Raw genomic sequence first — 50909 nt, 5'->3', positions numbered from 1 at the left:
CGAATGGACGCTCATTCGGGATTGCTGTTCAGTCGCGCTCTCCATACCCTGCCATCTTGGCGCATAACGCGCGAAGCGGGGATGAACATGGAAGTCCAGAGCGAGGTTCTGATCGAAGCGGGCCCGGATAACAATCCGGTCCCTAGTTCCGAGGCGAAGCGTTTTGTCGAGGACATCCGCAAGGCAATCGAAGCCAGCTTGCCTTCCGGGCCACGGAAAGTCTCGATGATGCCGTATCGGTACGGCAGTTGCGAACTGCTCGGATTCGACTGGTCGGACGGCGAGAACAACGTTTTCGCCGTGACGTTCCATATCGCGGAAGCACCGTCGCTCCCGAGTGCCGAGCTCGGCACGGTCAGCATGGACGTGGGCGTCACCGACGTAACGGATGCGCTGCTTCTCGCTCGGCTGATTGTCCAGGCGGTCAACGGAAACACTGGCGTCGATCTGTAAGCGCGGCCTGCCGCGCGCTCCGGAGAGGACATGCCCCGGCCACTGGAAAATCCCGAGCGGAAAGGGGACGAGAGCTTGTTCTCGCTGGCGCTGAACGCGCGGTGCGAGTACGCGCTGATGCGACTGCGCGTAGTCGCGGGCGAGATCGGCTCGCCGGCGTTCAAGCACCACCTGGCCGAAGCAAACCGGCTCGCCGCACGCGCAGGCTACCTGTACGCTCGAGAGCCCATCCCGACCCTGCTGCGCGATGCCGAAGAGCTTGAGGACGCATGGAATGATGGCGTCAAGAAGTGTGAAGAGGAGCGCCGCGCGGCCGGCGAACAGATCCGCCGCCCCGATATCGAGAAGCTGATCGACGAGAAGGACTGGTATGCCCTTGGTCTGCCGTTTCCGGAACAGATTCTCTGGAGCCTGAAACGCGGAGATCGAGTTCTTATCCGGTGGCATTTCCTGACTCCGAACGTGAACAGCGTGACCTACGGCAACCCGTACAGGGACGCCGCGCTTTTCGGGACGCTCGACGACCTGTCGGTAGAGGATCTCGACGTACTCCTGTCCGATATCGCACGCGGCCGGCCGTGGCGGCGCGTTCGGTACCGGAGCAGGGAGTGAGGGCCGCCGGAGCCTTGAAACGCAGCGACGTTCCGGTACGGTGAAGCTTTGCCGGGCCTGACCGATGGACAGAGGACAGCAGGGGTGCCGAGATGAGCGATGAATTCAGGATGCAGTTGGGCGGGATCGATGGGGTCGGCGATGAAGGATTCACGATCAAGACGATCTGCGGGTGCCGGATCGTCTATGGGTCCGTGCCGCTGTCCTCATTCGCGATGCTGACCCACGGTTTCAGCAAGAAGGCGCTGATGGCGACGGATATTGCAGACCTCATCGGCGCGACGTTCGTCATCGGCGAGCCGACCGCGCTCGACGAGCTGCGTCAGGTCGATCTCCCGGTTTCGGCGAAGCGCCACGCTGACTACCTCGCCGCGACGAACCTCGGTCTGATTGCTGTCGCCATGTGGCTGCGCAAGGGCGAGCGCGGCAAGTCGTCGAACGCGATGTGCAAGGCCATCTACGGCGTGCCGGTGGACGCCGGAACTGAGTACCCCCACGATCCGGACGATCTGCGGCGCTGCCTGTTGTTCCTCGAGGCGACCGGCGCGCAGGACCAGTTGCAGAAGATGGCCGAGGTTTCCCCCGAATGGTCGCGACTCGTTTCCAGATGGGACGAGCTGGCGGCGCGCTTTGCCGAGGAGACGGCAGCGGGCAAGCAGGCGCCGAAGACCTATGCGCTGATGCAGGAGCTGGTTGGGCAGACACGATCGGCCCGATGGGAGAGAGCAGGATGTTGACGCGAGACCAGGACACGTGCCCGCACACCGAGCAGCGGCCCGTCGAGAACCGGTCGATCGAACCGGACGGTAACGAGGTCGTCGACGTCGAACACGTTGAGCTCTCAACCATGGACGATATCGACCTGCACCGCGTGAAATGCAGGCTGTGCGGCAAGATCGACTACTACTCGGGAGCCGCGCGGGCGTTCTACGAGGACGGCATCAAATCGCCCGGGATTTCCGGGCTGGAATAGGAGAAGGATGATGTTGGAGAGGGCTTTCGATGCACCCGCGCAGATCGACGGGGCGGTCGTAGCTGAGGGCGTTGCTCCGGACAAGTCCGCGATGCCGGATCACAGCGAGCTGACGCTGGGCCTGGCGGAAAAGGCCTTCGCCATCATCGGTGCGGACACATTCACCGTGAGCGCCCGGTTGTCGGTGGACGATCCCAGGACTCTTCGCAATTTCGGGTTACTGGAGAGCATGCTGCTGATGGCCTACAACGACGGGAAGGCGGACGCACTGCACGATCGCGGCGGCGCGGTCGGCGATGCGATGTCGAGCGAGGAGCACGAGCATTTCGACGCGATGGCCGCGGAGGTCGAGGGCGATCTGAAGGCCGAAGGTGCCAAGATCTACCGGATCACCCATCACTACGACATCGGCAATCAGGATGTCTATGTCGAGCATCCGACTGGCGACGTCGATGGCAAGCAAGTTGCGCTGTACCTCTGGTTCAAGGCCTGGGACTGGTTCGGCAGCTCGGTCCTGATCTCGAACCTCGGCATCGCGTCGGTCATGGTGGCCTTCTACGGCTTCCGGCACTGCGCAGCCCATCCCTTCAGTACCACGGTCGATCTGTATTCCGATGCGGAAGGGCTTCCGGGCTACGACGCGCTGATGAGCGACGCATCGCTGCATCGCGAAGGGCTGCGAGATGCGATGGCGCCGCACGTCGTGGGTTCTGCAGGCTGACACAGGGGTCAATGAAAATGACGTACTGCCTTTGGATTTCGATCGCCGCCACTGCACTGCTATGCCTTGCATTGGTGGCTACGGTTCGAATGTACCGGTCGGACAAGCGGTCTATGGCCAACTGCCTGCTTAGAGAACGCGAGGCGGCGGAACGCGTTGTCGGGGAGTTGAAGCAGTTGATGTCCGACTACTGCACGCTCGCCGGGGCAGTTTCAACGAGCCTTGAGGCCATCCGCGCTGACATCGACCGGAACTATCACCACACCCACGATGGTCACGTGCTGGACACGATTGCCTCCAGACTTCGAAGGCAGGTGGCCGACCGGGCCGGCGCCTACGAGGTTCCGCTGTATGACTACGAAATCCGTCAAGTCAAAGCTCTGGGCGGCGAAATTTCCAACCGCGACACGATGTCCTTGGGGCAGATGCTCGAGTTTGCATGGAGCCTGCACACGTTGTCTCGTGAGCGGGCTGACCAACTGACAAGGGTTGTCCCGCAACCGTGTGGCAATCATGGACACGCCAATTGGTTGGGGAAGATGCTCGCGATCTACGAACTCATGTGCGATCGGAATAAGGATCTGGCGATAGAGCGATTGTCTGCGGTTGTCGAGGCATGGAGGTACCAGCCAGCGGAGTCTGCGCCGAGATACGTCGAAGACGTGCGCTGACAAGGACACAGGTGAAGAGACGATGACTTCATTTTCGGCCGCGCTGGTCGCAGCCATTCTCTGCGTTATCGCTGGGTGCGTTATCTGGAAAAGACGAAAGGCGCGTGCGCGTGCCGAGCAGGACTGGAAGCGTGCTGTCTACAATCCGCGCGAATTCAGACGGGATCGCAGCCGCGGCTGACCAAGGAAACCTTCGATGCTCACTGAACAACAGCCGCCAGAATTTGTGCTTGCCGGGTATGCCGGCTCGAGAGATTACGAGCGACTCGCCGGGGTAGCCAGCAAGGCCAGCATCATCTGTATCGTCGATTACGACATGCCTGGTGTCGGGACCGTTCGGGACATCGCGCGCACGCAATACACCCTGCATCGGGGAGAGGAAGTGTTCATGGTGTGCGCCCGAGGGATCTCGTACATCCACGCGTTCGGCAAGGCCGATTTTATTGGCCTCTGCGAGCTTCGGCATGTCGAATTTATCGAGCCTCCGCACTTCGTGGCGACCTAACGAGGAACGATCGGGTGCGATTCGTGAGAGACATCATCAGCACTTTTGGTGACGCCCTGATTGACTGGCCGGTCGGCACTATCATCGGCAGCATCCTTTTTCTCTTGATGCTGGCGCTTGTCGTGATCCTGGTCTGCCTCGGCGCGGCTGGCATCTACCATCTGCTCGATTTCTTTGGCATGCCAGTGGCCAGCAGGGAAGGGACCGTCAGGGATAAAGCCTTCCGGCCGGCCTACACCGAGTACATCTACGTCTACAACGCGGCGACCAAGACCTCAATGCCGACGCCGATTTTCCATCCGGACAGATGGACGCTCGACGTCGATATCGGAATCGGCAGCGATTCGGTCGACGTGACTGGATCGTTTTATGAAAAGGTAGTGTGCGGCTCGTCGATAGTCGCGCAGTACAAGGTCGGGCGGATCTCCGGCCGGATCAACGTTACGGGCGTGCGCGCCTGAACCGGGTAGCCAACTGTATTTTCATCAAAGCGGAGTCACCATGCCCATCATCAAGAATTTTTTCTACACCGTCGGGATTGCGTTCCTGCTCGGGTTGCAATCCGTTAATCCGGACAAGGACCTGCTGCGCCAGTTCGTGCTCATCCTCCAGTCCGATAACTTCTGGACGATCGTGAAACTGGGCACGCTGATTCTGACCGCTTTGGAATGGGCTTTTTGCGGGCCGGTCTCATCATCTTCCGCGACCGACGATCTCAAGGGCTTCTGGGGGGTACTTAAGAAGCTCGCTGCGAAATTCGTGCCGGCGCGGGGAACCCGATGAACGAGACGCTGAAGGCGCTGTTCCGCTACATCAAGCGCGAGAACTGCGACCCGACGTGGCAGGGGATTCGCGACAACGTGCTCGGTGCGGTCTATCACCCCGAGATGCGCTACGTCGACGTGCTGAAGGTCCTTCTGACCGCGTACACGCAAGCGCTGATGGAACCGCGCTTCGAGTTGCCCGGCAGGCACAACGCGGCCGAAGATTTGCTCCTCGCGCCGATCACGGGTCACCACGCCATCGACTTCATGGGTCCGTCCTCTCTCGAGTCGCGCTATTCGGTCGAGCAGTTCTACGGCGCGATGATCGAGAAAATGATGGGTGATCTTCGGTGCTGCAGGATCGACTGGTGCCGCGGTGAAATCTGGCCCGAAGAGAACGCGTCGGCTCCGGCTGCGCCGGCGCCGGCGCCGGCGCTGGAGAGCAGGTAGCCGGGGAAATTCGATGTGTGGGTGCCGAACTTAGTGCGGCGTCCGAAGGATTGACATGATTTCAGACGACCGAATCTTCTGGCTTGACGACATGCCAGAACCGGAAGCCCGCGAGAAGCTGGGCGGAGACTTTGCCTATGCGATCTCGCTGGGGCGAGCCTACTGCGTACGCTGTGTGCAGGAAGCCCGGCTCGCGGACGACATTGAGCGGTACGCCGCCTACCAGACAGCCGTCCGCGTCGCCCGCCTGATCGAATGGATCAACGAGCATGATCGACCTGAACCGACGCTTTTCAATGGCGACGGCACGCTGACCGTGGCGACCACTACGGTAGACGCCAGCGGCAGGACCTTCATCGAGCATGACGTGATTCCGGCGACGATGCGCGCGGCTCGCGATCTGCTCGGCTACTGACGGCCAGGGGAATCGTATGCCTGAGCGCGTGCAACTGAAGCGGACGAAGGGCTGGCGCATGCCACCGGATACGGTCAAGGTGGACCGCACGACGAAGTGGGGTAATCCGTTCGTCGTCGGCAAAGAGTCTCCGTTTCTGCCGGGTTGCATCGTTCGGGATCGTCGGCACGCCTGGAGCCTGTACCTTGGCTTCGCGCCTCTGAATGAGCGGCTCGTCGCGGCCGCACGTGCTGAACTCCGCGGGAAGAATCTCGGGTGCTGGTGCCCGAAGCCCACGCAGCCATACGAGGACGATTGCTGCCACGCGAGCGTCCTGTTGAAGCTGGCGAACGAATAGCTAGAAAGAAGCGTGATGAGGGGAAGAGAAAATATGAACGTGCGCGCAATGACAATCGCGGTAGGTGATGCCTCTCCGCTCGAATCGCCCGGCCCGGGTGAAATGGCTCTGGCCGCGACGATCGTCAGTGGTGTGCTGACGATGGTGCTCCAGTTGCCGGATGTCTCGGACGAGGATATAGCCGGCGTGCAGGGCATTCCTCATGGCCTCGCGCTGATGCAGACGCCCGATCTGCCGGTCGGCATGCTGATGCTCGTGCTGCTTACGGGCGACGACAGGGTCTGGCCGCTGGCAGCGCCGATAGCGGCTCACGTCGACGTGATGCGGGCGTGGGCAGAAGAAAGGCCGGACAGCAATGTCGTGCTCGTCATGCTGGTTGACTCGAACACGAACAAGGTCCGTGCGTTACGCACAATCGGTGCGCCGATGGATCTGTTCGATCTGATCCAGACGGGTATACGGTCGTGTCGGCGCTTCGATCCTGCGGAATTCGTTTTGCGAGCGGGTGAGATCCCGCCCGAGGACGTCTGGGGTAAAGGTCGGCGCTGGCTGCGAGACGACGAATCCGACGAGTTTCGAGGAACGGGGACCTGACCGCTACCGAAGCTATGCAACCCCAAAACCCGCATACGGGCTAACCCCTCGGCGACCAGAAACGCGTAATTTCGGTAACCAGTCGTCGCTTTGTAGTCCCCAAACCACCAGGAGAACCTATGCCTCAAGCCGCCGCTCTCGCTAATCTCGTCAATCAGACGCCAATCGATCAGTTGATCTTTGGTATGTACTCGTCCATCTGGATCCAGGTGAAGGCAGGCAGTTATACCGTCTCCGGTCGGAGCAAGGGCGATGACGCTGTCGGATCGCTGCCGGATGCTGGCGCACCGACCCTCGTGAACGATCTCGACGGAGTGCTGGGCGGTGCGGAAACCGTCGATGTGCAAGTCGGCGGCGCGGCCTACGGCATCACGAAGATGACGATTGTCGGGGGGACCGAATACACCATGACGGAACATGCCCGGATCCCGCCGGCGGCCCGTGGCGTGCCGACCGTCGTCATCTGATCGGGAAACCGCGTCACGCGGAAGTGTCCAGCTACCGGCCGGTCGCCGTCTTGCGTCGTAGCGGGCGCGGCGCCGGCGGCCGGCGAGCGCCAATTGATGCGAGGAGGGCAGAAAACATGGGCATTCTCGAAAGGGCAGCGCTCGTACCGCTGACGGCGAACGAGATATCACAGGCAAGACAGATCATCGCATTCGATGGGGTGTGCGTGGCGCATATCCAGCGGCAGCTGGGGATTGGCTGGAACAGGGCTGCTGACCTCGCTGAAGCGATCGTTGGAAGGGACGCCCTGCCGGACGTCGCGAAGAACCGCTACGCGCGGTGCTCGTGAATCGTTGAAGGTGCTGGACGGGTCCTGCAGGGAAGGGAACTCGCCGGTCGTGTCGTGCTACGCTCTGCGCCTGCAGGGATATGCGTGAACCCGCCTGGGCAGTCTGTCTGGGCGTCGACCGCGGTCCCCGTCGCTTCCAACGTGCGAGCAAGACAATGTCCAAATACGCCCCCCTCGCAGACTACCTCCGCAATCTGGACGGGAACGAGGTCACGCTCTCCTTCGAGGAGATCGAACGGATCCTCGGCTTCTCCCTTCCTGAGACCGCCAGCCGGTTCAGACCATACTGGTCAAATTCCGGAGTGAAAGACGGTCATCCGGGCCGGCTGTGGCGCGGCGCCGGTTGGCGCCAGGTCCGTCTCGACCTCACTGGCCGGCATGTCTCCTTCCGCCGCGCCGATGCGATGACATCCGACCTGGAAGGCCTGAAGCCGCAAACCAAGGGGCTGCTCTACGACCTGTTGCAGGATGCGGGTTTTTCGGTGGAGGAGTGGCATCGCACCTCGCATGGCGACCCTGTCGAAAATTACAGGTCCAACCCGCGGTTCTGCTACGAATGGTGCTTCGGCTCGGTGAGCGAGGGGTTTGCCATGTGCTTCTGGTACGAGAACCTGACAACCGATCCACTCGGCCGGATCGTCTTCGACGGCAATGTGCGGGAAACGCTCGATGCCCTGTTGGTGATCGCGAGAGACGATGCGTCCGACGCTTCAATGCGCCTGCGCGCGCACGATCAGGCGGCGCGGGCCAAAGCCCTCGATGATGCAATTCACGAGTCGTTCCGGAGGGGGCTGGCGGCGCGTGTCATCCTCTGCGAAGGCAATCGCCGCCGGGTTGACGAGCTGGGAAAGAGTGCCTCGTCGGTCGCACGACGGCATCTCGACGTCGCGGAGTGGTACGTCCACGCTTACGATAGCCGTACGGGTGACTGCCTTGTCGTGAGAGAGGTGGAACCGGAGGATTCGGGCGGCGCCGCTGACGGCGACGTCGAGTACGACGAGGACGCAACTTACGACGAGGTCCAGAATCGCGCGATCAAGACGCGGCGCGGGCAGCAGCGGTTCCGCAGGCAATTGCTCGACGCGTACCGGAAGAGCTGCGCGGTCACCGGCGCCCGCGTGGTGGAACTGCTCGAGGCCGCGCACATCGTGTCGCACTCGCTCATGACGGACTACTCGACCCGAAACGGCCTGCTGTTGCGCACCGACATCCACACCCTTTTCGATCTCAACCTCATGTCGGTCGACGAGCGGTGCGTCGTCCATGTCTCCAGGACGTTGTCCAACACGGACTACTGGCAGTATCACGGAAAGCGCCTGAAGACCATTCCGGATCGGTCCGAGGACCAGCCCTCGGCAATGGGCCTGGCGCGTCGCCACGAAAGCTTCCGCGAAGCTGAAAGCGACCGATAGTCGCACCGCCTCGCGGCGAGCCCGCCGTCAATCGCGGATAGATTCCTGGTAGGAACTTGGGGTATATTGGAGTCTCACTTCGACGGTAGCTGGGCCGACAGCCAGCCAGCGGGATATCCCGCGATTCAATCGCACGTCAATGCACATCCAACCCAGCGGGGCAGATTCCCGTTGGGAGCCTGCTTCGCAATTTTTCAGGAGCAGGTCTATGAACAATTACGTCGGATCGGTCCAGAAGCTTTCTGGGCGAGCCATTAAGCGGATCGAACGGGTAGCAGAGACACCCAGCACGATCCTGCGAGACGCCTTGCTTGCGTCGACCCGGAAAGTGAATTTTGGGGCATATGTAGATGAGTGGCCCGATCCCATCGCTCAGGATATTCTTCACTCGCGAGATTTTTCTGCGCTTGTGAACCGCATCCACGAGATCGGAGTCGTGACGTTGGAACCTCTGGGCGGCGGCGCGTCGTCGGTCGCGTTGAAGGCTGGCGAAGACAAGGTGCTGCGATTGGGCATGGGCGATCTTGCGATTCGTCCGGACATTCCGGAAGTGTTGCAGACGCTGGCAAGCGGCACCGTTGGATACCTCCGGTATGAGCTCACGGAACGCGCGGATACCGAATCCGTTTCCGATGCGGATGCATTGCGGATGCGTGAGGTACTACGCACGAAAGGCTTTGATTGGGGCGAGATGGGTGTGGACAACATCGGCCGTATCCATGGCCGTGTCGTTGTGTTCGATCCAGGTGGAATCACTCCGATCGCAAGCCGTTCGAGCGATGTCAAGCCGAGCGTGAGTCGGGAGTCGAATGCGGAAATTCTCACCCGACTTCGCTGGGATGCGTTCCAGATTGGGGAATCACTTGCGTACACTGGAGAAGCAAAATGCAAAACCCAATGACGCTTGACGATCTGGATCTTCCGGCGGCCAGTATTCCGGTTTCGCTACGCGGCCGGCTCGAAGTCGAAATGACGGACAACAGCTATCCCCAGGTCGGCATCACGCACGACGGCGTCTTCATTACCGAGCCGTACTTCGACGTTGGTATGGCTGATTCTGCCGTCCCGAGCGACTATGGACTGACCGCAGAGGAGGCGGACTTCATCGTCGAAACCAATCAACGACTGGCTTCTCGACCGCAAAGTTGACGATTCGGCCAACCGGTAGCATCTAACCTTAAACCATGCCCGCTGCGCCCCCTTGGGAGCAGCGGGCTTTTGTTTTTTCGACGCCCAGCGGCAGGTACACTTTGCACGTCATTTCCTGATAGGAAGTATATTGGATGCAGATTCGAACACGGTAAATCAGGCCACCTGTACGGCTCGCGCGGTCACCTTGATTTGCCTGGCACAACGGGTATCGTGGGCTTCCAACTCGGGGTGGCGGAATCGCCGCCACTTGCGGCAATGCTCACTGAGAAGAGGTCGATGGATACGAACATCAAGAATGCGCCGCAGCGCATATATCTGAACGTCGGCGATCTGCCGCCCGGTGAATTCGAATTCGCAGGCCTCCACGAAGTTTCGTGGTGCGCCGACAAGCAGGGTGACAGCGACATCGAATACGCGCTCGTTGCTCCCGCCCCTTCCGGCTCCCAACAGGAAGCGGGGAAGGCATTGTCGTCGGAGGGTCCGCTGGAGCGTCCGTTCAACGACGTCATGGCCGAGATATCGGCCGTGCGCCCGCTGGTGGACAAGTTCATCCAGGCTCGCGGTGGCGACATCAGCGGCATCAGCTATGCGGATTTGCTGGCGTTCGCCTCATCGGTCCGTCGCGAGACGCTGTCCGGCGATCGCGCGGCGGTGCACGCCGGCAGTCTGGATGATGCGTAGAGGATTGTATGGTGACCATCGTTTTCGATCAGCCGGGCGATTTCGAGGCGAGCAACGCCGCCGAGAAGTGGTGCCGCGAACGCGGGATCTCCGTTGGCGAGATGCAAGGCCCCGCGCCGCGCGGTCTGCTGGTGGGCGAGTTCTGGATTGCCAAGTGGCGCAACCTTACCGCTGCCGAGAAGCGCGCCCTCAACGGCCGGATGACGGGCGACATGCGTCACGGGCCGGTCACGATAAGGTTCGACGGCGATGAGCACGGAAATCCGGTCGGGAAGCAGCGTGAGCAAACGAACCGCACGAATGGTAGCCACTTCCCCATAAACGGGAACCAGTCTGACACTGCACCAGGCGCGACACTCGCCGCCAACGTGCATGCATCGGGAGACAAATCTTGAACCTGCGCATCCTGAAGAAGCTGTCGAAGCGCGCCGCGCCGTTGCTGCAGCTACTTGGCGATGAGCGCGAGCAGTTCCGGGCGGATGACTCGTGCAAGTCATTCACCAATGTCGGCGGACACGATTTCAAACATTGGGACCGGATGAGCGTCCCTCACGGCAGACGGGACCACGGCTCATTCAAGTACCAGCCCAAGCACGGGCGCAACTGGATCGTGATGAGCGAGCCCTGGCAGCCGTGGAAGGGGACGGTGATGGTCGGCGAGTCTGTCGGCTATTACGAGCCCGAGTGGGAAGAACACACGGCATGGGAGGCGCTTCAGCGGGCTGTGATCGAGCACTACACCGACTGGAACGAGGACGGGCCGATCGCGCTCCGCACGTTCGACACACCGAGCGACTACTTCCGCGCCGCGCACGAAATCATCGCTGCGGCCGCGCGGGCACAGCAACAGCAGGCCGCGGCCGATCGAGCGCGCGCGGTAGCTTCTCCGGTTGGCGCCGGCGCGTCCGTGGCGCGCGAGCAGGCCTTGATTTGAGGGGCTTCCCCGGTATCGTGGTCCATGAACCCCCGGATGGTCCGGGTCAACACCAATCGATGAAATGAACGCGACCGACATTGCGCAGGCATTGAAGCACCTCGACTGGACGGGTGTCCCGATCGGGAACAAGGCGGTTATCCAGCAGGCGATCACGGCACTGGAACAGGCGTCGTTGCAGTTCCCGGGCGAGGCGGTCGGCTACGTCACACCCGAGGTGGCAGGCGGCTCGAAAGACTGGGAGCAGGCGACGTTGCTGGATGCTCCGGAGGGCGTCAGCACCGAGCCCCTGTATGCTGGGCCGGTCACCGCCGCCGCGGCTGTCGCGATCGCACGAATCGACGCGCACGCGAAAGGCCTCGGGGAGGCGCTGCACGTCTGTCTCGACAGGGTCAACGAATACGAAGCGCGCGAGTGGGCGGGCGATGCGAGCGGCGCCCGTGCTTGTGTGCATGTCATCGAGAGGCTAATACGGGAGCTTCCGGACGAGCGCGACGAGGCCATCTCGCTGAGCGAGCTCGCTCAGCGCGTCATCGAATACGGCAATGCTCGTGAGGCGCGCGACGCGAACGCCATCCAGGCGACGTACCACGCGATTCTCGCCGCGCTCCCCTGCGCTGCGGCCATGCGCGACGCCGGCGGACAGACGGTGAGCGCCGACGGTCAGGCACTGCGCGAGCTGGTGGCTCGGATCCGGAACGCAACGTACAGCCACGAAGCGCTCACGCTTGGTGCGGAGGAGGTTGGCGTGCTCGAGCGATGCGCCGGCCTGCTCGTGGAACCGGTCACCGAACCGGAGTTCACCGATTGGGGCCGCGCCGCGCTGGTTTGGGTGCTTTACCACAACCTGGACCGCCGCAGCCCGATCGGCCGCGCCATCCGGTTCGCGCTCGGCATGGGCGAGTCGCAACCGCTCAACGCGGTTCAGGTCGGCGAGGCGCTGCGCTGGGCGCAGTCGACGAACACACCGGCGGCCCGCGGCGCGCAGGTTTTCGACACGAAGGGGTTCTATGTCGCGCTGAACGCCGTGCGTGAGCAACGAGACGTGCAGTGGAAGCAGGTCACCAACGAAAGCGGCGTCACCAGCACGCAGTTGACCCGGCTCGCCATGGGGCGACGTCTGGAAGACGAGCCCACGCGCAGGCTCGCCCATTGGGCGAATCTTCGCCTCGCCGACTTCGACGGCTCGGCGGCGATTCCCGACGAGATCCAACGTGACCTCGAGCGGAACGACTGGACGCCCGAGGCGGCGCTGCGCTGGTACGCCGCCGGCAAGCACTTCGATACGGTGGCCGGGCGCACGCGCATCATCGATACCGGCGCCGTGGCTTCGATCGCGCTAAAGCGCACGGACGCTGCCTATCACGCGTTGAAGGGCGCGGACGCGAGTTTCCCGGCTCCGGATCCGGCGCACGACGGTGAGCGCGTGGCCCTGACGTTCGCCGAGTGGCGCTGCACGCACGCGGACGAGATCAGCGACGAACAGGCGGCTCGAGACGCGTGGGATGCCGTGCAACGTGCGGCTGACGCACGTGGCGGCGTGCCGAGCCTGCAGCAGATCTGCGACTACTTGCATGGGCTCGATGCCGCGCGGCGCGAAATGGTCGAGCGAGAAGCTCGTGAGCTGGCCGCCGGTAGCGCGTCGGGAGCCCAGACGATGGCGGCGCGGGGTGAGGAGAATCGGGCGATCTACGTGAGCGCCGAGAATCTCCGACTCTTCGACGCGGGGCTGTACAGCATCTTCGACGTCGGTCTGGAGACGCCCAACCGAACGATCCGCCTGTATCGCGCGGCCGCGCTGCCGGTAGCCGCTGGTGCGGCGCGCAAGGTTACGCTCTGGGAAGCGTTCGAAATGGGCTTCTCGTTCCGCAGCGCACTGCTCGGACACGTCCTGGACGGACGGGACGTCGGCCGTTTGACGACGTGCGAGTTCTGGGCCGAGCCGATGCTTGGCATGCACGAAGGCACGGATCTTCACGTCGGGTTGAGCGTAGGGCAGGCCATCGTGAGGCTCAAAACCGAAGTGCGCCGCCGCCTGGATGCGCTTGACGCCGCTTCGAACGAAAGCGTCACGACGCCTTCCGCCAAGACAACCGCCGCAACTCAACTGGATTGACCCGCGATGAATACGACCCAACTGCCTGAATCGCGAATCGAAGCAATCATTTCGAAGGCCTGCGGCCAATATCGCACCGGCGACAGCTACACGTTCGAGGACGTCTGGAACTGCATCGAAGCGGCGCTTGCCTCTGCCAACGTGAAAGTGGGATCAGTGCCGGTCGGCTTTCGCACCCGCGTGCCCGGTTTTGACTGGACGCCGTGGATTACGGACGATCAAGCCACGATCGACAAAGCGATCAACGATGCGCACGATCACGGCTTCGAAGGCGAAGTGCTTTTCGTCGAATCAGCAGCCTCTGCCGAGGCGACGCTGAACGATGCGCGCGTGAATCTCGAACACACCATGTGGCGCATCGCGACGCATGGAGAGCCGCAGATTTCCGTAACGGATGACGCGGACGAAGCGCGTGCACCCATCGCCAGAGCAGAGCGCAAAGCCTTCGAATATGGACTGCAACGGGGATATGCGCTCGCCTCTGCCTCGACCGTGCCTACGGGAGCCGAGCCCGACGAGACGCTCTCGTCCAAGGCCAGGGCTTTTCTCTACCCCGATGTTTCCGATCTGGTGGCCGCGCAGCACGCCGGCCACGCGGCGCGATACCTCTGTACGCCCAACGCCGGCGGCGAGGGCGTCGTGATCGATCGGGCGCCCGATTCGTTCGAGCTCCGGGAATGCGCCATCGTCGAACTTCGGGCGGACGAGCCGTCCGTCCTAGCGCTGGTGCAGAACGCCATCCGAACTGCGAGCCGCGGCGGTGACATCCTCCGGTGCGCGCAGACGGCGGCGAGGGCCATCGTGCCGCTCTTTGCCGGTACCGCCGTAGCGGAACAGGCAGTGGTGACCGGCCGCGAAATGTTCGCCTGGCATGACGATCCTGCGAACACGGGCGTCGGCCCTTACTGCCAGCCCGGCGATCGGCGCGATCCGCGGTGGTTGCTCATGTTCGACGATGCGGATCGAGGTCTGGCCATCTACGAATCCGAAAAGGAAGGGCGTGAGGCGTTCGCACACTCGGAAGGCCGTGGCTGGAACTGCTGGCTGTTCTCGCCCACGCCCCGGGTGGCATCGCAAGCCGAGGTGACAAGCGAGGACACAGTGCGCAAGATCTTCGCTGCGGCAGGAAGCAACGCGTGGTTCGCGTCGGACCCACTGAGCGCTGCCGAAGTGGTTCGCGTGGCCCGTGCAACGATCACCGCCGGACCCGTGAAAGCCGAGTCGATGGACGAAGGTTGAACCACGAACCAGAAACGGTGCAGGGAGGATTGTTGGGTTGGCCTGCCGTCCAGAGGTCGGTGCTTCTCGACTGCAGCTCACCCAACCGGAGTAGGCACAATAACTTCAAATTCCCATCACGAAGTCAGGTGCTATATACTCGTCCCGCATAGGGAAGACCGGTCCCTACCTCCCACGTCATGGTGAAGCCTCAAGCAGGCCCGGTGCAGCAAAATTTCGCCGATTTCTCAGACCCCAGAGAATGCCCGGCCAAGTGGGAACGCAGGCGTTCAACCTACTGGAGTCCGTCCATGCGTACCTACTTTCGCAACACGAAGCGACCAAAGCTTGTCGCGGAAAGTCTCACCGCCGCTTTCCCCAATCTCCAATACGCTACTGCGCTTGAATGGGTAGCGGAGATCTTCGGGTATCGGAACTGGCATGAGTTGCAGAGCTCTGTCGACGAGTTTGCAACGCCTACGCCTCTTTTCAATCAACTCGATCCTGACGCAGAGGATTTTGAACGGTTGCATGAGCTCTACGAGCACCAAGTCGAAAAGCTGCAGGAGCTTCTTGGCGACGAAGCCCCCTTTGCCGAAGACGTGGCGGCCTGGACGCTTCGTGCGGACAATCATTCGATTCTGAGGCGTCCCAAGCGGCTGATTGACGTGCCGAATGGCACGCCACGGCTTCAGACTTTTGCCGCCGACGATCGCTTTTTCTCTCGCGAATCCCCAGGTGTCGACTACGGCTCGAATAATTACGGGAAGGGTGAATGCTTCGCCTGCTACGAGAGCCTGCCGCGGGACTTAGACGCGAACGCGTTGATCGCGAAATTCGTCGAGCGAACTCGGGCTGCGCGCGGCGCAAGCGTGGCCGCTATTGTGGAGAAGGTGTGTCGGGCGGAGGTGACGTCGCCAGTTGTCGAATGCGATGTGAGTCTGTCGTCCGTCATTCAATACAAGGATGTCCGCCTAATCTTGGTGGACAGGGAAACCAAGAATATTTGCGGATGTGGCGTGTTTCGGATTGGAATCTATGTTGGGTCGCCACGGAAGGGCTGTTTGCTCACGTGCGACGCCAAGGCTGTAGTGATCGAAGACGGATACGACTACCTGAGCCTTCAGCTTGGGACGGTCGTATCTATGTTCTTTCAGTACTCGTACGATGTCACGAGGTGGATGCAATACGGTGAAACCATCGAATCGATAGAGGTCGAAATTGATGAGGACGCCACCGATCAGCCGGAGGCGACTGAGGTATTGGACGCCGTGCACGAACTTTGGAAGGACGAAATCGACGAGCGCATACGCGAGAGAGCGGACCGCAGATCGCTTTCGCAGCGCAGAGCCCGGTGACGGTAGACACTCGACCGCCGGGCACGCCCTGATCGGGACGACCGCAGTTTATTCCCGATCCGGATAATTCCCATCAGGAAGTCGAGTGCTATACTCGGACCGCTTTCCATCGGTAGCTGGTCCGTTTTCCAGCCTGCTCGGTCGACTCCTCGTCCGTGCTTCGTGTTGCCGCCTGCCGGCATCTTGTCTTTCCCTCTGGGGCTCCGTTCCCCAAAGGGATCGGTTTGCCTCTATTTGTCATTCAGGAGCAAACCATGTTGAAATTCGCAATGCCCCCGATCGCCGCGAAGGCGCTGAATATCTCGGGAGAAGCTGGTCCCGAGATTGAAGCGCATGGGAAACTGCCGGAGGATGAGCCCGCGATCGAAAGCTACTGCCAGCAAGTTTGTGGTGGTGGTGAATGCGGGACGGGTACGGTTTGCCAACACGGGATCGACCCGACTACCGAATTGCCAGTAGTCTCATTTGACGGGAAACTACCGGAACGAAAGGTGTCGCTCGCCAGTATGTCGCTCAAGTTTCAATTGCCTGATGACTTTGGGGCAGGTTGGGACTACAGGCGGGTGATTTGCTATCCGCAAGGCCATGCCTATGCGGGAAGCTACGATCGTGACGAAATCGGCAACTTCGCCCACGACGCTCTTGGCCGTATCGAGGGCTTGTCGGAAAGCGCCTTGTACGTGGGAGCCAATTGCAACGCTACGTTCGAGGTCGACTCCCTGGCCGAGGCGAATGGCATCGAAACGGCTCTTCAGAGGATCGTCGACGCATTCCCGGTTCGCCCCGAGCGTCACATCGATATACGTGGCGCTAACCATTGGGATAGCCGCGTGAGCGAATACTTTGACGACCAAGAGAACTCCGTGGTCGAAGATGTGCCATTCCGGGCCTATCTGGTGCAGCATGTGCCGTTGTCCAGCGAACACGCCGCAATCGATGGCGCGTCCACCGATGACGTGCTCGCGGAGTACGGTATCTGTGCCAAAGCATCGGCATCGATCTCGCCGCGCCCGTAAGCGCTAACCAGCAACTCACGCCCGCCACGCCTCTCTTCGGAGAGCCTGGCGGGCGTTATTTTTTGTGGGTTCCGGTCACAACTCTGGCCGCGGAATTTTCCGGCATAGCGAGGCATAGGACACGGAAAACAGGGCGACGAAACTCTCGCTAGCGGCTATCGCGCTACTCGACCAGGCCGGATGCAACGAAGTTCTCGACGACTTTGTTGTCATCGGCACAACCGACGTGCGCGTGCTGCTATCGAGCCGCGCCGTCGTCGATCTGAATCAACAGGCTCGCGAGCGGGCCGATGACTGAACGGAAAATTGAACGTAGCGTCGTGCTATCCATATCCTACGTACAGGAAACCGAGCTAGATATGGACCAGATGCACTCTCTTCACTTTTGACGTCGGGATTCTTGACTATTGCAACAGATATTAAGCCATTGATTTATAAACAAAAATGTAAATTTTCAACGTGAGTTTCTTGCATCAGGTGCAGGAAACAGCCGTTTCCTGCACCTGATGTGGGTTCCGTCAAAAAAAGCTAAAATTCAAGTGGAATCAGTGACTTAGCGCGCAACGCCAATCCTGAACGGTCGATCTCGCTTTCCCGCATTGGATGTCGGATACTGACATTGAACGTTAGTTTCTAGCATTTCATGTCGCGTCAATAGTCAACAGTCACGTTCTCGTTCCCCCGAGGTGCGCAACCGTGAAGCTGGCCAAGCAGTCCGCTGCGACCGATCGCAAAACGGAGCGAGCCATTGCAGCGCGGCCGTCCGCGGAAGCCCTTCTGGTCCGTCAAATGCTCGACTGCGGAGCAAGTGCGGACACGTTCTGATAGGGACGTCCGCCGCAAGTTTTTCCAATCAGGATGATTCCCATCAGGAAGTCGAGTGCTATACTTGGAACCGCTTTCCATCGGTAGCTGGTCCGTTTTCCAGCCTGCTCGGTCGATTCCTCGTCCGTGCTTCGTGTTGCCGCCTGCCGGCATCTTGTCTTTCCCTCTGGGGCTCCGTTCCCCAAAGGGATCGGTTTGCCCCTATTTTTCATTCAGGAGCAAACCATGTCGAAATTCGCAATCTCCCCGATCGTCGCCATTTCGTTCGCCGTCGCAAGCATGCTCGCCGGCGGAAACGCCTTCGCGCAGCAGGCCGATCAGCAGGCGATGCTTGGCGGGACCGGCACTGTCGTGCGTGTCCGTCTCGTTCCGGCGCCGGTCCCGCAAGGGAACCATGCCGTTCAGGCTGTATCCGCGCAGGATCTCGTCGAAGTCAGCGTGCGCGCAAGCGACGGTGAGTTGTACAGCGCGACGGCGGATCGCGTGCATCAGCCGCGCCTCGGTGCGTCGGTCAGGCTGGTCAGCTTTGGTAACGGCCTCCGCGTAGCGGAGTGACGGCGCCTGGCTTCAGTCGCAGGATGGGGCCGCAAGGCCCTCTTCCTTTGTTGTGCGCCCTTGCTGGGCGTGCATGGAAAGGGGAGTCAGTGTCCTGAAAGTCCTCTTTCTATAACCCTTGCGGGGAAGCGCTCCCTGCCGGGGCGCTTCTCACACACACGGTGGAGAAGTAAATGGAACAACAGCAAATGCCGGAAGGAGCCACGGTTGCTCGGTATCGTGAAGAGCAAATTCGGGAGAATTTCGGTTCGCCATCTGAATTCCTGGAGACGATGGAACACGGCGATGCACGGAAATTGCCGGAAGTGGGCGATCCCGTTGAGGTCAACATTCACGGGGAACTCATCAAGGGTGTTGTGACAGGTCACAGCACCAAAGATGGGAAGCCGGTGATCGACTTCGAGTACAACCACGTCCCGAGCGAAAGGTCGAGAGTAGCGTTCAAGTGGGCATGGCTCGACCAAGTCGTCTCGTTCGGCGCAGCAGTCGACAGGAAACTGCTGCAAACGACCGATCGTGTACGCTTGGACTGGCATGAAGGTACATCTGCCGATAACACGCCGTTTGTCGGACTGCTTTTGACCACCAAAGCGGCCTACGATGAAGGCGATTCGGCGGATGCACCGGATCTGATTCAGTTCGAGATATCAGTCGGCGATAAAGCAGCGGCGGAAGCAGTCACGGAACTCTTCAGCCGGGTTTGCGAAGCAGCTAACGCCTCCGACCCGGCAACGAAGGACGATGCCATTCGTGCTGCTGTAGCGTTCGTAGACGGACTCAACGCAGACGCGTATTCCATTCGATTGCGTGGCCTGTTGGACATGCAATTGGACCGGAAACTGCATGAGCCTCGCAATTCGCTTGTGGAGTCCATCGGGATAACCGACCTGGAAGTCGTGGAAGGCGCCGAACGGATGGCGCGCGTCCTGCTGAAGGCCTGGGGTTTTGAATTCTCGGGCGAAGCAGTACGGAAGAGCGAAAACCCTCGCGCAATCTCGGCTTGGAACGTCGTTTCCGCGATGCTTGAGGAATACAACGGCACTGACCTGTCCAGTGCGGTCGACTCCGTCGATTGCGGTGTGCAGGAGGTTTCGCAACCGGATTCGGTGACGCAAGGTTCGACTCCGGATCCGTTGCAGATGCTGCGCAATGCCCTCCGCTTCAACGAGCTTGGCAAACGCCATGAATCGGCCGAGGCCATCTCCGCCGCGATTGGCGTGCTCGAGAGCAAGTAATCGACTCGCTATCCGTTGCCCCCTAGCGGGGCAACGGGTCTCGAGTGAATTTTCAAACCCTCGCGGGGACGCTCCCCGATCGTGGGGAGCGCTTCTTGCAATCAACTTTGGAGAAGCAGCATGAATCAAGTGAAATTGCCGGAAATCGTCTGGGTGTCCAACGGTTTCGCTACGGAAATCGCGAAGGTGGATGGAGTTGCGATCGGTCACGTAGCGCTCCGCGGCCGTCCGGATTACGACGACGCATACGAGGTGGTTCTTTACAACTCGGAAGGCGAAAAGAACTCGTGGTCCGGGAAGCCGGATCCGGCAGCAACTGCCCATGTGGGCCCCGAGCAGGACAAGGCGACATTCCTGAAGATGGTCGAAGAGGCGCTGGAACGCGGCACGCCCAGCGACGTTTTGACGATCATGAAAAGGAACGGGCAGCGCAATGGCTCCTTCCCGGAGCGCGTGCGATTCAACTGGGGCTTTCACGATGGCACGGCCGAAGCGGAACGTGCGGCGGTCAGGGACATGGAGGGTCATCAGGATCGCGCCTATGCGCACGGCTATGTCCGTGGCGTACTGGCGTGGAAGAACCTGGGATTCCGTCCCGAGACGAGCGATGAAGCATGGTCAGCCTACCAGAACCATCCCTTCGCAGGACAGGCAACGGGGAAACTGCCGGAAGTTACGGTGGCCACACCCGCGCATTTGCCGAAGACCTACCGCGTCGAAGTGACGGGCGGCGGCGATCTGGATAACCAGCCTCGGGTCGCAATCTTCGAGGTGAGTGAGGCGTCGGCCCGGGATATCGTCAAGCTGTCCTCGGTGGTCAGAGCCAACGATCTGTACACGGTCGAGAAGCACGACTGTCGTGCTCAGTATCTTCAGTACGATCCGGAGACTGATCCTGAAGACGCACTGGATGCGGGCGAAGAGAATTCCGTCCGTTCCGAGTGCGACATGCTGGTGGTTACCGATGACGAGTTTTTCTTTCGAGCCGAAGTGAAGCACACGGACGTTCCCGTGAAGTGCGCGTCACAATCGATCGCGGAACTGGCGGCGCACTTCGCCATTCCGTTCGAGAACCCGAGGCACATGCAGGGCAATTCGTCTTCGCCCACCATGTAATCCATCAACATGAAGTTAGCCCGCCGTCTGCTCCGAAAGGAGCACCGGCGGGTTTTTTATTGGTGCGTCCAGTTTGCGAAATTTCGAAATTTCGCAAGTTCGTGTCGGGGAACATTCGAGCTGCCCGCGCGTACGTCAGAAAGAGGCCCGAATAGACGCTCATTCCGGATTCCTGCGCGGAAGCGGCGTCAATAGAATTTTGGCCAAGGGTGCCTGTCGCTGCCGAGAACAGCGACACGCCCATATCGGATAACTGACAGGAGCGTGAATGCAACCGGAACACCTTTGGAACATGCTCGTGGGGACCACCATCACGGATTCCGTGATGTCGGGGTATGCGACTCGCGTCGGCCGGCGGCCCATGCCGCAAAGGCTGAAAGAATTCCTTGACCTCCGCAATCTCCCGCCTGACAGATGGACTGACAACGACCGCGCGCTCGTGGAAAGCGTGCGCGGTCTGGCGAAGGTACTGATGCACGGACCGCTCCTGCAGGAAGACGTGGCCTCGATGGGTATCGGCCTCGGCGTCTCGAAGGAACTGATGGTCTGTCTCGCCGCATTCGCCGAACCTGGGGAAGCCTCAGACGAAGACGGGGTCAGAACGGACCATCCGACACAGAACACGCGTGACGTCATGCTCTCGAATCTCCGAGTTCTCTGACGGAGCGAGACGATGAATTTCGATTCGATTCTCAGACGGTTAGGGCTGGTTCGGCACAAAGACCTGACTGCACAACTGAACTTTTCTCGCAGCGTCGGCAAGCGTTTGGATGAACATCGGGAAGTGGTCGAAACGCTTTCCCAATCGTCGTTTTTCGATGAGCATTGGTGGCACGCGGGTCATCTTGCGACTCAAGATGACTACCTCATGCGACTGTATTTCATGGTTCATGGTAAATGGCCGGTGGATGATCCGGCGAGCGGCCATCGTGGCTTTCAACGGAACGGCGAGTACGTTCGGCCACGCCCGCCCGTACTCGGCCAATGTCGCTTGCCTGAGTTTAAGGTCGCCAAGGCAGGGGAAAGTCGATGATTTCGTCGCCCCTGCTGTCGATCGAGGCAGAAAGCGAAAGGCGCCGATCCGCATGTATCTCTGCACGTTTGTCGTTGTAGCAGCAATCGTCCTGCTGAAAGTCATTGGCATTGATGAGTTGCGTAGCTTGGAAAAACAGCTTCCCAATGAGAAGCTGTTATGCCATACTGAAGTCCTCTCAGGTTCTAGCACGGCCCTCGGATTGGCTAGAACACTTTTGAAGCGTCGCGCTGGAAAGTGCGACGCTTTTTTTTTGATTCGTCGTACCGCCGGCGTCATCGCCTGTCCCGAGTCGTGCAGCCTAAGCACGTACGATTGGCAGTTGGTTCCAATCGGTCGTGTAGGCTGGTGTTAGCCGCTCAGGTCGGTGCCGCCACTCCTGCGCGAGTCCGGCGCCGGCTAACTTCACGGTGCCGCGACCAAAGCGCGCGTTCAATGCGTCGACAGTCTGCATCAGCGCTTGCGGATCTCGGCCATTGCCCGTCATTGTCGGCTCGTCGGCCCCGAACAGCTCCAGTTGCTCGACATCAACCGAACTGAGGTCGAACAGCATCACGCCCGCTTTCGCGTAACGCACCCCTTGCCTGAAAATCCCGCGTAGCGCGTATCGTGCGGCTTGGACGATCTGCCGGGTGTCTTGGGTTGCCGGTGTCAGCCGGATCGAGGTCGACGCGGAGAAAGGTGCTTCCCGCTCCCGAAACGGGCTGTTGCGAATGAAGACCTGCAGTGCGCCCGCCCGCGAGCGCTGCGCGCGCAGACGGTGCGCAGCGCGCTCAGCAAATTCCGCGATCGCCTCGGCGAGTTCGGCTTGCTCGAGCACGGCGCGGCCGAACGAGCGCGACGTCATGATCTGCTTGCGCGGCGCAGTGTCCGCGCCCAGGTCGATGCAGGGCGTGCCGCGCAGCTCGCGAACAGTCCGGGCAAGAACCACCGAAAACTCACCAGCGATCGCCTCGGGGTCGGCGCGTGCGAGGTCCAGTGCCGAAGCGATACCCAGTTCGCGCAGCCGCGGCGCTAAGCGCGGCCCCACACCCCATACGTCGCCGACGTCGACTTCCCTCATCAGGGTCGCCAGCGCACCGCGCGGCATCGCAGTGAGGTCGCACACGCCGTTCCAGTGCGGCCGCTTCTTGGCGACATGATTGGCGAGCTTAGCCTGGGTGTAGGTTGAACCGATGCCGACGCACGTTGGGATGCCGACCCATTGCAGCACGCGAGCGCGCATCTGTTGCGCGTAGTCGGTCAGGTTGTCACGTATGCCGTCGACGAACAGAAACGACTCGTCGATGCTGTAAATGTGCTGGTCGGGCCCGAATTGCCCGATGATAGCCATCATGCGATCGCTGATGTCCGCGTACAGTTCGAAATTCGCGGACAGTGCGACGAGGCCTGCGTCGTGCTCGAGGTGGCGAATCTCGAACCAAGGCTGGCCCATCTTGATCCCCAGCGCCTTGGCTTCTGCAGTGCGTGCGATCGCGCAGCCATCGTTGTTCGACAGAACGATCAGCGGCCTGCCGGCGAGCGCCGGGCGGAACACCCTTTCGCACGAACAATAAAAGGCGTTTCCGTCAATAAGCGCGACGGGGCGCGACGTTCTCATGGCAACGCCTTGATGCAATACGTCGCCACACCCCATATTTCGAGCACGTTACCGTCTCGTGGGCGGATGTCCGGGAACGTGGGGTTGGCAGCCTGCAGTTTGACGATGCCGCCGCGCTGATAGAGCCGCTTGACGGTCAGTTCTCCGTCGACCACCGCCACGACAACATCGCCGTGGCGCGGTCGCACCGCGCGATCGACAATCAGGCGGTCACCGTCGTCGATGCCGGCGTCGCGCATTGATGGGCCGCTGACGGTCAGGAAATAGGTCGCAAGCTGGTGGCGGATCAAGACCTGGTTCAGGTCGATGCGCGAGACGGCGTGGTCCTGCGCGGGTGACGGGAAGCCAGCCGGAACGCGCGCCAGGACTTCGGCCACGGGCACGGGCTTGCCACAGTCGATCTGCGGCACGGTGTTGGGATCCGGGGTGGCGGACATGGCGAATCCTTGGGGCACTGTACAAAAACACAGTATTCTGCACCAAGAGATGCCGGGCGAGAAATTTCGCATTGCAGACGCAGCATTTTTTGCCGATATGCCCTGAACGGTGATTTCGTCCTCGTACCCAAACTCTCTAATCTTGCGATTTTGACGACGACAACTATAATGTTGGCAGAGTCGCAAATTTTGGGAGGGAGTCATGATTCAAGTCCATGAAGACTCAAACACGAACGTAGTGTTGAGCCTGCCGCTCCCGAGCGGCACCGATCCGGTCGTTGCTTCCTCGCTGCAAAAGGGGATCGAAGAGTTGCTGGTTGTCCTTCTGGCCACGCCTCAATGGGAAACAGGGCTGTTCCAGCGCGCGGATGAAATCGCCCGGGTTTTTTCGGGCCTGTCGGCGCCGGCGGCACCGTTGATCGAGGAGCGTATCCGGCGCCAGAAGACCATGCGCGAGGTTTTCGCGCGGGGAGACTGGCTCACGGCAGAACAGATCAATGCGCTGCAGGCGACGCCCCCCACCAACAAGGCTCAACCCGCGAGTGACTGGAAGCGGCGAGGGCGGGTATTTGGCGTGACGTTCAATGGCAAGGAATACTTCGCGGGCTACCAGTTCGACGCGATGTGCCAGCCGCTGCCCGTGATCAAAGACATCCTCGAGGCGCTTGGGCCAGTGGAAGATGCGTGGAAGATCGCGGCGTGGTTCCATTTCCCGAATGGATGGATTGCCGGGCGAGGCGTACATGAGGCCGAACCGGTTGCACCGCGGGACGCACTCGACCGTCGAGATGACGTCGTTGAAGCCGCCCATCATCTGCACGGGGAGTATGTCGCCTGATGGCCGGCCTGCACGCACCCGGCGCTGCGGAGCCGTTCACCGTCCTGCCGATTTCCCGGGAGGATGTACCCGTTTGGTATCACGCGTATTGCACTCACCCTCACAGCACGTCGGCGACCACGTTCTCCGAAGGCTGGGGCAATACGCGGTTCGCACCGATCAATCTTCTGGACGGCTCGCCCGTCCACACGTGGTACGGGGCGAGCTCGTTCGAGTGCGCCATCATGGAGTCGCTTTTCCACGATGTGACGCTCAATCCGCCCGGGGTCTTCTATCTTGACCGCTTGACGCATTACCGGATCGCGAAGGTGCTTCTGCCTGATTCGATCCAGTGCGTTAGCTTCCATACGCCGTATCTGCCCGCCCTGGAGCTGACGCGGGCCGATTTGATCGACAGCATTCCGGCCAAGTATCCGCAGACCCGCCAGTGGTCGCAGGCTGCACACGATCAATGCCCGACGGCGCACGGGATTGCGTACGGATCCCGCAGGAATGACGCGGGCCGGTGCGTCATGCTTTTCGGGCAGAGGCTGTCATCACCCGGTCTCCACGTTCTCGGCGATGACTCACTGGCGGTCGATCCGCTCCGGAGCAAGGTATTGCAGCTGGCGGACAGCCTGAAGATCTCCGTCATCTGACCGACGGCCCTCGCATGGGCACTGTTTCGCAGTCCGGCAACAGCGAAGAGGCACGGCCCATGCGATTCGTTGCTCCCGTCGGAGGAGCTTGATCCAGGCGCGCTGTTCGGTACAGTGTCGATTCGAAACGCGCTTAGGCGACGAAGGAAAATGCGATGACGCTTCCGATCAGACCGCAGAAGAAGGTGAGGCGGATTCACCTGGCCAACGATACCGGAGGTCGATCGCGCTGCCGCTACACATCCAGGCCGAGCGTGCGCGCGAAGTTTGTTCCGCTGGCCGAATTCATGACGTTGCCGCAGGAGGTGCGGTGCGTCGAGTGCGAACGGAAGGCAAAGGACGCAGATGGCGGTGCCGCGCCGTCCGTATATCGAGGAAAATCGGAGCAGTAACGATGCGCGCGGGGATGTTCATTTTGTCATGCATGTGATCGTAGTCATTGGTCACGCCAAGCGGCGCGGGCTCTACGGGTGGGCCACAACATGGGCGATCGCGACCGGAGGTGTGGTCTGGTTTGGCATCGTGAAATTCTGAACCACCAGTTCGGGGATTGAAAGGAAACCGATGGAAGCAATCTCGCCCAAGCTGACGGACGCACAAGTCCGCGTCATGCGATGGCTGTCTCGTGGTTGGCCGGCCGAGCCGGGCGCCGGGTCAGCCGTGATGGTGAACGGCGTGCGTATCTGCAACGTGGATACGATGCAGGCGCTGTATCGAGCTGGTTTCGCAACCCGTGACAATCAGGGATGCTGGCGAGCGACGCCGTCAGGTTTGGCGCTGCGTGACCGGCTCCAACAGGAATAGGAACAATCAATGAATCTGTTTAAGACAGCAGCACCGGCGATCGGCGACTGCGAGCGCGAAGGTCGCGCCGCATTTCGCAAGCACGGGGTCACAGGGCAAACGAAGCACGACTACCCCGACGGTAGCGTGCAGAAAGTGGCATTTCTCGATGGCTTCTCGGAAGAGAGGTTCCGGGCAGGCGAGCGTGCCCTCGATGAGGCTCGCGCATATCGCGCCCTGACGGTACGTGATGCTACTAAGGATAGGGCGTGGGCTGAAAAACTCAGTTCGGGAATTTGCCATTGAAGGCTTATGTCGTAGAGGCCGGCAACGGCAGACGCTGATCGAGGAACAGTGATGGCGACGCCCGGGCAAATCTTTCCGGAATTTTGGCTTGGCTGCGGATGCGGTGAAGCGGTGTTCGGGGGCAGCACGAAGCGCGAAGCATCTACCTTTGGTAAAGCGCATGGTTGGACATGGACTCGCGCGACGGGCTGGCGCTGCCCTGGTTGCTCAGCGCCGCCCGCGACGGCCAAGGAATAGGAAAAAGCGTGACGAAACCTCACAGCATAGATGTGTCCTCGAGGGGAGATATCGTATGGGTGACAGCGCACGATGGCTCGTGCGTTGGACGCTTCAGCAAGCGCTTCGGGATCGATGTGCATCGAACCGTGACGGAGCAACTGGAGGGGGCCGATCAATGCCTGCATTGTACGCATGAGCCAGCCGGGGAAGCCGAGTGGAGAGCGTTTCGTGAGGCGGTTCTCCAACACCACGGGATTGATGTTCCAGTCGACGTGATCGATTTTTGAATCGGAAAGCATGAGCGACTTCTCAACTATCAAAATTTCGCGTGACTGCGAGCATTTTCCCGCGGCAGCTCGCGCGGGCGAGCAGTTTCAGTCGAAGGATATGCCGGACGACGATGAGCTCACCTGTTGCGTTGATGGAGATATCGACGAGACAGGGTTGTTCGTCCGTATCGACACGAGGGGGCGATTCTGGAACCCTCGCCTGAACGACTGGATTCATCTGCTCGGCGAGCGTAGCGGGCTTGAATTGGTATGCCGTTTCGTTGATGGCCGAGTCGTCGAAGTCCGCGACGGGTATGGCGTGATCATAGAAGATGGCTCGGAGTTGCCGGGTGCGTACTGGTCTCCGAGCGATTGGGTTCGGCTTTAACGGAACGAGTCATGCCGAGGATTTGCCACGAATGTGTCGGCGAAGCTTATCTTTCCGCCGAAATCGCGAAATCTGATGAAGTGGGCGCATGCGACTACTGCGGCCAGACGTCGCCATCCCTGTCTATCGACGATCTCGCGGAGCGTATCGAAACAGCATTCGAAGACCACTATATCCGCACGCCGGACCAACCAAACTCGTGGCAGGAGCGCCTGCTTGCAGACAAAGAGTCGGACTACGAATGGGACCGCGAAGGAATTCCGGTGCTTGACGCCATCGTCGAGGCCGCGCTGATTCCTCAGAGGGCTGCGGAGGACGTTCTCGCAATCCTTGAAGAACGCCACGGGGACTTTGACATGGACGCTATGGGTGAGGAATCCGAGTTCTCATCCGACTCCTATTACGAGGAACGAGGCCCCGATTATCGCGGGTGGCAAGACGAGTGGCTGGGCTTTGTGAATTCGTTAAAGACTCAAGCGCGGTTCTTCAGTCTCTCTGCCGCCACTCACCTCACAGAAGTCTTTGGCGATATCGACAAGCTCAAAACGCGAAATGCTCGCCCCGTGGTCGTCAACGCTGGGCCGAAGACCTCTCTCGATCACCTCTATCGCGCCCGGGTGTTTCAGACGGATGGATCCCTTGAAGAAGCCCTGCGCCTGCCTGACCGACAGCTCGGATCTCCGCCGCACAAAATGGCGCGAGCCGGGCGCATGAACGCTCAGGGGATCTCGGTCTTCTACGGCGCGACCAATGCGTCGGTGGCGCTCGCAGAAGTGCGTGCGCCGGTTGGAAGTAGAGTCGCCGTCGCGAAGTTTCGCATTACCCGGCGCTTACGTCTCCTCGACCTGACCGCGTTGAAAGGCGTACACGTCGTGGGCAGCATTTTCGACGCCTCGCTGAAACATCGCCTCGAGCGGGCCGCGTTCCTGCGGACCCTAGGAATGTGGATGGCACGGCCCGTCATGCCAGACGATGAAGCGATCGACTATTTGCCGACTCAGGCGGTTGCCGACTTCTTGGCAACGATGAACGAGCCGCGCCTAGACGGGATCGTCTTCCCTTCTGCTCAAACGAAGGCCGGGCGCAATGTCGTCCTATTCCATCACGCGGCCAAGGTGGCGGACTCAACACTTTCGAAAGATGCGGAGATCACGGTCAACTTGGGACAGTGGAGTGATGATGGCTGGGAAATCGATTATTCGGTCCTGGAAGAGATGCCACCACAGCCAGGAGCCAAACGATCAGATTCTGATGGAGGGATATTGGACACGCTGTCTGAATATCCCGCCGAGCCGGCGCGGTGGGACGACGATTTCCGCGAAGTGGCGCTCGAGCTCGAACGGGATTCGGTGAAGGTCCACCACGTGAACTCAGTCAAGGTTAGCACTACGTCCTACTCAGTTCGCCGTTCCCGCTTTGAGAAGCGAAGGCAAAAGTTCTAGCAACTCTCGCGGACGCCTTATTTATGCCCCATCCAAACGGAGGCACAATGCTTCGAAGACTGCTGAAGACCATCAAAACGGCAAGGGAACCGGAAGACGTAAAGCGGGCACGAAATGCGGCAGAAATAGTCGCGCGGGGCGCGGCGCTAACGCTCAACCATGTCGAACTGGACTATCGGAGGCTACCGGCATTCATTAGCACCAAGTTGGTAGGGTATCTCCATGGCTATTCTTCGGTCATCTGTACTTCGTGGGCCGTTCAAGATCCTGGTATAGCTATTGGTGCCACGATGTTTGCGATCGAGTCGATTTTTCCCGAAAGGCGTGAATTCTTCATCGAACTGTTGAGCGCCGAATCACTAAAGTCGGCGGCCTTCGTCGAAGGGGGGGAAGGCGGGTTGGTCGGACGCTGAGAGGATGATCGCTAGAAAGACTGGCTCGGTGGCATTGCTTGATCTGCTTGTCAAAGACTTCAAGGCGTTCTGCAACTATCGGGAAGCTGCTGACTTTGCCACCAAAATCCGCAAACTGGAGGAATTTAAACCGGAAAAGGAACAATGAATCGCTACATTCAGATCGCTCCCGGCGTCCTGTTCGCTGCCGAGGTGCTGAGCCCCGAATGGGGTCGCGAACATCGACAGTATCCACCCGCTGCGCAGCCTTCGTCTGTCACGCAATCCGCGCGGCGAGCGACAAGCGCAGTCGCCGAAGTCAAGTGCGACGCCCAAGAAGCCAACAGCGGTCAGATGGAACTGTTATGAAGGAAAAGCCACGATGCGTGAATTGACCATTGCCGACGCGATGTGCCTTGCCATCAATTTGCTTCGGGATTCTGCGGAATCCCGAAAGATGCCATCCGGAGAGCCGCTTGGCGACGATGCAGCTGCGGTTCACGCAGCTGCCGCGGACGAGTTGAGTGCGTTGTTGTCGCCTCGGACAGGGCAGCCCGACGCAGCTTTTCCGGTCGAGTTGGATCCATCGTTCATTCGAGTGAGCATGGACATGTGGCGCGACGCAACGGACATGAAGATCCCCCTGCACGATGCGTTCAAGATTCATTTCATGGAGCGGCGTAAATCGCTCCTCGAAGGTTTCGAGAAGACGGGAAAAGCATGGCTCGCGATGTTGAGAGCCATGAAACCCACATCAGACGCGAGTGAGCTCGTGGCTCTACGCGCCGACATCGAGGAGTTCGTGAGGTGGACTGAAAACGGCCTCGAAACGCTGGCGCGTCTCGGGAGCGGTCACGACGCCTGACGCCCCGTTCGGTTGGCTACGAGCAGGTCGGCCAGCTTGGAATCTGACCGGAAGGACGCCCGTATGGGCACGCTTTCGAGATTCCACACAGGAAGTGCTCTCCCTACAATTGCTTGCAACTGGCCGCAAGAGATTGATCTAGGCGTGGGGTTGCAGGCTGCAATCCGCGGCTTACACGCGGCCTTGGTACGTCGTGGCAATCTCCGGATCTTGTCGCAGTGCTGTCCGCCCGGTACGGATTGACCGCTTCCTAACCGAATATGTCGAACCCGCATTGCGGTCAAAACGCCGAGGAGCAAACATGATGGTAGCGAGCGGGATGGACACTCAGAGCTTCATCCCTGGTGACGGGGTCTTTTTGGTGATTGCCGAGCCAGCGACCGGCTGCGCGTCGGTCTCGGTCGGCGCGACCCACGAAGCGGTGATGAGCGCATTGAAGGCGGTTGGCAAATCGGCGTTGCGGATCATCAACCTGACGGAACTGGAACACTGGATGGAGAAGGCGGTCTCGACCATTCTCAATCATAAGGCTCAGGCACTACCGGCAGGCACCGCGAGAAGCATGAATGATCTCATTCGAGACGGCATGGATGGCTATTTTGTAGCTTTCGGCGATCACGTCAAGGGTGCTACCGATGCCACACTTGGCAAGGCCACCAGTGAAGCGGATCGTGGCCGAGTAGTGGGGAAGATGTTGGCTGCAGGGCGAACGGTAACGCTGGCCGTGCCGTTCGACCTATTGAACGTGACGATGCAAAGAATGTTGGCGGTGCAATCTGGTCAAGCAGACCCCGATCATGTTATTTGCGATTGAAGCATGTCGCGCCGTCCTTGCGATCAACGGCGAAGTCTATTGAGAGCCGATCCATTGGTTGCTTCCAGATAGGGTGAGCTGAACACGCCTGCAACGCGGGCGGAGCCACGGCGAGACATCTAGAAGTGGAAACGCAAGTCAATAGAATGAGAGCATCGAAATCGGAGGGAGAGTTTTGATGCAGAACACCACGGTACTGGCCACGAGGAAAGATTTCAATCCGTTCACGCTCGCGCTCAAGAAGCGTTGCGAGGCCGAAGGTGAAGTGCTCGTGCGCATGCGCAATAGCGACTACTGCAAGGTCGCTTACCGGCCGGCCAACGCCGAGGATTGCACGGGCGAGGCTTTCCACAAGACGGATCACTCGGCCTACTGGGATCCCAACGGTGAATCCTTCACCAGTTCCGATTTCGATATCGTCGAGCTCGTTGACGTGCCGGCTGCGACGCACACGAAGACGATCCCGATCGACGAATTCCGCGACGGTGCCCGCGATGCGGTTCTGAAGGCGCTCGACACGTACATGCGAGAGCAGACCGGCTGCGATAACGCCCGCGGCGCTCGCGATGCGGATCTGCCGCAGTTGTTCGCGGGCATCGACGCCCACATGGACCGTGTTGCGGCACGACTCAACCGCCCCGACAGCGACGAGGTCGGCTCAGCCCACCTCTCGATCTCCCCCTGAACAGGCACACCCGTCGCGGCGATCATCGCCGCTGGCGGGACTTCGCGACCGAATGATGTTGAGCACATATTCCATGACCCGCGCGGTTCGCTCCGCCGGCGAGCAGATCCGAGCACGAGCGTTACTGCTCGTCATGTTCGTCGGCTCGATGTGGCTGACGTTCTTCCTGTCCGTTGCCATACCGGGGCTGCATCTCGACCGGCATGGCGTCGTTCCGCGCACGCTGAGCGGTCTGCAGGGCATCCTATTTGCTCCCTGGCTGCACGCGAACATCGGGCACATCGCAGCGAACACGGGCGGCCTGCTGATCCTCGGATGGCTGGCCATGTGGCCGCGCATCTCGAACTTCTACAAAGCCCTGATCGGCTCGATGCTGGGCGCCGGGCTCTGCTCCTGGCTTTTCGGCGCGGCCTGGTCCGACCATATCGGTGCGAGTGGCGTCGTGTTCGGATTTGCCGGATACCTCGTAGGGCGAGGGATCTACACGCGCAACGTCCTTGCGATCGTGGTGGCGCTGTTCGTCGTCGGCACGTATGGCTTGAGCATGCTGCTCGGTGTGCTGCCGATCTATCCCGGAATCTCGTGGCAGAGCCATCTGGGCGGCGCGATCGGTGGAATTCTGGCAGCGCGTGGCTCCCATCCCGAGCGCTCGTAAACGAATCCGATCGGGAATCTCAAAGGAACCCCATGAACCTCGCTGTTGAGAACGAGAGGCAGGCAACCCCTAAGATCATTCATTGGATCACCGCGGCGATCGCAGTCATTTCCATGGCAACTGCGTATGCTGGCGCACCTTTCCAACCGGTCAGCATCCAGTCGGAGACCCCGATCAGCAAGGTCTTGATCGGAAACTCGATCGGATGGCTCGTCCGCGTCCGTGACGATCATCGAGCGGTCACGATCGAGCGAAATACGCAGTATGCGACTGCGACGGACATGATTTTCGTGACGCCGACCGGGCTCGTGACCTACGACATCGCAAAAGACGGCCGGGTGGATCTGAACACTGACCGACGGATCATGCGGAACGGTGGCGCGCTCGAGCTCGCGCCGGTGCGGGTATCGGTCCTCGAATTTCCGGACATGGTCAAGCAGGTCGAGTGGACGCGCCCGCTCGCTCTTCAGGTTCAGGCCGTGATCGATCATCACTACGTCGCCCTGAAGTACGCGCCGATGATCGGCGGTCCGAAGATAAGCGGGCCACGCCGCCTGACGATCACTACCGAATCCGGGAAGTATTCGTTCGACGTGGTTGCGGGAACCAGCGGGGCGCCGGTGTACAGGGTAGTCGACGGGAACTGAGACTCTGATAGTTTCAGTTTCTCGTCGAGTGAATCGCTCGAGGCGATCGCGGATAGACTGAGTCGATAAAAGCAAACGGCCCGCTGCGTGCTCCCCTGAGGAGTGCCAGCGGGCCGTGCGGCTTGATCAACGATCGATCAGTGTATCGTGGCTACGCCGTAGCCGATGACGATCAACACGGCGCAGATCACCTGAATGACCAAGCCCTTCCAGCCGGCTCGCTTCAGGTTGAGCCCCATGAGCTCGGACAGCCTGTACCAGATCATGATCGTGAATATGAGACCGATGAAGGTCAGGTCCACATGCTTGTTGATCATGCGATCGATTCCGATCAGGATCGCGAAGACCACGGTGTTGGATAGTAGTAAGGCGAGTACGTCGCGTGTATCCGGCTTGTGGATGGCTACGCCTAAAACTCTCATTTGAATATCCCCGAAAAGCAGGTCACCGCGCTCTCGTTTGACGGTCTGGTGGCGGCATTGTACCCAGAAGCCGTCATGCCCTCTATGGGCGCTTATTGCGGCCGAGTAGCGGGCTGCACCAGCGCGTAGTCCTTGAAGTCGTACGGGCCGAGAGAAGACCGGAAAACGGTCTTGTTGCCGTCCTGGATGGGCGAGGCAAGTTCCTTCTCTGCCGAGTAGGCGTTGGCCCAGTCGACGTAGATGCTCCCGTTGATGCTCACGGTTCGGATGACACCGTGAACCTTCGGATCGTGAACATTGAAGATCTCGCGGCCGCGCATCGTTTCGACGTACCAGGGAAGCTGATCGAGATGGATGTTGCCGGCCTCTCGGGACGCCTTGATGGTCTTCGCCCGTGCGGCGTCGAATGCGGCGCTATCGAAGGGAGTATTCGGGGCGGCCGGCGGCGTGCTCACGTGCGGCTGATCGGGCAGGACGGTTTCGTATGCGACGTCGGTCATGGGCTGGCGCTCCGGTGAGGAGAGGCCAGAGTGCCATGCCAGCGCGCCATTGCAAGACGGTACGTGGAAGCCCACGTTTGGCTTTCGGCGGCACATCATCTTCCCACGGTTGGCGTGGCGAAAGGTGCCCCGTATAGACCCTGATTCAGCGTATCTGACCGGTCCGGCGGTCAATAACATCCAGCTATCCGGCCGCGACTGATGACGCCTGGCCGGTCGATATCTGGAACGGAGCCCTCTACATGAAACGCAGCTTTCTGGCCACGCTGGCTGTTGCCCTCTCATTGGCTGTTTCGCCCGTCACTTGGGCACGCGGAGGCGGAGGCGGGGGTGGGGGCGGTGGCGGCCACTCCGGCTTCAGCTCAAGCCATTCCTCGTCCAGCTCACACAGTTCGTCGAGCGGTAGCAGCCAGGGCAGCGGCTTCGGCAGTTCGCGTTCAAACGGCTCGAGCGCGAGCGCGAGTGTCTCCCGTTCGAACGACTCGAACTCGAGCGCAGGTGGTGTCTCCCGTTCCGGCCCGTCGCTTGGCACCGCGCTTTACAACAGCCAGGCGTCGCGGCAGGCCGCGGCCACGTACAACCGTCCGGCTGCACCGGCACCGGTCTACACAAACGCTGGCGGCTCCGGCGACTATTCGGGCGGTGCACCAACGGCGAACCGCTACAACTCGCCTGCGCCGATCGTCGTGCACCACTACGACAACTCGGGAAGTGGCAGTAGCAGCTTCCTGTTCGGATGGATGCTTGGGCATGAAAGCTCGCGCTCCGCTCCGGTCGTGATCGAGCAGCAGCCGTCCCAGCCGGCCTACGTGCAGTCCGGTGGCATCGCGAACACTGGTTCTCAGCCGGCTGGCAACGCTGGATCGTCGACGGACGCGGTAGCGCCGACCGCAGACCATACCGGTAGCCAGATCCTGCACGTCCTGCTGTGGATCGCAGGTATTGGTGTGATCGGATTCGCGTCCTACAGGCTCTGGACCAACTGGTTGGCCCGCAAGGACAGCTATACCGCGACGAACCACTACAAGCTGTGAGACTGAACGGGAAACCAAGCCGGTAACGCCGGCTTGCCGGTTCCTCCTCATGGCAACTCATGCACATCACGATTCAGGGACATCAATGAGCCTCTTCAATCTCGCCAGCCGCATTGTCGACCAGAAGCTGGACGACGCTGCTCGTGCCCATGCCCCGAAGCTCGACCGCGTGGATACGGGGTTGCCGTTCAACGCGCAGATCGGCGCGCTGCTGGTGATCCCGCGCGCTGAGTTCGCGCTGCTGGACGCAAGTCTTCTGGATATGCCGAAGGACGCTCAACTGCCCATCGAAGCGGCAAGTCGTCTCCATATGAACGGCGACGAAGACCTCAAGCTCTTTCGGCTCTACACGTCGTTAGGCGAGAGCCGGCTCGGCATCGGCGGCACGTTCCTGCAGGTGCTCTGCGGCCCGGACACCCTTGAGGATATCCGCGACATCGCGTATTACCAGTTCCTCACGCGCCAGTTCCCGGTGACCGCCGAGGAACAGGCGCCGTTCCTCGGCGAAGGCTTCGGGCTGGGCGAGATGGACTACTACATGGCGGAAGACCAGCTTTCGCAGATCAACGGCATGAGCGATGCCCGTCTGGACGCGCTGCTGCCCGGCGACGTCGCAGAGCTTCATTTCACGCGCGAGGGCGGCGCGGGCCAGTACGTGTCTCCCTTCCGTGCAACGGAGAACCGGCTGGACGACGCGGTAGGCGATCGCGGAATGAAGAAGGATCTCTCGTTCATGCAGTACACGCGGACGCTTGCTGGCGGTCAGTCTGAACGCCTCCTGATCTCGTTCGAAAACGTGCGCAGTCTCGACGGCCAGCCGTCTGCGGCGGTGTACGTCGATTTCCTGGCCGGGCTCGCGCTCGACCGCAATAAGGTCAAGGTGCTGTAGCGCCGGCCATTTCACTTTCGCCATCCCTTTCAAGGAGTTTTGCACATGTCTGGTTGGAGCCTCACGGCAAACCTCATCAAGAAGCATGTCGGTGTTCTCGGCGACAGCATCGCCACGGCCATCGCCTCGTTCGACCCGGAAACCGCGACGCAGGTGGACCGGGACAATCTGGCCGCGAAGCTGCGCGAAGTCGCGATGAAACTCGCCGACGCGAAGCACAAAAACGCGGCCGCGCAGCAGGCGGCAACGGATCTGGCGACGAGCATCGCGACCGACGAGAAAGCGGCCGAGATCCTGATCGCGAAGTTCGACAAGAAGGAGATCGACGAAGCAACGCTCAACGAGTTCACGAGCAACCTCGAATCGAACAAGGGGAAGCTGCCGGGCCTGCAGCAGGATGCGGCCGCCACGCAGCAGCTCGTCGACACGCTTCAGGACATCCTGAACACCGTCGAGAAAAACCTCAACGAATTCGACGCCAAGGCGAAAGCCGCGATCAGCAGCCTCAACCAGGCACGTGCGGATGAAGATCGCGCGAACCTGCGGCGCCAGGAACAGGACGAACTGAACGCACTGCGCTCGGGTACGGGCGGCGCGTCGACCGGGCTCGCCGCGTTGAACCGGGCGGCCGACGCAGCTCGTGTACGTGCTGATGCCGCGACGACGATTGCCGACATCGGCCAGAAGCCGATCGATCGCCAGAATGCCGTTGAAGAAGCTCGGCGCATCGCCGCCGGCGGCGCAGACTCGGCGACGGAGTCGGCCGTGGAGCGGCTGCGTCGAGTGGCCGCGGCGGGCAAGTAGGCCACGCGGCCGCAGGACGGCCGGGCGATGCCCGGCTGTTTTCGGGCATTCGCATGTCGCGGCTGACGTCAACCACCGAAAGAAGGGGAAAGGGGATGGAAGAGCCGACGCAGCATGGGCAAGATGATGCTGTCATCAAGGCGGGGACAATGCTGGTCGCTGTAGAAGACCCACCGGAATATGTCGTGAAGGGTGTTTGCGCGTTTTCTGTGGTGCGGGCCGAAGGTGAAAGCGCCCAGGATCCATTCGCAGCCGTACGCGGCGCGTTGAAACGGCTACCTGAAACGTCCGTCGACCGATAGCGTCCGGCCGATGGTTGGTAGCCAGTATCAGGAATCCGCATTCGGTGGTTGACGTCAACCGCGAAATGCGGATATCTCTGCTTCCTTGTCCGGAGTGCCAGCAGCAGGCGCCTGAAGCAGTGTGGCGCTGCTGGGAGAAGGTTATTCGACGATTTTCCCAGCCAGAAGCTTGAGCGTGCTCACGTTCTCGGGTGAGGCCCGCACCCATTTACCGGCCTCGTTGCCCTGCCATACGTCGCCGGTTTCGAGATCCACCGACAGCCACTTCGACGGGACGCGGGAGGTGATTTCGAGCGTCGTCATTGCTGTTTCCGCAACAGGCCGACCGTCGATCAGTTTGCGTGTAACGCCGACGAAACGCCAGTGGACATGCCCTGACTTGACCAGCATCTTGTCTTTGCGGGCTTGCTTCATGAACTGATCGGCCGCCTTGATGGCAACCTCGCGTTGATCGCGCCTCACGCTATTCGCGAGGAACTCGATCACCTGCGAGCGGCGAATGTACGGCTGTTTCGCGTTTAGCGACATGAACATCGCCCAGGCGGATTCGAGCTTCATTTCGGTTTGAGTCTTGGGCATGGGAATCTCCGGTGTGGATTCGGGGCTGCTCAGCGCGATCGCGGGGCACCGGCGCGCACGAGCTCGTCGCGCATGGCAAGGATGCGAGCGATCTCATCGTCGCTGTGCGGCGTGCCGCCGCGGTTGAGCGCTAGGTAATGCTCCAGCACGTCGATCTTGTACTGGAAGCAGAACACGGCGAAGCGTAGACGGTAGGCCATGCCCTTCGGCGTGAAAGAGGTGCCGGCCAGGTCGTCGAGAGTGAGCCCGAACGGATGAACGTTGCCCGCCATGAACTCGCGGACGGCCGTCAGCCGCTGCAGGCCGTCCATCACCTGAAAACCGTCCGGCAGATCGCGATCCTTAGCCAACAGACGCGATTCGAAGGTCGGGCAGTTGAACTGGATCGTCAGGCCGGCGGTGGATATCGCGCCGCGGAGAACGCCCTCGACGTAGGCTTGTTGTTGCGCCGACGTCCAAACATGCCCGCGCTGGTAGTCCGGGTTTAATTCCAGACCGTAATCCTGGGTCATGTCAGCAAGTGTCTTGTCGAGCATCCCCCAGTGGGTGTCAACTTCGTAGCGGGCCTGAGCCAGCGGCCGGATAATCGCGAGCAGTTCGTCGTTGGTTTTTGGCATCGTGTCGGTGGTTGGAATTCGGTTAGGAGGGCAGTGCGGCGCCTAGTTGTGTCGCTTGAGCCAGCGTGCCGCCAGCTTCGTGGAACGAACGTGCTCCCAGATCCGGGCCCGATGCTGATTGGTCAACGTTGCTGCGGCGAGAACGTCTTCCCAAGTTCGCATTGCCGCGTCCACTGTTTCGGAGATGGTCTTGGACAACGCCGCTTCCGGAAGTCCCCAATGGTTCGCCCACTGACGCACGATGGCCGGAGAAATCTCGCGGGTCTTAGTGCCGTCGACCAGCTTCAAGCCGTGCCCGGTCGAGCCGTTCCATGCGCTGTACGCGACGATATCGTAGGCCGGCGAGAGTGACGCGGTGCGAGGTGTCCTATACAGCAGACCGAAATTCTTGAGGTGTGCGTCCGGGTTCCCGAGCAGTTCGTTGACGGTCAGCCTGCGCAGCATCTCATGCACATCGTCCTCGCCGCGCGTTGAGCGCGCGAGCAGGACCAGGCCGAGATCCGCATAGGAGAGCGAGTACTTGTTCTGCGGAAGCGTCGACGTGACCTGCGCCATGTCCTCTGCGTGCAGCCGGGCGTTCGGTGTGCTGGCGTCCCGGTCGAAGCGATGCACCAGCAGGAACCGGGTGGAATCCTCCCGCATAGCCTCGTGCAACTGACCGGCAATCTCCGTCAGCGGAAGCAATTCGTGCTCGCACGTCGTTACCCCGGCCGCCCGGGCAAGGTTCAGCGAAGCGTGCTCGACTTCGGGCATCTGTGGGAAATCGGACGCAGGCAGCTTGCCGATGTAGTGGCCGCCATTGTTCTTCGAGCGCATGACGTACCGCCCGCCGGGCTCGCGCACGAGCGCGACCTTGGGTTGCACGCCGGAGAGCGACGTCGATTCAGGCGCCGGCATCTGGGCTGAACTCATCTCGAAGCTGTCGTTGCCCTGCGTGAGCAGGCGGCCGAGCTGCTGTTCGGTGAGCGTTTCCTGAACGGCCTGGACGTTGCCTGGCAGATCCGATCCGCAGTAGGCGAGGAGGCCGAGGCTATCGCGCTCTTCGATACCGGCGTCCTCGATCAACTGGCGACGCAGCCGCCCTTCTGGCAGCAGGTTCTCGAAAAAGGGCGGCAGGCCGCGCTTGCCGTCGCCGCGCGTTTCCTCGAGCGCCGGGTCGAGCAATTGCGATCGCGTCTCTGCTTCGGTTTCCGCTTCGAAAGCCTGGGACAGAACCGGGCGCTCGGCTTCGGGCATCATCGCGTAGCCTTCGTCGAAGCGGAAGTAGCTGCGGCCGTCGTCGAGCTCGAAGAGCGAACCGACGTTGACCGTGTCGATGACGATGCGCAGGGAACGGACAAGGCTCATGGAACGTTCCTGCGGCTCAGTGGCGGAAGAAGGAGCCGTCTTCGATCCACTGGATGAGGTCCAGAGTCAGACGGAAATCCCCGTATGCGACGGCTGCTTCCTGCGTGGCCAGCGGCCCCGTCAGTTGAGCCGTGCCGTTGCTCGGGTTGAACCCGTGCTTTTTCTGCAGTGCCTCGGCTCGACGCTCGAGGGCCGCGATCATGTTCGGCTTGCTGAATCGTTCGCTCATTGTCATTTTCCAGTGCGGATATTAGGGCTTTCCTGCTTCGGGCTCTCAGCCCAGAACTCACTCCTTTGGCTTGGTGCGATCCCGCCTGGTGGCCAGGAGCCGCTTGAGCGCTCCGCTGCGAAGGTTCGTATCGCTGCCGACCATCGGCGCCAAGCCGCGCGGCAGGACGTTCAGATCCAGCTCGAGAACGTGGCAAACCGCCAGCAGCGTGCTGAGCCGGGGATTTCCGGTCCCGGTTTCCAGTTCACGCAGCGTGAGGCGGTTCACGGACGCCCGGTCCGCAAGCTCGCTTGCGCTCATCCCGCGGGCTTCGCGAGCCCGACGAATGTCGGCGCCAAGAGTGGCTGATGTGGTCATCATAGTAACCAAATTGGCTAGATGGTTATCATAGTAGCATGGTTGGCAAAATAACCAAGCCACCCAGTTTGGTTACTATACCTGCCGCTTGCGAAAGGCGGAAAAGTGACTTCGGACTGGATTTGTACGCGCAGGCGCCGATATCAGAGAAGGAGGGCCAGAGATTCCGAAGTGGAATCGCGCGGCGGGTGACATGAGCGGCAGGGCATCCGCGAGGGCTAGAACCGTTGGGCTGCGTCGCTAGAATTGGCATCGATAGAGGGAGAAGCTAACCATGACTACGAGGTTGACGAAAGTCTCTGGGAGCGAGAAGTCTGCGCATCAGCAGGTCCACGTGGGCGAAAACGCCATCGGGGAAATCTGGCGCGAGAAGGTCAAGGTCGTCGTGAGCAAGATCACGGCGCCGCAAGTGAAGGCCGATCGGTGGCGCTGGTTTGCGAAGCAGGCAGGCTGCACGATTACGCTGGGTCGCGGCACCCGTGCAGCCATGCTGCTGGGCCCGGGGTTCAAAACGAAAGACGAGGCGGTCGCCGTCCTGGTGGGGACGACTTCGCGCGGCGACGACTGATGATCACATGAGCAAGTACGAAACGCTGGACCAACTCATTCTGGAACGGATTGGTGCAACGCCGGCACCAGGGCTTTTGACGCCGGCCACCCCGGTGCCGTTTTTTCTGATCAGTGCGAATCCCGCGATCAGCGCCGAAGGCGAACGCCTTGCGCAGATCGAGAAGGCAGAAGCCAGACACGGGAAAAGCAGCGCGCCGGGTTGGCGCATCATCGATCGACGCCTGCAGGCACTTCGCAAGGCTGAGAAAATCCGGTCGACGTCCAAGGGCTGGGTGCTCGTTGGCGGGGCCGCCTGACGATGGCCCAGAAGCTCTATCGAGTCGTCGAGACCGTGTGGAAGGGAGAGGGCCGGGTGGCCGTCGATATCGGCTGCGCCTGGAAGCCGGAAAGGGCGGCGCGGAAGGAGATGAACGACCTGGCCGTCAAGAACCCGGTGAAGCTCTATTCGCTCGAGCGTCAGAAATAACGATCAAGGGACTACGAATCATGAACATCAAGGTTCTCAAGGCATCCGGGTTTGCTCCCGTGGAATACCCCGATCAGCAGGGCACCTTCTACACGAAGAAGCTCCGCGTAACCGATATGCCGTACATGCGCACGCATGCGATCGATCACGAGACGATTTTCGAATCGACCGAGATGATCGTCGAGGTTATGCCGGATGGTCGGGTGCAGATGATCGCGACCAATGCCGAATATGTTGAAGCTGCGGTCGGAATCGATACCGAAGAGGGTACGGGTCTGCTGCGCGATGCAGGCGTCGATGTCGACCTTTTTCTGGCTCGGGAGGCTTGATGCGCCTACAGGACTATGCCCCGGGTACTCGTGCGCAAATCTCCGATCGGGTCTTTCGAAGAACGACGACTGGCACGTTTTGGCGCGAAGAGCACCAGATTCCCGGCAACTGCGTAAACCGCCCGTCCGTCAGCCTGGAGAACATCGAGCAGGCTGCCGGCGTGAAGCACGTCGTGCTCGCGGAGCGCGACGACGACATCTAGTGATTGAACGGAAGAGAAATGGGAGAACCGGAGAACGACTGGATCGAGGAGCTTGCCACGAAGTTGACGCATGTTCGCGGGGATTTCGTGGCCGAGGTCAAAGGCATGAGCCGCGAAGAATTGCAACGTCGAGTGCTGATCCAGGCTGACTATGTTGGCTTGTTCGCCGGTAGCCTGGATGGCATTCCGGAAATCCGCTGCATCCCGGGAAGCGGTGTTGATCGGTGCCGCGATCATGGCAACATCCGATCGATTGTTGCCGAGCTGGTCAAGCATTGCCCGACAACGTGGGAGCGCACCTGGAAGGGGCAAGGGAAAAGCGATATGGATCTGACTCAGTTTGCCCGGGTGGGCGATATCGTCGAATGCCAGGTGAGAAATCCTCAGCCGGGCGTTATTCGCATGCAACTGCTGACACCGGAGGCCTGCGTACACGCGAACGATTTGCTGATGGACCCGGCCAGTGGGTGGAAGCTGGTTCCGAGCCAAGGCTGATGCGCGGAACAAGAAAAAGCATGTTGCTGAACAAATGGAAGGACGGAAGCGCAGGCTATGGGAAGGCAATTGCGGCAGCATTTGCCAACGCCCTCTTGTACGCGGGGATCTCGGGCATTGCCACGCTGATTGTGATCAATGCAACTTGATTGAAGGGAAAAACGACATGCGTGCGGTGTTCAAGGGGGTGGTCGTCGCGACCTTGCTTGTGATTTCTACGGCAGCTCTCGCGGAAGGTTACGGTGGCCGATCGATTCGTATTGGCTGGCATGTTCGTCAGCCGACCCGCTTTATGGTGTCTGGGGTGCTGCGGAAGAACGGCAGCACCGACGTCATCAAACCGATTCAGGCGATTTTGACGGCTGACGATGGTGGCGCCGCGCTTCAGACCTTCATCAAGAGCGCGCAAACGCAGTATCCGGGGTACGCTCTGATCGCCACGCTGGTGTCGCCCGTACCTATTGCCGGAACGTGCGAGAACGCAATATAGGCGAGCCAAGAAAGGGGGGAGTTGCAGATGGAAATCTCGGCTTGAACGATGACGTGCGACGATAACGCCCTCCGCGCACATCACACCACACTAGGTTGAAACCAATCGGAGAACTATATGGGACGCATATTGGGTCGCGTTGAATATGGAGTCAACGCCAAAGAGCCAAACCGGTTCTTTATTCATTGCGACACGTCAGGATGGTCTATGCCGCCGCTTTTTGCCGAGCCAGCCGCGGCGTGGCGCGTCTATGACCGGGACGAAAGCGGGAAAGCGTTGGATGCAGCCGTTCCGAAGCGCAGCACCATCGTGCGGGTGATTCGCAAGGTATTGGCTCACGGGCGTAGTTTTTCCGCGAACGGAGAAATTTATGGCGAGCCGCAGTTCGGGTTGGCAACGGACGATCGACTCCTGTACCCGCTCAGCAGAAGATTCGAAGAGAATCGGCGCTGCTTCCTAAAAGCCGGCGGTGTGCTCCATGTCGCAGAAGAGGTGGACGGCGGATTCAGCGGCTATTACGACCATCCCCTCTGCGCGGAACGATGGGATTGGAGCAAGGATGATCAGAGAATTGCGTTCGAGGAACTGTTCGACCAGCCCCTCGATCTGTGCCCTCGTTGTGTTGAAGCGTTGCTCGCGAAGAGCGGTTGCTATGACCGTTGAAGCGACGATCAAATTTTTACACTTGGCGATCGCCGAGGACGTCCGTACGCTTCCATGGCGCTCGAATTGCGCCGGCGAGATTTTTTCCGATGACGGATCCGAGAATGGCTTGCGCATTGGCCATTTTCAGGGTGATGCTGCGATCGCAGCGTTCGTTGTGGCCGCCCACGACGAGTTCCAAAATGGCGGATAGGCAAGCAATAGACCTGTGGGCGTCCAGGAGGAGCGCTTAGGGAAGATCTACGTGCTGGCTTGAAACGAAAGATGACATCGCTAGTATTGGTCACGCAAGCGTACTGCTGCCAATCACGGGGAAAACAGCGATGTCCAAACAGGTCTGCTACTGGCACGAGGAAATGAGCGAGGAGATCGCTCGCCGTGTTCTCGGCTCGCATTTCGATTACGCGATCGAGCAAGGTGTCGTTTTCTGCGAAAGCCGCGCGACCAGCGCCTGGCAGGCCAACCTGCAGGAATCCTTCGGCGCGTTCAAGACGGCTGCACGTGTGGCCGCAGCCGGCCGTAGCTGACCGCGAACAAGTACGATCCCTTCCAGCGAGTCCCGACCATGAACAAGAACCAGTATCGCATCGCCCGCCGAATGATCCGCGAGAACGGCCGCTACGCGCTCCAGTGGATGCGCAAGGACATCGGCCAGGAGATGGCCCGCATCATCGAGATTCGCAAGGATGAACTTGCCGATCGCGAGGAACTGTTCCGCGACATGGGTTGGGGCATTCACCTCTCGAAGAGCATCGCCCGCGATATCGCGTCGAGCCGCGGCCGGCGTACGGCGAGCTCGCTCGAACGGAAAAATCCCGGCGCCGCGACCGCGTCCGGGAATCCACTCGTGATCGCGCTCGCCGCCTGACACGCAGGCCGATTCTTCCGAGCCTCGATCGAGAACTTGCCGGTCTTATCCGGCGATATCGTATGGCACCGTGCGCATGGCGCGGAAGGCCGAGACCTGGCTGTGCTTGACGCGGCCCAAGGGCTATTGGGCGCAAATCCCACGAAAAGACATCCCTGATAGGTCACGATTCAAGATTCCTGACAAGAATCGATCTCCCTAGAATGTTCGGCTACGAGGCAGAGAAGGGTCTATGACCAGCCTGCCGCGTCGTTTGCGCGCTCGTGCGTCGACGTGTTCAGCCGTGGGGAGCATCATGCCGGAAATTTCCCGTCAGGAACTGAGGCGGGCGTGGGGCAGGATCATCCAGCCGATTGAGCCAGCCTACATCTATGAGCAGGTCAGCCAGTTGGCGATGGAAGCATTCGAAGCGGCGATCGAGGAACTGACCGCCGCGCTCGAGGAACTTCCGGCGGGAGTCTGTGCGCAATTCGACATGGCTGAGGCGGAAGGGGAGGTCTGGACCTTCTGGCTGGCCCGCGAGCGCAGGTCGAAGCTGATGTGGGCGTTTGGCTCGCGTGATGCGGTTTTCGAGGATGCGATCGATCCGGGGCATTTCGAGGGGATCAGCATGCACGACGCAAAGGTCGCCACGCACCTGATCCGTGTCTGGCTCGAATCCGCCGACCGAAAGATCGCTTCCTACCCGGTCGCGACGCTGAGCGATGCGCGCGAACGACTGACAACCGAACAGCAGTGATGCTGTGTGGAGGCGTCGGCTAGTTCCATGCCTGATGTACGAACGGTAGGTGCTAGCGGGCGCAAGTTTGGATCTTTCGGAGAAGTCGATGACCCGTAACGAACGTAACAAGGAACTGCATCTCGAGCGCCGTAACCTCGCCGCGGCACTCACATGGCCGGAGAGCACCCCATTTCTGCTCAATCCGGATCCGGCTCAGCGGAAACGGCTTAAGGCTGTTGGATGGATGATCGCCTTGCTCGTATTCGGCGTTCTCTCTCCGTTCAAGGGGCCGATCGACTCCTGGTCGAAGTCGTACGAAAACCGGCAAATCCGTCCCGCGATGGAGACTGCGATGCAGGCAGGCAACCGCGCTGCCGGCACGTGGCTCGCGCTGCACTTCCGCAAGGACTATCCGGGCCTGCTCCAGCAGGAGGTCGACGCAGGCGAGCCGACGGCGATGTTCCTGGTCGGCCGCCTGATGAGCGGATCCGACCATCCCGAGCGTGTGATCAAGATCGATCCGTCGATGTCGGCTTCTCAGGTGAAGGCGAAGGGCTTTGAACTTATGCGTCGCGCGGCAGCGGCCGGCAATCAGGACGCGTTGAAGTACCTGATCCAGAACGGCGGCCTGTAAGCGGCCCCGAAACTCCATCCGAAGCGGAGACAAGACCATGACCAAGAACATCAACGAGCAGATCACCGGCTCGGCGCGTGAAAACGTCTGGCGGTTCGAAGGGATATTCCACCTCGGCGCGATCGCCCAGCACGACTCGCTGCCGCCCGCATTCCGCGATGCGATTGACGAAGAACTGGTCGAGATCGCGAAGGCCGTGGGCGTTCCCGGCAAGAAGGCGCTTCGGATGGAGACGGATGAATTCGTCGAATACGTGCTGGACAAGAACCTGACGGGGCTACTCGTCAACGTCGCCACGCCGGTGCGTGAGTACTTCGAAGGCGACGACAGCAGCAGCTACGGTTTCAGCTGGGGCCATTACGGAACGGAATGGTTGTACGGCGATGATCTGGCCGCGCTGCTGCCGAAAATCGAAGCATGGGTCAAGGAGCGAAGCGACGAGGACCGGCGCAAGTCGGCACGCAAGGCGGCGTAACCGACCTCGGATGCGCGGGCATCGGCTGGAGCCTGTTCACGGGGCTCGTGAGCGAGACCCGCGTGTCCGAGCGCAAGCCGTCAGCTTGATCGGTGTTCACCAGAGCAATTCATTCAACCCATCCAATCAGGAAAGGAAATCTATGAAGAGCATCCTCATCTTTGCGCTGCTAGCCGTGGTCGGCGTTGCGAACGCTGAACCGGTCAAGCGCACTGCTGGCCAGTCGATTCCGCAGACTTTCGCGATCGCCGGCGCCGACGAGTTGCGTCCGAACGCGGTCACGAGCCCCGACGGCAGCATCCATCTCGTCTTCGGTCACGGCCCCATCCTTCCGCGCCCGCAGGTGCTGCTCCAGGACGAGGAAGGCAAGAATCGGCTGGCGCTATTCCAGGAAGTGGCCCAGAAGGGCCGCATGGAGTATGTCCTGTACCGCACGCCCGCGGATGCGCCGATCGTCATCGTCCTGAAGGAAGGTCAGCGCCAAGCCGTCATTGTGACCGGCCCGAAGGCTCCCGACGTGACTGCCACCGCCGGTGTGGCCGGCGCGGCAAGTGCCGCCAGCGCGCCCGAGGCCAAGGTCATTGGCGCGAATCGCGACATGGCCGGTACCGAGCGGCCGAGGTGTTCGCTCGACGGTGTGAAGATCGAAGGCACCGCCCGCATTACCTGCGCTGAGTGACCGTCCGAAACTCGTCCTCGCTAGCGGAGTAACGACCATGAACCACGTCATGCACAACTGCAGCCCGCGCGGTATTGCGCGTCGGGTCGCGCTCGGCCGGTGGGACTACTCGACCAAGCACATCCTTGGCTTACAGTTCACGATCAATTTCCTGGGGCAAGGGTTCGAACTCAAGGAAGCGCATGCAAGCTTCCTGAGCACGCGCCGCTGGAAGCTGACACGTGAGACATCGCAGCACTTCAGCCAGATCGTCGAGATATCGACCCGCAACGACAGGCTCGTTGCGACCGGCTATGCCATGTATCCAGGCGGCTGGCTCTGCCAAGTGTACGAAAAGGATCTTCATGTTCCGGACGTAGACAGCGAGGACGCGAGGTTGAGCGGCGACAAAAATGCGTGGCTCCTGCTCGACCAAATGAAGGAGCACCTCGAAACCGGGTCGACCATTCGCAATCGATAAACCACGAACGGCATGGCCACGGCGACTCACGACAAGACATGACTGGCGGCACGATCTGATGGAGGTTCCGATGTCAAATGCAGAAGCAAGTAATGGAATGGAAACGAACGGCTTGCCGGCTGGTGCGCAGTTCTTGCCGTCATGGGCGCTCACGCGGACCGGAGTGATCCGTTCCGACGTTGACGCCCAGAAGATGGCACTGCGCGACTACGGCGCAAACCCGGGCGATTCAGCCGAATTCGATTTCGGCGCGGGGTTTTCGCGTGGCGTCCAGTTCGGTCGCGCGACGGCCAGCGCCGACGTGCCTGCGTTCGCCTGGACGAAGGAACCGCCGAAAGAGCAGGGCCTGTACTGGCATTGGACCGGCGACCTCGACGCCCGGCCGGTGCCGCTGTCCGTGCTCTGGTCCGGAAGCACCAAGAAGTGCTTCGTCAGCATCGGCCAATACGGCATCACTACCGCGATCGACTGCGATGCCTACGGCGGTTACTGGCAACCGGTCATCGAACCGAAGATGGACGAGTCGATTGGCTACTACGGGAGCGACGCATGAATCGGAGCGTGGAGCAATCCATTCCGGATCAGAGTCTCGACGAACTCGTTGCCGAGCGCAACCGGCTCAACATGGCAATCCGTGCAAAGCTGACCGATCCATGCACAGACCTGACCGCTGAACAGTTGAATCGCCTGCGGCAAGAGGCTCTGGTGGATCTCGTGCCCGACTTCGTAGACCGGATGCTCAGGTACCTGCGGATGCATAGCATCGCGCTTGTCTTCCATGACGGTCGGATCGAGAACGACGCAACAGGGTACACGCCGGCACTGGCGGTCAAGAAAGCCGTCATGGAGCACGGTTGGCAAGGTTACCCGGATACGTTCCGCAAGACGCTCGCCGATGCGCTGTTCGCCAACATCTTCGACGTACGGGCGGATCTGGACAAGGCGCCGATGGCACGCTGGAAAGCCCACGATACCCCGTCCAGCCTTTCGTAATCCCCAAACCTCACTGGAGAATTCCATGCAGGGATCCAATACGGCGAGCAGCGCTCCCGAAGAATTTCCCGGGTATCCGGAACTCGTGCTGCGCGAACTGCCGGACGGCCGCGTGACCGGCGTCGCAATGCGCGAGATGCGCTCCTCGTTCCATGTCACGTTCGCCGGCAAGTTCGTCGAGCCGGACGAGGTCGAACGAGGCATCGAGATCCTGCGCAGGCTCGACCCGAACGACGCCTACGGGACGTGGAAGAAGGAATCGGACATCGACGCAGCCTCGCTCGACGACGCGATCGCATCGAGCCCGGAAAGCTCAGTCGGCCAGAAGTTCGTGTTCCTGTACCGCGGCAACGAATGGCTGTGGGGAATCTGGAACAATCCGGATCATCCGAAGCGCACCGAGGTTCTTAAGCATCTGGCAGGCGTGGATCTGCGCAGCGTCGCAGACTTCCACGGCACGCGCGTCTCGGCCGACAAGCGCGCCGCGCGACCGGGTCTGGATACGGTGCGTGCCAACCAGACCGTCGCCGGTCCCTACCAAGTGCTCGAGGTGGCCATCGACCTCCTCGAGCAAAGCCGTCTGCGATCTCGCGACAAGCAGGACTACGAGGCCCATCCGGCTGTCCGCTATCTCTGCGACTGGTGGAATCTTCAGGCGCCGGAAGGAAGTCGTGAAGCCGGCTTTGTTCGTCTGTATGTCTGGAATGAAACGGATCGGATCTTCAACGCCTGCGATCCGGAAGAGCCTGTCGCGCAGGCTGACCAAATCGACTCGTGGCCCAGCTACGCGCTGTTCGATCACCCGGGCATGCCGACGGTTCTTGCTTGCTTTTATCGTGGGCGCAGCTTCAACAAGGACGATGGGACTGGGTACACGACGATCTTCGCGGCCGACGGCAGCGAGGTCACTTCCATCGGCGCAGATGTGGCGGAGGTCGACGAGGCCTATTACTCGCTGCTCGGCCTCGAAAACCTGGCCGAGCACGACGTGTTCGCCGTCTGAAGCAATTTTCCATCAGGAGGTCAGGCATGTTTAGAAGCATAGCGCTGTGGGGGCTGGCCGAGGCTATTGCCACGTACGGTTTTGCCACGCACATGGGGCATTCCACGAAATCCGCGCTGGAAATTACTGGTGCTTTACTCGTCGGCCCACCGGTGCTTTTCGTCCTGCTTGGAATCTTGGCGAGGCCGGTTGTTACCTTCATGGCGATTCGCGCCGAGCGGCGCCGCATCTCAATCGAGGCGCGGTATCCGCGCACGCGCGTTACGGCGCTGTCCAAGGGTAAGTGGTTGGTCACGGACCTCGACACCGGAAAGACCCGGTGCGTACTGGAACGAGACGGCGTGTCCGTCGCCGACCAAACTCCCGCCAAGCTGTGGCGGCGCGGTCGTAAAACCCAGGTCGGTTGATTGCCGAGACTTGAACCGGAAGGCTCGTTCGGTAGAGTGGTCGCAGAACGGGGCAATCCCACCACCCCGGAAGGAGCCCCATGTCGAATAGCAACATCGTGACGCTGCTCGCCGAGGCACGCAGCGCGTTGTACGCGATCGCCAAGACCTACGACGATCACGAGCTGCGCGCCCGCGCGCTTGAAGTCTACGAGAGCACCGCGCCGGAGACGGCCAGCGAAGATGCTGACCGCACGCTGAGCGTAGGATGGTGCCGCCTGACGGACAGCCTCCCGGACTCGGACAGGTATCCCCGCGTACTGATCTACACCGAGGGCGTGGACTTCAACGGCGAGCAGTTTTTCGACGTGAAAGCGGACTCGCTCAACGAGAACTCCTACGAATCGCCGGACGATCAGCCGGAAATCTGCCGGGCAGCGACGCACTGGATGCCGCGCCCGTTCGTCGACTCGAACGCGCAGATGGCGGCACCGGCAGGCCGGTGGGTGCATTGTTCCCCGGCTCTGATCCAGGCGGGTGTGAACTGCGAACACACACCGCGGCGCCCGTGCCAATGCCAGCCCGAAAACGGCGGGCACGATCACTTCATCGCGTTCAACGTCAACGAAGCCTCGAAAGTCGGCGCCGAATCGCGCAAGGATCTCGCCAGGGGTGTTTTCGGTGGCATCAATGCGCTGCGTTGGCTGCTGAACATCACCACGGAATTCGATCGGAAGGATGTGCGCACGCGCCAGGCTGCGAGGCTGCTGGACGAGTTCTCGCCGAACGACGGTATCACCAACCGCGTTCATCTCGAACGTCTCTGGAAGGCGCTGCACGACCAGCTTTCTACCAAGGACGTGATCGCGTGCCTTCGAGCTCACGCGGACTGGAAGCCGGAGGATCCTGCATTGTGGGCACTGGAGGTGATCCGCCTGCTCGGCGCGTGTCGTCTTAATTTCAACTGGCCCGATCTCGACGCGCTCATGAAAGAGCTTGAGGAGCGAGGCAACGCCATCTTCTCCGGCAAACTGACCGCGAAGGCCGCGCCGCAGAGCGGGGAGGGCGAGCAGGCGGGAACCGGTACGTGCGAGTCGGACCCGTGCGGCAAAAGCACCGTACGGCCAGCCGGCGGCGATCCAGCCGCTTCATCGGCGCCATCCTCCCCGTGCCATCGGTGCGTTTCCTGGGGGTACTGCGCAGGCCACGGTTGCATGGCATTGCCCGGTACCGACGTCGGAACATGGGGGCCGCAGGCTTCCTAACGTTCTAAACCTGCACGTCCGACGTGCAAAACATTTTTCTGTAACGAGTGTCGAGGTATCTATGTTCGAATTTATCGCCGGAAATTTCCTGTGGATCATCGCGATCATCGCAATCGCCGTATTCGTGACGAACTGCCTGCGCGTCGTGGGGCAATTCGAGCGCGGCGTTGTGCTGACACTCGGCAAGTTCAGCCACGTCGCGGAACCGG

The 50909-nt window shown here is 60.7% G+C and carries 81 protein-coding genes (1 of these 81 running past the window's edge); 71 read left to right on the top strand and 10 right to left on the bottom strand.

Annotated features, from left to right (window positions below):
• The first annotated feature begins 81 nt into the window (after positions 1 to 81).
• From BDO18943_RS17310 to BDO18943_RS17190, 25 genes are all read left to right on the top strand, one after another.
• Positions 82 to 453 carry a hypothetical protein gene (locus BDO18943_RS17310; protein WP_137962607.1) on the top strand — a complete coding sequence of 124 codons (372 nt, stop codon included), beginning with the start codon at positions 82 to 84 and terminating at the stop codon, positions 451 to 453.
• 30 nt (positions 454 to 483) lie between these two features.
• Positions 484 to 1065, top strand: a complete 582-nt coding sequence (locus tag BDO18943_RS17305; RefSeq protein ID WP_089454717.1) for a hypothetical protein — start codon at positions 484 to 486, stop codon at positions 1063 to 1065.
• Between the two features lie 92 nt (positions 1066 to 1157).
• Positions 1158 to 1802, top strand: coding sequence for a hypothetical protein (locus tag BDO18943_RS17300; protein ID WP_137962606.1), 645 nt, complete (start codon positions 1158 to 1160; stop codon positions 1800 to 1802).
• Entirely contained in the window at positions 1796 to 2038 is a 243-nt protein-coding gene (locus BDO18943_RS17295) for a hypothetical protein (RefSeq protein ID WP_137962605.1), read from the top strand. The genes BDO18943_RS17300 and BDO18943_RS17295 overlap by 7 nt, the downstream gene beginning before the upstream one ends.
• A 10-nt stretch (positions 2039 to 2048) precedes the next feature.
• Positions 2049 to 2759 (top strand): hypothetical protein, encoded by a 711-nt coding sequence (locus BDO18943_RS17290; protein ID WP_137962604.1) that lies wholly within the window; start codon positions 2049 to 2051, stop codon positions 2757 to 2759.
• Positions 2760 to 2872: 113 nt separating this feature from the next.
• On the top strand, positions 2873 to 3430 hold the full coding sequence (locus tag BDO18943_RS17285) for a hypothetical protein (protein ID WP_235996081.1): 558 nt from the start codon (positions 2873 to 2875) through the stop codon (positions 3428 to 3430).
• Positions 3431 to 3626: 196 nt separating this feature from the next.
• Positions 3627 to 3935: a hypothetical protein gene (locus tag BDO18943_RS17280; RefSeq protein WP_089454712.1), complete on the top strand. Its 309-nt coding sequence runs from the start codon at positions 3627 to 3629 to the stop codon at positions 3933 to 3935.
• Between the two features lie 23 nt (positions 3936 to 3958).
• Positions 3959 to 4396, top strand: a complete 438-nt coding sequence (locus BDO18943_RS17275; RefSeq protein WP_137962603.1) for a hypothetical protein — start codon at positions 3959 to 3961, stop codon at positions 4394 to 4396.
• A gap of 40 nt (positions 4397 to 4436) precedes the next feature.
• A complete protein-coding gene (locus BDO18943_RS17270) occupies positions 4437 to 4718 on the top strand; it encodes a hypothetical protein (protein ID WP_089454710.1) in 282 nt (93 codons plus the stop codon).
• The gene (locus BDO18943_RS17265) at positions 4715 to 5149 is read left to right on the top strand and encodes a hypothetical protein (protein WP_089454709.1); all 435 of its coding nucleotides are present in this window, start codon (positions 4715 to 4717) and stop codon (positions 5147 to 5149) included. Before BDO18943_RS17270 ends, BDO18943_RS17265 begins: the two co-directional genes overlap by 4 nt.
• Before the next feature lie 55 nt (positions 5150 to 5204).
• Positions 5205 to 5564, top strand: a complete 360-nt coding sequence (locus tag BDO18943_RS17260; RefSeq protein WP_210771951.1) for a hypothetical protein — start codon at positions 5205 to 5207, stop codon at positions 5562 to 5564.
• A 16-nt stretch (positions 5565 to 5580) separates the two neighbouring features.
• A complete protein-coding gene (locus BDO18943_RS17255) occupies positions 5581 to 5901 on the top strand; it encodes a DUF4326 domain-containing protein (RefSeq protein WP_089454708.1) in 321 nt (106 codons plus the stop codon).
• A 33-nt stretch (positions 5902 to 5934) separates the two neighbouring features.
• On the top strand, positions 5935 to 6495 hold the full coding sequence (locus tag BDO18943_RS17250) for a hypothetical protein (protein ID WP_137962602.1): 561 nt from the start codon (positions 5935 to 5937) through the stop codon (positions 6493 to 6495).
• 119 nt (positions 6496 to 6614) lie between these two features.
• Positions 6615 to 6962, top strand: a complete 348-nt coding sequence (locus BDO18943_RS17245; protein ID WP_137962601.1) for a hypothetical protein — start codon at positions 6615 to 6617, stop codon at positions 6960 to 6962.
• 116 nt (positions 6963 to 7078) lie between these two features.
• Positions 7079 to 7291, top strand: coding sequence for a hypothetical protein (locus tag BDO18943_RS17240; protein WP_089454705.1), 213 nt, complete (start codon positions 7079 to 7081; stop codon positions 7289 to 7291).
• 155 nt (positions 7292 to 7446) lie between these two features.
• The gene (locus tag BDO18943_RS42670) at positions 7447 to 8703 is read left to right on the top strand and encodes an HNH endonuclease (RefSeq protein WP_235996079.1); all 1257 of its coding nucleotides are present in this window, start codon (positions 7447 to 7449) and stop codon (positions 8701 to 8703) included.
• A 208-nt stretch (positions 8704 to 8911) separates the two neighbouring features.
• Positions 8912 to 9604: a hypothetical protein gene (locus BDO18943_RS17230; RefSeq protein WP_089454704.1), complete on the top strand. Its 693-nt coding sequence runs from the start codon at positions 8912 to 8914 to the stop codon at positions 9602 to 9604.
• Entirely contained in the window at positions 9589 to 9852 is a 264-nt protein-coding gene (locus BDO18943_RS17225) for a hypothetical protein (protein ID WP_137962600.1), read from the top strand. The genes BDO18943_RS17230 and BDO18943_RS17225 overlap by 16 nt, the downstream gene beginning before the upstream one ends.
• A gap of 279 nt (positions 9853 to 10131) precedes the next feature.
• The gene (locus BDO18943_RS17220; protein ID WP_089454702.1) at positions 10132 to 10536 is read left to right on the top strand and encodes a hypothetical protein; all 405 of its coding nucleotides are present in this window, start codon (positions 10132 to 10134) and stop codon (positions 10534 to 10536) included.
• 8 nt (positions 10537 to 10544) lie between these two features.
• Positions 10545 to 10931: a hypothetical protein gene (locus BDO18943_RS17215; protein WP_175023356.1), complete on the top strand. Its 387-nt coding sequence runs from the start codon at positions 10545 to 10547 to the stop codon at positions 10929 to 10931.
• Complete coding sequence (locus BDO18943_RS17210) at positions 10928 to 11470, top strand: hypothetical protein (RefSeq protein WP_089454701.1); 543 nt, start codon at positions 10928 to 10930, stop codon at positions 11468 to 11470. Before BDO18943_RS17215 ends, BDO18943_RS17210 begins: the two co-directional genes overlap by 4 nt.
• 64 nt (positions 11471 to 11534) lie before the next feature.
• Entirely contained in the window at positions 11535 to 13586 is a 2052-nt protein-coding gene (locus BDO18943_RS17205; RefSeq protein WP_089454700.1) for a hypothetical protein, read from the top strand.
• A gap of 6 nt (positions 13587 to 13592) precedes the next feature.
• A complete protein-coding gene (locus BDO18943_RS42665; RefSeq protein WP_235996077.1) occupies positions 13593 to 14825 on the top strand; it encodes a hypothetical protein in 1233 nt (410 codons plus the stop codon).
• Positions 14826 to 15115: 290 nt separating this feature from the next.
• Positions 15116 to 16162 carry a hypothetical protein gene (locus BDO18943_RS17195; RefSeq protein ID WP_089454699.1) on the top strand — a complete coding sequence of 349 codons (1047 nt, stop codon included), beginning with the start codon at positions 15116 to 15118 and terminating at the stop codon, positions 16160 to 16162.
• A 254-nt stretch (positions 16163 to 16416) separates the two neighbouring features.
• Positions 16417 to 17178, top strand: coding sequence for a hypothetical protein (locus tag BDO18943_RS17190; protein WP_089454698.1), 762 nt, complete (start codon positions 16417 to 16419; stop codon positions 17176 to 17178).
• A 1026-nt stretch (positions 17179 to 18204) separates the two neighbouring features.
• Here BDO18943_RS17190 and BDO18943_RS17185 read toward each other — a convergent pair.
• Positions 18205 to 18492 carry a hypothetical protein gene (locus BDO18943_RS17185; RefSeq protein WP_143331240.1) on the bottom strand — a complete coding sequence of 96 codons (288 nt, stop codon included), beginning with the start codon at positions 18490 to 18492 and terminating at the stop codon, positions 18205 to 18207.
• Positions 18493 to 18731: 239 nt separating this feature from the next.
• Between BDO18943_RS17185 and BDO18943_RS42660 the strand changes: the two genes are divergently transcribed.
• The 4 genes from BDO18943_RS42660 (at position 18732) to BDO18943_RS17165 (ending at position 21942) form a co-directional block, all read left to right on the top strand.
• The gene (locus tag BDO18943_RS42660) at positions 18732 to 19793 is read left to right on the top strand and encodes a hypothetical protein (protein WP_235996075.1); all 1062 of its coding nucleotides are present in this window, start codon (positions 18732 to 18734) and stop codon (positions 19791 to 19793) included.
• Between the two features lie 120 nt (positions 19794 to 19913).
• On the top strand, positions 19914 to 20909 hold the full coding sequence (locus tag BDO18943_RS17175) for a hypothetical protein (RefSeq protein WP_089454696.1): 996 nt from the start codon (positions 19914 to 19916) through the stop codon (positions 20907 to 20909).
• Between the two features lie 268 nt (positions 20910 to 21177).
• Positions 21178 to 21570, top strand: coding sequence for a hypothetical protein (locus BDO18943_RS17170; protein WP_089454695.1), 393 nt, complete (start codon positions 21178 to 21180; stop codon positions 21568 to 21570).
• A gap of 12 nt (positions 21571 to 21582) precedes the next feature.
• Positions 21583 to 21942, top strand: coding sequence for a hypothetical protein (locus tag BDO18943_RS17165; protein ID WP_137962598.1), 360 nt, complete (start codon positions 21583 to 21585; stop codon positions 21940 to 21942).
• A gap of 301 nt (positions 21943 to 22243) precedes the next feature.
• On the opposite strand, the gene BDO18943_RS17160 is transcribed toward BDO18943_RS17165, so the two are convergent.
• Positions 22244 to 23542: a Y-family DNA polymerase gene (locus BDO18943_RS17160; protein WP_089454693.1), complete on the bottom strand. Its 1299-nt coding sequence runs from the start codon at positions 23540 to 23542 to the stop codon at positions 22244 to 22246.
• Positions 23539 to 23979: a LexA family protein gene (locus tag BDO18943_RS17155; protein WP_089454692.1), complete on the bottom strand. Its 441-nt coding sequence runs from the start codon at positions 23977 to 23979 to the stop codon at positions 23539 to 23541. The genes BDO18943_RS17160 and BDO18943_RS17155 overlap by 4 nt, the downstream gene beginning before the upstream one ends.
• Positions 23980 to 24181: 202 nt before the next feature.
• Here BDO18943_RS17155 and BDO18943_RS17150 point away from each other — a divergent pair, with 202 nt between their 5' ends.
• The 15 genes from BDO18943_RS17150 to BDO18943_RS17080 all read left to right on the top strand — a co-directional run bounded on the left by BDO18943_RS17150 (position 24182) and on the right by BDO18943_RS17080 (position 32920).
• Positions 24182 to 24817, top strand: coding sequence for a hypothetical protein (locus BDO18943_RS17150; RefSeq protein WP_089454691.1), 636 nt, complete (start codon positions 24182 to 24184; stop codon positions 24815 to 24817).
• Positions 24817 to 25455 (top strand): RES family NAD+ phosphorylase, encoded by a 639-nt coding sequence (locus BDO18943_RS17145; protein WP_089454690.1) that lies wholly within the window; start codon positions 24817 to 24819, stop codon positions 25453 to 25455. The genes BDO18943_RS17150 and BDO18943_RS17145 overlap by 1 nt, the downstream gene beginning before the upstream one ends.
• Before the next feature lie 155 nt (positions 25456 to 25610).
• Positions 25611 to 25847: a hypothetical protein gene (locus BDO18943_RS17140; RefSeq protein ID WP_089454689.1), complete on the top strand. Its 237-nt coding sequence runs from the start codon at positions 25611 to 25613 to the stop codon at positions 25845 to 25847.
• Positions 25848 to 26019: 172 nt separating this feature from the next.
• Positions 26020 to 26259 (top strand): hypothetical protein, encoded by a 240-nt coding sequence (locus BDO18943_RS17135; RefSeq protein WP_210771950.1) that lies wholly within the window; start codon positions 26020 to 26022, stop codon positions 26257 to 26259.
• Between the two features lie 9 nt (positions 26260 to 26268).
• Positions 26269 to 26544 (top strand): hypothetical protein, encoded by a 276-nt coding sequence (locus BDO18943_RS17130; RefSeq protein ID WP_089454688.1) that lies wholly within the window; start codon positions 26269 to 26271, stop codon positions 26542 to 26544.
• A gap of 516 nt (positions 26545 to 27060) precedes the next feature.
• Positions 27061 to 27420 (top strand): hypothetical protein, encoded by a 360-nt coding sequence (locus tag BDO18943_RS17125; protein ID WP_025496241.1) that lies wholly within the window; start codon positions 27061 to 27063, stop codon positions 27418 to 27420.
• Positions 27421 to 27431: 11 nt separating this feature from the next.
• A complete protein-coding gene (locus BDO18943_RS17120) occupies positions 27432 to 28862 on the top strand; it encodes an RES domain-containing protein (RefSeq protein ID WP_025496242.1) in 1431 nt (476 codons plus the stop codon).
• Positions 28863 to 28909: 47 nt separating this feature from the next.
• Positions 28910 to 29275, top strand: a complete 366-nt coding sequence (locus BDO18943_RS17115) for a hypothetical protein (RefSeq protein ID WP_025496243.1) — start codon at positions 28910 to 28912, stop codon at positions 29273 to 29275.
• Positions 29276 to 29279: 4 nt separating this feature from the next.
• On the top strand, positions 29280 to 29423 hold the full coding sequence (locus tag BDO18943_RS17110) for a hypothetical protein (RefSeq protein WP_171030106.1): 144 nt from the start codon (positions 29280 to 29282) through the stop codon (positions 29421 to 29423).
• Positions 29420 to 29623 (top strand): hypothetical protein, encoded by a 204-nt coding sequence (locus tag BDO18943_RS17105; protein ID WP_025496244.1) that lies wholly within the window; start codon positions 29420 to 29422, stop codon positions 29621 to 29623. The genes BDO18943_RS17110 and BDO18943_RS17105 overlap by 4 nt, the downstream gene beginning before the upstream one ends.
• Positions 29624 to 29636: 13 nt before the next feature.
• A complete protein-coding gene (locus tag BDO18943_RS17100) occupies positions 29637 to 30119 on the top strand; it encodes a hypothetical protein (RefSeq protein ID WP_025496245.1) in 483 nt (160 codons plus the stop codon).
• A gap of 301 nt (positions 30120 to 30420) precedes the next feature.
• A complete protein-coding gene (locus BDO18943_RS17095; RefSeq protein WP_025496246.1) occupies positions 30421 to 30933 on the top strand; it encodes a hypothetical protein in 513 nt (170 codons plus the stop codon).
• Positions 30934 to 31111: 178 nt separating this feature from the next.
• A complete protein-coding gene (locus BDO18943_RS17090; RefSeq protein WP_025496247.1) occupies positions 31112 to 31618 on the top strand; it encodes a hypothetical protein in 507 nt (168 codons plus the stop codon).
• A 73-nt stretch (positions 31619 to 31691) separates the two neighbouring features.
• Positions 31692 to 32273: a rhomboid family intramembrane serine protease gene (locus tag BDO18943_RS17085; RefSeq protein WP_025496248.1), complete on the top strand. Its 582-nt coding sequence runs from the start codon at positions 31692 to 31694 to the stop codon at positions 32271 to 32273.
• Positions 32274 to 32305: 32 nt separating this feature from the next.
• Complete coding sequence (locus BDO18943_RS17080) at positions 32306 to 32920, top strand: hypothetical protein (protein ID WP_025496249.1); 615 nt, start codon at positions 32306 to 32308, stop codon at positions 32918 to 32920.
• 137 nt (positions 32921 to 33057) lie between these two features.
• On the opposite strand, the gene BDO18943_RS17075 is transcribed toward BDO18943_RS17080, so the two are convergent.
• Both BDO18943_RS17075 and BDO18943_RS17070 read right to left on the bottom strand, forming a co-directional pair.
• Entirely contained in the window at positions 33058 to 33342 is a 285-nt protein-coding gene (locus tag BDO18943_RS17075) for a hypothetical protein (protein WP_025496250.1), read from the bottom strand.
• 92 nt (positions 33343 to 33434) lie between these two features.
• Entirely contained in the window at positions 33435 to 33842 is a 408-nt protein-coding gene (locus tag BDO18943_RS17070; RefSeq protein ID WP_025496251.1) for a hypothetical protein, read from the bottom strand.
• A 242-nt stretch (positions 33843 to 34084) separates the two neighbouring features.
• Here BDO18943_RS17070 and BDO18943_RS17065 point away from each other — a divergent pair, with 242 nt between their 5' ends.
• The 4 genes from BDO18943_RS17065 (at position 34085) to BDO18943_RS17050 (ending at position 36871) form a co-directional block, all read left to right on the top strand.
• Entirely contained in the window at positions 34085 to 34876 is a 792-nt protein-coding gene (locus BDO18943_RS17065) for a hypothetical protein (RefSeq protein ID WP_025496252.1), read from the top strand.
• Between the two features lie 85 nt (positions 34877 to 34961).
• On the top strand, positions 34962 to 35765 hold the full coding sequence (locus tag BDO18943_RS17060) for a DUF2491 family protein (protein ID WP_089454686.1): 804 nt from the start codon (positions 34962 to 34964) through the stop codon (positions 35763 to 35765).
• A 45-nt stretch (positions 35766 to 35810) separates the two neighbouring features.
• On the top strand, positions 35811 to 36569 hold the full coding sequence (locus BDO18943_RS17055) for a hypothetical protein (RefSeq protein ID WP_089454685.1): 759 nt from the start codon (positions 35811 to 35813) through the stop codon (positions 36567 to 36569).
• Between the two features lie 95 nt (positions 36570 to 36664).
• Entirely contained in the window at positions 36665 to 36871 is a 207-nt protein-coding gene (locus BDO18943_RS17050) for a hypothetical protein (protein WP_137962568.1), read from the top strand.
• Positions 36872 to 37012: 141 nt separating this feature from the next.
• Here BDO18943_RS17050 and BDO18943_RS17045 read toward each other — a convergent pair whose 3' ends face one another.
• Genes BDO18943_RS17045 through BDO18943_RS17025 form a run of 5 tightly spaced genes read right to left on the bottom strand, consistent with a single transcriptional unit; the run spans position 37013 to position 40000 of the window.
• The gene (locus tag BDO18943_RS17045) at positions 37013 to 37450 is read right to left on the bottom strand and encodes a hypothetical protein (RefSeq protein WP_137962567.1); all 438 of its coding nucleotides are present in this window, start codon (positions 37448 to 37450) and stop codon (positions 37013 to 37015) included.
• 29 nt (positions 37451 to 37479) lie between these two features.
• Positions 37480 to 38067, bottom strand: a complete 588-nt coding sequence (locus tag BDO18943_RS17040) for a DUF262 domain-containing protein (protein ID WP_089454683.1) — start codon at positions 38065 to 38067, stop codon at positions 37480 to 37482.
• A 42-nt stretch (positions 38068 to 38109) separates the two neighbouring features.
• Complete coding sequence (locus BDO18943_RS17035; protein ID WP_089454756.1) at positions 38110 to 39414, bottom strand: type II toxin-antitoxin system HipA family toxin; 1305 nt, start codon at positions 39412 to 39414, stop codon at positions 38110 to 38112.
• 16 nt (positions 39415 to 39430) lie between these two features.
• Complete coding sequence (locus BDO18943_RS17030; RefSeq protein ID WP_089454757.1) at positions 39431 to 39643, bottom strand: hypothetical protein; 213 nt, start codon at positions 39641 to 39643, stop codon at positions 39431 to 39433.
• Positions 39644 to 39700: 57 nt separating this feature from the next.
• On the bottom strand, positions 39701 to 40000 hold the full coding sequence (locus BDO18943_RS17025) for a helix-turn-helix transcriptional regulator (protein WP_089454786.1): 300 nt from the start codon (positions 39998 to 40000) through the stop codon (positions 39701 to 39703).
• A gap of 274 nt (positions 40001 to 40274) precedes the next feature.
• Here BDO18943_RS17025 and BDO18943_RS17020 point away from each other — a divergent pair, with 274 nt between their 5' ends.
• The 23 genes from BDO18943_RS17020 to BDO18943_RS16915 form a co-directional block, all read left to right on the top strand.
• Entirely contained in the window at positions 40275 to 40568 is a 294-nt protein-coding gene (locus tag BDO18943_RS17020; protein ID WP_137962566.1) for a hypothetical protein, read from the top strand.
• Positions 40569 to 40575: 7 nt separating this feature from the next.
• Positions 40576 to 40866 (top strand): hypothetical protein, encoded by a 291-nt coding sequence (locus tag BDO18943_RS17015; protein WP_089454759.1) that lies wholly within the window; start codon positions 40576 to 40578, stop codon positions 40864 to 40866.
• A gap of 2 nt (positions 40867 to 40868) precedes the next feature.
• Entirely contained in the window at positions 40869 to 41036 is a 168-nt protein-coding gene (locus tag BDO18943_RS17010) for a hypothetical protein (protein WP_171030069.1), read from the top strand.
• Positions 41037 to 41056: 20 nt separating this feature from the next.
• Positions 41057 to 41365 carry a hypothetical protein gene (locus tag BDO18943_RS17005; protein WP_089454760.1) on the top strand — a complete coding sequence of 103 codons (309 nt, stop codon included), beginning with the start codon at positions 41057 to 41059 and terminating at the stop codon, positions 41363 to 41365.
• The gene (locus tag BDO18943_RS17000) at positions 41365 to 41568 is read left to right on the top strand and encodes a hypothetical protein (protein WP_089454761.1); all 204 of its coding nucleotides are present in this window, start codon (positions 41365 to 41367) and stop codon (positions 41566 to 41568) included. Before BDO18943_RS17005 ends, BDO18943_RS17000 begins: the two co-directional genes overlap by 1 nt.
• A gap of 18 nt (positions 41569 to 41586) precedes the next feature.
• Positions 41587 to 42063: a hypothetical protein gene (locus tag BDO18943_RS16995; protein ID WP_089454762.1), complete on the top strand. Its 477-nt coding sequence runs from the start codon at positions 41587 to 41589 to the stop codon at positions 42061 to 42063.
• Between the two features lie 20 nt (positions 42064 to 42083).
• The gene (locus BDO18943_RS42965) at positions 42084 to 42212 is read left to right on the top strand and encodes a hypothetical protein (RefSeq protein WP_265328604.1); all 129 of its coding nucleotides are present in this window, start codon (positions 42084 to 42086) and stop codon (positions 42210 to 42212) included.
• Entirely contained in the window at positions 42209 to 42553 is a 345-nt protein-coding gene (locus tag BDO18943_RS16990; protein WP_235996072.1) for a hypothetical protein, read from the top strand. The genes BDO18943_RS42965 and BDO18943_RS16990 overlap by 4 nt, the downstream gene beginning before the upstream one ends.
• Positions 42554 to 42670: 117 nt before the next feature.
• The gene (locus tag BDO18943_RS16985; protein ID WP_137962565.1) at positions 42671 to 43216 is read left to right on the top strand and encodes a hypothetical protein; all 546 of its coding nucleotides are present in this window, start codon (positions 42671 to 42673) and stop codon (positions 43214 to 43216) included.
• A complete protein-coding gene (locus BDO18943_RS16980) occupies positions 43206 to 43409 on the top strand; it encodes a hypothetical protein (protein ID WP_089454764.1) in 204 nt (67 codons plus the stop codon). Before BDO18943_RS16985 ends, BDO18943_RS16980 begins: the two co-directional genes overlap by 11 nt.
• Positions 43410 to 43539: 130 nt before the next feature.
• Entirely contained in the window at positions 43540 to 43743 is a 204-nt protein-coding gene (locus BDO18943_RS16975; RefSeq protein ID WP_137962564.1) for a hypothetical protein, read from the top strand.
• 38 nt (positions 43744 to 43781) lie between these two features.
• Positions 43782 to 44084 (top strand): hypothetical protein, encoded by a 303-nt coding sequence (locus BDO18943_RS16970; RefSeq protein ID WP_089454765.1) that lies wholly within the window; start codon positions 43782 to 43784, stop codon positions 44082 to 44084.
• Between the two features lie 232 nt (positions 44085 to 44316).
• Positions 44317 to 44823: a hypothetical protein gene (locus BDO18943_RS16965; RefSeq protein WP_137962563.1), complete on the top strand. Its 507-nt coding sequence runs from the start codon at positions 44317 to 44319 to the stop codon at positions 44821 to 44823.
• Between the two features lie 88 nt (positions 44824 to 44911).
• Complete coding sequence (locus BDO18943_RS16960) at positions 44912 to 45439, top strand: hypothetical protein (RefSeq protein WP_089454788.1); 528 nt, start codon at positions 44912 to 44914, stop codon at positions 45437 to 45439.
• A 37-nt stretch (positions 45440 to 45476) separates the two neighbouring features.
• Positions 45477 to 45914 (top strand): hypothetical protein, encoded by a 438-nt coding sequence (locus tag BDO18943_RS16955; protein ID WP_089454767.1) that lies wholly within the window; start codon positions 45477 to 45479, stop codon positions 45912 to 45914.
• A 142-nt stretch (positions 45915 to 46056) separates the two neighbouring features.
• Positions 46057 to 46593 (top strand): hypothetical protein, encoded by a 537-nt coding sequence (locus tag BDO18943_RS16950; RefSeq protein ID WP_089454768.1) that lies wholly within the window; start codon positions 46057 to 46059, stop codon positions 46591 to 46593.
• 37 nt (positions 46594 to 46630) lie between these two features.
• Positions 46631 to 47053 (top strand): hypothetical protein, encoded by a 423-nt coding sequence (locus BDO18943_RS16945; protein WP_137962562.1) that lies wholly within the window; start codon positions 46631 to 46633, stop codon positions 47051 to 47053.
• A 97-nt stretch (positions 47054 to 47150) separates the two neighbouring features.
• On the top strand, positions 47151 to 47606 hold the full coding sequence (locus BDO18943_RS16940) for a hypothetical protein (RefSeq protein ID WP_089454770.1): 456 nt from the start codon (positions 47151 to 47153) through the stop codon (positions 47604 to 47606).
• Positions 47603 to 48046, top strand: a complete 444-nt coding sequence (locus tag BDO18943_RS16935; RefSeq protein ID WP_089454771.1) for a hypothetical protein — start codon at positions 47603 to 47605, stop codon at positions 48044 to 48046. The genes BDO18943_RS16940 and BDO18943_RS16935 overlap by 4 nt, the downstream gene beginning before the upstream one ends.
• A gap of 25 nt (positions 48047 to 48071) precedes the next feature.
• Positions 48072 to 49049 (top strand): hypothetical protein, encoded by a 978-nt coding sequence (locus tag BDO18943_RS16930; RefSeq protein ID WP_089454772.1) that lies wholly within the window; start codon positions 48072 to 48074, stop codon positions 49047 to 49049.
• A gap of 26 nt (positions 49050 to 49075) precedes the next feature.
• Positions 49076 to 49456: a hypothetical protein gene (locus BDO18943_RS16925; RefSeq protein ID WP_089454773.1), complete on the top strand. Its 381-nt coding sequence runs from the start codon at positions 49076 to 49078 to the stop codon at positions 49454 to 49456.
• 80 nt (positions 49457 to 49536) lie between these two features.
• Positions 49537 to 50700, top strand: coding sequence for a DUF551 domain-containing protein (locus BDO18943_RS16920; protein WP_089454774.1), 1164 nt, complete (start codon positions 49537 to 49539; stop codon positions 50698 to 50700).
• A 124-nt stretch (positions 50701 to 50824) separates the two neighbouring features.
• Positions 50825 to 50909, top strand: the start of a protein-coding gene (locus BDO18943_RS16915; RefSeq protein WP_175023355.1) for a slipin family protein. 689 nt of this gene lie beyond the right edge of the window; the window shows 85 of its 774 coding nt (coding positions 1-85); its start codon is at positions 50825 to 50827; its stop codon lies off the right edge, out of view.

Source organism: Burkholderia aenigmatica, from assembly GCF_902499175.1.
Taxonomy (GTDB): Bacteria; Pseudomonadota; Gammaproteobacteria; order Burkholderiales; family Burkholderiaceae; genus Burkholderia; species Burkholderia aenigmatica.
This window is presented reverse-complemented; position numbering and strand designations above follow the sequence as displayed.

Coding starts and splice junctions, on each gene's coding strand:
- BDO18943_RS17160 (WP_089454693.1), bottom strand. CDS start 23,542: ATGAGAACGTCGCGCCCCGTCGCGCTTATTGACGGAAACGCCTTTTAT.
- BDO18943_RS17185 (WP_143331240.1), bottom strand. CDS start 18,492: ATGCACGCGATCCGCCGTCGCGCTGTACAACTCACCGTCGCTTGCGCG.
- BDO18943_RS17255 (WP_089454708.1), top strand. CDS start 5,581: ATGCCTGAGCGCGTGCAACTGAAGCGGACGAAGGGCTGGCGCATGCCA.
- BDO18943_RS16965 (WP_137962563.1), top strand. CDS start 44,317: ATGACCAGCCTGCCGCGTCGTTTGCGCGCTCGTGCGTCGACGTGTTCA.
- BDO18943_RS17295 (WP_137962605.1), top strand. CDS start 1,796: ATGTTGACGCGAGACCAGGACACGTGCCCGCACACCGAGCAGCGGCCC.
- BDO18943_RS16960 (WP_089454788.1), top strand. CDS start 44,912: ATGACCCGTAACGAACGTAACAAGGAACTGCATCTCGAGCGCCGTAAC.
- BDO18943_RS17305 (WP_089454717.1), top strand. CDS start 484: ATGCCCCGGCCACTGGAAAATCCCGAGCGGAAAGGGGACGAGAGCTTG.
- BDO18943_RS17105 (WP_025496244.1), top strand. CDS start 29,420: ATGAATCGCTACATTCAGATCGCTCCCGGCGTCCTGTTCGCTGCCGAG.
- BDO18943_RS17205 (WP_089454700.1), top strand. CDS start 11,535: ATGAACGCGACCGACATTGCGCAGGCATTGAAGCACCTCGACTGGACG.
- BDO18943_RS17225 (WP_137962600.1), top strand. CDS start 9,589: ATGCAAAACCCAATGACGCTTGACGATCTGGATCTTCCGGCGGCCAGT.
- BDO18943_RS17065 (WP_025496252.1), top strand. CDS start 34,085: ATGAAACGCAGCTTTCTGGCCACGCTGGCTGTTGCCCTCTCATTGGCT.
- BDO18943_RS16920 (WP_089454774.1), top strand. CDS start 49,537: ATGTCGAATAGCAACATCGTGACGCTGCTCGCCGAGGCACGCAGCGCG.
- BDO18943_RS17095 (WP_025496246.1), top strand. CDS start 30,421: ATGATGGTAGCGAGCGGGATGGACACTCAGAGCTTCATCCCTGGTGAC.
- BDO18943_RS17190 (WP_089454698.1), top strand. CDS start 16,417: ATGTTGAAATTCGCAATGCCCCCGATCGCCGCGAAGGCGCTGAATATC.
- BDO18943_RS17130 (WP_089454688.1), top strand. CDS start 26,269: ATGAATCTGTTTAAGACAGCAGCACCGGCGATCGGCGACTGCGAGCGC.
- BDO18943_RS17165 (WP_137962598.1), top strand. CDS start 21,583: ATGAATTTCGATTCGATTCTCAGACGGTTAGGGCTGGTTCGGCACAAA.
- BDO18943_RS16930 (WP_089454772.1), top strand. CDS start 48,072: ATGCAGGGATCCAATACGGCGAGCAGCGCTCCCGAAGAATTTCCCGGG.
- BDO18943_RS17300 (WP_137962606.1), top strand. CDS start 1,158: ATGAGCGATGAATTCAGGATGCAGTTGGGCGGGATCGATGGGGTCGGC.
- BDO18943_RS17170 (WP_089454695.1), top strand. CDS start 21,178: ATGCAACCGGAACACCTTTGGAACATGCTCGTGGGGACCACCATCACG.
- BDO18943_RS42665 (WP_235996077.1), top strand. CDS start 13,593: ATGAATACGACCCAACTGCCTGAATCGCGAATCGAAGCAATCATTTCG.
- BDO18943_RS17140 (WP_089454689.1), top strand. CDS start 25,611: ATGACGCTTCCGATCAGACCGCAGAAGAAGGTGAGGCGGATTCACCTG.
- BDO18943_RS16945 (WP_137962562.1), top strand. CDS start 46,631: ATGAACCACGTCATGCACAACTGCAGCCCGCGCGGTATTGCGCGTCGG.
- BDO18943_RS17010 (WP_171030069.1), top strand. CDS start 40,869: ATGGCCCAGAAGCTCTATCGAGTCGTCGAGACCGTGTGGAAGGGAGAG.
- BDO18943_RS17020 (WP_137962566.1), top strand. CDS start 40,275: ATGACTACGAGGTTGACGAAAGTCTCTGGGAGCGAGAAGTCTGCGCAT.
- BDO18943_RS17075 (WP_025496250.1), bottom strand. CDS start 33,342: ATGAGAGTTTTAGGCGTAGCCATCCACAAGCCGGATACACGCGACGTA.
- BDO18943_RS17005 (WP_089454760.1), top strand. CDS start 41,057: ATGAACATCAAGGTTCTCAAGGCATCCGGGTTTGCTCCCGTGGAATAC.
- BDO18943_RS17285 (WP_235996081.1), top strand. CDS start 2,873: ATGGCCAACTGCCTGCTTAGAGAACGCGAGGCGGCGGAACGCGTTGTC.
- BDO18943_RS17150 (WP_089454691.1), top strand. CDS start 24,182: ATGATTCAAGTCCATGAAGACTCAAACACGAACGTAGTGTTGAGCCTG.
- BDO18943_RS16950 (WP_089454768.1), top strand. CDS start 46,057: ATGAAGAGCATCCTCATCTTTGCGCTGCTAGCCGTGGTCGGCGTTGCG.
- BDO18943_RS17050 (WP_137962568.1), top strand. CDS start 36,665: ATGGAAGAGCCGACGCAGCATGGGCAAGATGATGCTGTCATCAAGGCG.
- BDO18943_RS17025 (WP_089454786.1), bottom strand. CDS start 40,000: ATGACCACATCAGCCACTCTTGGCGCCGACATTCGTCGGGCTCGCGAA.
- BDO18943_RS16985 (WP_137962565.1), top strand. CDS start 42,671: ATGGGACGCATATTGGGTCGCGTTGAATATGGAGTCAACGCCAAAGAG.
- BDO18943_RS17310 (WP_137962607.1), top strand. CDS start 82: ATGAACATGGAAGTCCAGAGCGAGGTTCTGATCGAAGCGGGCCCGGAT.
- BDO18943_RS17125 (WP_025496241.1), top strand. CDS start 27,061: ATGAGCGACTTCTCAACTATCAAAATTTCGCGTGACTGCGAGCATTTT.
- BDO18943_RS17115 (WP_025496243.1), top strand. CDS start 28,910: ATGCTTCGAAGACTGCTGAAGACCATCAAAACGGCAAGGGAACCGGAA.
- BDO18943_RS17035 (WP_089454756.1), bottom strand. CDS start 39,414: ATGAGCCTTGTCCGTTCCCTGCGCATCGTCATCGACACGGTCAACGTC.
- BDO18943_RS17015 (WP_089454759.1), top strand. CDS start 40,576: ATGAGCAAGTACGAAACGCTGGACCAACTCATTCTGGAACGGATTGGT.
- BDO18943_RS17290 (WP_137962604.1), top strand. CDS start 2,049: ATGTTGGAGAGGGCTTTCGATGCACCCGCGCAGATCGACGGGGCGGTC.
- BDO18943_RS17045 (WP_137962567.1), bottom strand. CDS start 37,450: ATGCCCAAGACTCAAACCGAAATGAAGCTCGAATCCGCCTGGGCGATG.
- BDO18943_RS16955 (WP_089454767.1), top strand. CDS start 45,477: ATGACCAAGAACATCAACGAGCAGATCACCGGCTCGGCGCGTGAAAAC.
- BDO18943_RS17245 (WP_137962601.1), top strand. CDS start 6,615: ATGCCTCAAGCCGCCGCTCTCGCTAATCTCGTCAATCAGACGCCAATC.
- BDO18943_RS17220 (WP_089454702.1), top strand. CDS start 10,132: ATGGATACGAACATCAAGAATGCGCCGCAGCGCATATATCTGAACGTC.
- BDO18943_RS16995 (WP_089454762.1), top strand. CDS start 41,587: ATGGGAGAACCGGAGAACGACTGGATCGAGGAGCTTGCCACGAAGTTG.
- BDO18943_RS17250 (WP_137962602.1), top strand. CDS start 5,935: ATGAACGTGCGCGCAATGACAATCGCGGTAGGTGATGCCTCTCCGCTC.
- BDO18943_RS17120 (WP_025496242.1), top strand. CDS start 27,432: ATGCCGAGGATTTGCCACGAATGTGTCGGCGAAGCTTATCTTTCCGCC.
- BDO18943_RS16925 (WP_089454773.1), top strand. CDS start 49,076: ATGTTTAGAAGCATAGCGCTGTGGGGGCTGGCCGAGGCTATTGCCACG.
- BDO18943_RS42670 (WP_235996079.1), top strand. CDS start 7,447: ATGTCCAAATACGCCCCCCTCGCAGACTACCTCCGCAATCTGGACGGG.
- BDO18943_RS17000 (WP_089454761.1), top strand. CDS start 41,365: ATGCGCCTACAGGACTATGCCCCGGGTACTCGTGCGCAAATCTCCGAT.
- BDO18943_RS17030 (WP_089454757.1), bottom strand. CDS start 39,643: ATGAGCGAACGATTCAGCAAGCCGAACATGATCGCGGCCCTCGAGCGT.
- BDO18943_RS16935 (WP_089454771.1), top strand. CDS start 47,603: ATGAATCGGAGCGTGGAGCAATCCATTCCGGATCAGAGTCTCGACGAA.
- BDO18943_RS17080 (WP_025496249.1), top strand. CDS start 32,306: ATGAACCTCGCTGTTGAGAACGAGAGGCAGGCAACCCCTAAGATCATT.
- BDO18943_RS17240 (WP_089454705.1), top strand. CDS start 7,079: ATGGGCATTCTCGAAAGGGCAGCGCTCGTACCGCTGACGGCGAACGAG.
- BDO18943_RS17100 (WP_025496245.1), top strand. CDS start 29,637: ATGCGTGAATTGACCATTGCCGACGCGATGTGCCTTGCCATCAATTTG.
- BDO18943_RS17195 (WP_089454699.1), top strand. CDS start 15,116: ATGCGTACCTACTTTCGCAACACGAAGCGACCAAAGCTTGTCGCGGAA.
- BDO18943_RS17055 (WP_089454685.1), top strand. CDS start 35,811: ATGTCTGGTTGGAGCCTCACGGCAAACCTCATCAAGAAGCATGTCGGT.
- BDO18943_RS16940 (WP_089454770.1), top strand. CDS start 47,151: ATGGAAACGAACGGCTTGCCGGCTGGTGCGCAGTTCTTGCCGTCATGG.
- BDO18943_RS16975 (WP_137962564.1), top strand. CDS start 43,540: ATGTCCAAACAGGTCTGCTACTGGCACGAGGAAATGAGCGAGGAGATC.
- BDO18943_RS17085 (WP_025496248.1), top strand. CDS start 31,692: ATGACCCGCGCGGTTCGCTCCGCCGGCGAGCAGATCCGAGCACGAGCG.
- BDO18943_RS17230 (WP_089454704.1), top strand. CDS start 8,912: ATGAACAATTACGTCGGATCGGTCCAGAAGCTTTCTGGGCGAGCCATT.
- BDO18943_RS42660 (WP_235996075.1), top strand. CDS start 18,732: ATGGAACAACAGCAAATGCCGGAAGGAGCCACGGTTGCTCGGTATCGT.
- BDO18943_RS17260 (WP_210771951.1), top strand. CDS start 5,205: ATGATTTCAGACGACCGAATCTTCTGGCTTGACGACATGCCAGAACCG.
- BDO18943_RS17280 (WP_089454712.1), top strand. CDS start 3,627: ATGCTCACTGAACAACAGCCGCCAGAATTTGTGCTTGCCGGGTATGCC.
- BDO18943_RS17145 (WP_089454690.1), top strand. CDS start 24,817: ATGGCCGGCCTGCACGCACCCGGCGCTGCGGAGCCGTTCACCGTCCTG.
- BDO18943_RS17135 (WP_210771950.1), top strand. CDS start 26,020: ATGGAAGCAATCTCGCCCAAGCTGACGGACGCACAAGTCCGCGTCATG.
- BDO18943_RS17060 (WP_089454686.1), top strand. CDS start 34,962: ATGAGCCTCTTCAATCTCGCCAGCCGCATTGTCGACCAGAAGCTGGAC.
- BDO18943_RS42965 (WP_265328604.1), top strand. CDS start 42,084: ATGTTGCTGAACAAATGGAAGGACGGAAGCGCAGGCTATGGGAAGGCA.
- BDO18943_RS17155 (WP_089454692.1), bottom strand. CDS start 23,979: ATGTCCGCCACCCCGGATCCCAACACCGTGCCGCAGATCGACTGTGGC.
- BDO18943_RS16970 (WP_089454765.1), top strand. CDS start 43,782: ATGAACAAGAACCAGTATCGCATCGCCCGCCGAATGATCCGCGAGAAC.
- BDO18943_RS17175 (WP_089454696.1), top strand. CDS start 19,914: ATGAATCAAGTGAAATTGCCGGAAATCGTCTGGGTGTCCAACGGTTTC.
- BDO18943_RS17040 (WP_089454683.1), bottom strand. CDS start 38,067: ATGCCAAAAACCAACGACGAACTGCTCGCGATTATCCGGCCGCTGGCT.
- BDO18943_RS16980 (WP_089454764.1), top strand. CDS start 43,206: ATGACCGTTGAAGCGACGATCAAATTTTTACACTTGGCGATCGCCGAG.
- BDO18943_RS17215 (WP_175023356.1), top strand. CDS start 10,545: ATGGTGACCATCGTTTTCGATCAGCCGGGCGATTTCGAGGCGAGCAAC.
- BDO18943_RS17110 (WP_171030106.1), top strand. CDS start 29,280: ATGATCGCTAGAAAGACTGGCTCGGTGGCATTGCTTGATCTGCTTGTC.
- BDO18943_RS17070 (WP_025496251.1), bottom strand. CDS start 33,842: ATGACCGACGTCGCATACGAAACCGTCCTGCCCGATCAGCCGCACGTG.
- BDO18943_RS17090 (WP_025496247.1), top strand. CDS start 31,112: ATGCAGAACACCACGGTACTGGCCACGAGGAAAGATTTCAATCCGTTC.
- BDO18943_RS17270 (WP_089454710.1), top strand. CDS start 4,437: ATGCCCATCATCAAGAATTTTTTCTACACCGTCGGGATTGCGTTCCTG.
- BDO18943_RS17265 (WP_089454709.1), top strand. CDS start 4,715: ATGAACGAGACGCTGAAGGCGCTGTTCCGCTACATCAAGCGCGAGAAC.